Source organism: Streptomyces sp. NPDC051677 (assembly GCF_044453465.1).
GTDB lineage: Bacteria > Actinomycetota > Actinomycetes > Streptomycetales > Streptomycetaceae > Streptomyces.
In genome coordinates, this window is the sequence record NZ_JBITCT010000022.1 from 75,485 (window position 1) to 131,555 (window position 56,071).

Below are 56,071 nucleotides of genomic sequence, written 5' to 3' on the forward strand. Positions count from 1 at the left end.
GGCTCGGCGGCTCGGCGGCTCGGCGGCTCGGCGGCTCGGCGGCTCGGCGGCTCGGCGGCTCGGCGGCTCGGCGGCTCGGCGGCTCGGCGGCTCGGGGGCTCGGGGGTGGGAGCGTATGCCCGCGTGCGCCTTAGCCGTCGTTGGCGCCCTTCGGGATGCCGTACGCCCGCTCGACGTGCAGGCGGAGCACCAGGCGGCGGTCGCGGACCATGGCGGCGCGGTAGTCCTCCCAGTCGGGATGCTCGCCCACGACGTCGCGGTAGAGGCGGATCAGTTCCTCGACGGTGTCGTCGTAGGGGTCCTCGGCGACCGGCGTGAGGTCGGCGGCGCCCTCGGCGACCGTGTAGGCGCGATGGCCGGGGGCGCTCACGTGGTACGAGGCCCGGGGATCGCGGCGCAGGTTGCGGGTCTTGGCGCGGTCGTCCGTGACGGAGATCCGGATGACGCCCTCGTCCGGGTAGTAGTGGTGCGAGACGTTCGACAACTGGGGGCGGCCGTCTCGCTTGAGGGTGACCAGTACCCCGCTGCGGCCCTCGGAGAGCAGGGCGAGCAGTGCGTTCTGCGTCGTGTCCTGAGTCATGTCCGAACAACCCGCGCCCCTCGGCCCGCATTCCCCCGCCGTCGCGAGTAGACACTGTCTACCCCCCATGGTAGACAGTGTCTATGAACAGACCGGAGCCGCCCGAACAGCACTCGCCCGACCAGGACCTGCGCACCCGCCTAGTCGACGTCGGCGTGGACCTGGTGTCCCGGGAGGGCGTCGGGGCGCTGACGCTGCGGGAGATCGCCCGTCGGGCGGGCGTCTCGCACGGGGCTCCGCGCCGCTACTTCCCCACCCATCTGGAGCTGCTGTCGGCCATCGCCCACCGCGGTTTCACCGACCTCGGCGTACGCGTGACGGCTGGCCGCGCTCGCGGCGACGCGAGTGCGGACCCCCGCGGACAGGTGGCCGAACTTGCCGGCGTCTACCTGGAGTTCGCCCTGGAGAACCCCGGGATGTACGAGCTGATGTTCCGTCACGATCTGTTGGAGAGCGGTCACTTGCGTCTGCGGGACACCAGCCTGCCGTTGTTCGGCGTGCTGGTGGACCTGATCGGTCGGGCACGCCCCGACTCCGACGCCCGAGCCGTCGCGGGCGCACTGTGGGCGAACCTGCACGGCATCGCCCAGCTCTGGCGCTGGGGAAGCCTCCAACTCGCCACGGGCGTAGCTGACTTCGCCCCCCTCCTGCGCACGACCCTGGACGCGCATCTTGGTCCGCGGGCCGCGCGGTGAACCGTCCCCTGGCGCTCGCGAGCAGTGTGGCCGGCGCCATGGTGGTCGCCCTGGACGGCACGGTGCTCACCGTCGCCCAGCCCGCCCTGCGCCGCGACCTGCACGCCTCCTTCTCCCAGGTGCAGTGGACCAGCACCGGCTATCTCGTCGCGGTGGCAGGCCTGTTGGTGTTCGCCGGTCGGCTGGGCGACCGCTACGGCCACCGGCGCACCTTCGCCCTCGGCATGCTCGGCTTCGGCGCCGCCTCGGCGGGCATCGTGCTGGCGCCGGGCGTCGGTTGGGTGATCGGACTGCGGGTCGTACAGGGCGTGTTCGGGGCCCTGCTGCAACCGGCCACGCTGGGGATGCTGCGGGCCGCGTACCCTCCCGACCGGCTGCGGACGCCGATCGCCGTGCGTACCGCGTGCATCGGAGTGGCCGCGGCGGCCGGACCGGTGGTGGGCGGGGCGCTGGCCACGGAGTTCGGCTGGCGGTCCGTGTTCCTGCTCACCATCGCACCCACGCTGCTGTTCGGCGCACTCGCCCTCACCTCCCCGGACCAGAACCGGAACCGGGACCCGGACCTCCCGCGCCCCCCTGCCCCTGTCCCGCTCGACATCCCCGGCGCCCTGCTGCTGGCCGTGGCCCTGGCCTGTCTGGTGCACGCCCTCGTCGGGCTGCCCGGTCTCACCTGGTCGGCCCCGGTCGCCCTCGTCGTCGGCGTCGCCTTCGTGCGGCACGAACGCCGCGCCGCCTCGCCTCTGCTGCCGCCGATGGGGGCACCTCCCGCTCGAGCGCAGCCGAGAGTGGGGGAGGGCGGCTGCCCGGCGGTGAGCGGGGCGCTCGGCGTGCTCGTCGTCGCGTCCGCGGCCCTGAACGGCGGGCTGTTCGTCTGCGTCTACGTCCTGCAGGACGACCTGGGGCTGACCCCGCTGCGCAGCGCGTTGCTCAGCCTGCCGCTGGCGGTGTTCCTGGTGGCCGCCGCGCCCGCCTCCGCCGTCCTGCTGCGCCGGGCCGGCGCCCGCGCCACGGTCGCGGGGGCGACGGCCCTCCTCGCGGTCGGCCTCCTCGTGCTCGCCCGGGCCCCCGGACAGGTCGCCTTCTGCGTCGGGTTCGCGCTGGTGGGCGCCGGGTTCGGCGCCGTGATGGTCGCGGCGACCCATGTCGTCGTACGGCAGGCCCCCGCGGAGTCGGCCGGGGTCGCGGGCGGGTTGCAGCAGACGGCGATGAACGTGGGACCGGTGCTGGGCGTGGCGTCGGCGACCGTGCTCATGGACCTCGGCGCGGCGCATACGCCCCTCCTCGCGCTGTCGTGTGCGGCTGCGGCGGCGCTGCCGCTCTGCCGGGCGCTGCCGAGCCGCGCGCCCCGGCGCACGTTCCCCTTCCGGCGGTCCACCGACTGGTGGAAGCGACGCAACGCACACAGGTCAGGGCGTTGAAAGGGGTCCGCACACGCGTTCCCTGCGCGACCATGAGGTCTGAGGTCGTCGGGGCGGGGTAGGGCCTGTCCGGCGGATCGAGTCGCAGGAACGTGGCGTTGCCTGATCAGCGCACGTGCGCGGGCCATGCCCCGCGTCTGCGGCATGATCCGCCGGACAGGCCCTGGGCCGGGACCGCACCTTGAGAGAGCGCACCCGAGGAGAACGATGGCACTGCTGCGACAAGAGGTCGACCCGAGCGAGGTCGGGCTGGACGCGAAGGCTCTGGACCGCCTCGACCAGCACATCGCCCACTATGTCGACGAAGGGCGCCTGCCGGGGTTCCTCGTGGCCGTCTCCCGTGGCGGCCGGGTCGCCCACCTCACCGCGCACGGCCGTCGCGACATCGCCGCCGGGCTGCCGGTCGAGGCCGACACCCTCTACCGGATCTACTCGATGACCAAGCCGGTCACCTCGGTGGCCGCGCTGATACTGATGGAGGAGGGCCGGCTACGGCTCGACGACCCGGTCGCCGAGCACCTCCCGGCCTTCGCCGACCAGCAGGTGTACGCGGGCGGCTCCGGCGCCGGCCTCACCACCCGCCCGGTCGAGCAGCCCGTGCTCGTGAAGCACCTCATGACCCACACCGCGGGCCTGACCTTCGCCTTCTACCACTGTCATCCCGTCGACGCGCTCTACCGCGAGGCCGGCCTGGAGTCGGCGGTGCTGCCGGGCTCGGACCTGGCCGGGACGGTGGAGGCGTACGCGCGGCTGCCGTTGCAGTTCGAGCCGGGCACGCAGTGGAACTACTCGGTGGCCACCAACGTCCTGGGGCGGATCATCGAGCTCGTCTCCGGCCGGCCGCTGGACGAGTTCGTCGCCGAGCGGATCTTCCGCCCGCTCGGCATGCCGGACGCCGGTTTCCAGGTCACGGACGAGCAGGCGAGCCGGCTGGCGGAGCTGTACGGCGACACCGACGACGGCCGTATCGAGCCGATCCCGGGCCTGCCGCTGTTCGGCCGGCCGCGGTTCCTGTCCGGCAGCGGCGGCATGGTGGCGACCGCGTACGACATCCACCGCTTCACCGAGCTGCTGCGCCGCCGCGGCGAACTGGACGGCGTCCGGCTCCTCGCCCCGGAGACGGTCGACCTGATGACCCGCAACCACCTCCCCGGCGGCGCCGACCTGCGCGCCTTCGGCAGCCGCCCCGCCCACGACGAGCCCGGCAACGACGGCGTCGGCTTCGGCCTCGGTGTCTCCGTGGTCGTCGACCCGGACCGCACCCAGGCCCCCGCCGGCCTGGGCGCCTACGGCTGGAGCGGCGTCGCCACGACGACGTTCTGGGTCGACCCGGCGCACGACGTGACCGTCCAGTTCCTGACCCAGCTGAGGCCGCGGCGATCCCTGAAGCTGTACCCCGACCTCAAGCGACTGGTCCACGAGGCGATCACGAGCTGAGACGGCGCCCCACGCGGACCTGTGCGGGCCGCCTCAGCCGTCGGCCCGCAGCGTGAACTCCAGGCCCTCGTCGGCGAGTTCCCGCAGCCACTCCTCGGACCTCGCCGCCGTCTCGGCCGCGCGGCTCAGGCCCGGCGGCAACGAGCCGTCCAGGATGTGCCGGACGCCGAGGGCGAGGGGCCGGGAGACACAGCGGGCCATGGCGCTCTCCCGGGCGTCGCCCTCCAGGTCCAGGAGGTAACTCCCGGACCAGGCCGTGCCGTTACGGCCGACGTCGGCGACGTTGTCGGCGTCCGCCTCCAGGGACACCGCGAGGACCACCCGGTCGCGGTCGGTGTCGGTGGTGGGGTACGCGGCCGCCAACTCCCGGGCCAGGGCGGCGATCCGAGCGTCGTCGCCTGCCTTCAGCTCCTCGAACACCGTGTCCCAGGCGCGCAGCCAGCCGTCCAGACGCAGCGTGCCGCGCACGAACGTCCGCGGCTTCCAGGCCTGCGGCAGTTCGTACTGCTCGATGAAGGGGACGCTGTCGCGGTTGGGGTAGACCTCGAACGTCTCCTCGCCGGCCCCGCCGACGACGATGTGTTCGCGGGTCGCCTCCCAGGGCCGGTCGACCACGGTCTCGGTGCCGTCGTCGACGTAACGCGCTGGCGAGCGCAGGGCGTTGAGGACGCCGAGAGGCGCCCAGCTGAAGCGGTACCGGAACTCGTTGGGGACGGCGGGGATGCCGCCGCAGTACGAGGTGAGGCGGTAGGAGGCCGCCGTGTCGTCGCCGATCGCCTCCCGGGCGCGGGCGACGAGGCTGTGCGCGAAGAGGTGGTCGATGCCGGGGTCGAGTCCGGCCTCGGTGAGGACGACGATCCCGGCCGCGTCGGCGGCGGGCACCTGCTCCAGGACCGCGTCCGAGACATAGCTGGAGCAGGCGAAGTGGGCCCGCCGGGCCACGCACGCCGACAGCAGCGCCGCATGCTCCGGGGCGGGGAGCATCGACACGACGACGTCCCCGGGGGCCAGTTCGGCCGTGAGCGCGTCGAGGGTGTAGGCGCGCGGCTCGGCGCGTCCGGTCAGGCCGAGCCGGTCGAGGGCCTCGGCGGCCCGCTCCGTCGTGCGGTGCCACAGGCGTACCCGGTCGGTGTGCTCGCACAGCGCGGCCAGGCCACTGCCGGTGGACAGGCCGGCGCCGACCCAGTGGACGGCGCCGGTCGCGGGAACGAGATCAGACACGGCCGAACTCCCCTTCTGTCACACCCAACTTGCCCTGCGTCATACCGAATCCCCCTCTGTCACGCCGAGTTCACGGCTTGCCTCGCGGAAGCGGGCCAGGCAGCGGCCCCACGGTCCGCCGACGCCGAAGTCCAGCAGGTGGGGCGTCAGGGCCGCGGAGAAGTCGGCGCTGGACTCGCGCGGCAGCAGGGACGGCAGGTTGTCGATGGCGATCAGGTCGAGCGGGGGTTCCTTGCGCAGGCGGCGCACGGGGTCCGTCCACTCGGTGGTGCGGTCGTACACCGGCAGGACGTTGAGGGGCGAGCCCACGTCGCAGGTGACGTCGGAGAGGGTGCGCAGCCGGCGGGCCGGGTCGTCGAGGTCCTCCTCGCGGACGAACGGCGGCACCGGGGTCGTGGCGAGGACACAGTTGACCAGCACGTCATGGGCCAGCAGTGCGGTGCGGTCCAGGTCCCGGGTCTCGGCGAGGTCCCAGCAGACGGGGTCGGCGCCGGCCGTGGTGAACGCGAGCCGTGCACCCCGGCCGCTGCGACCCAGGGCGCCGACGACGAGGGCGGCGAACTCCTCGTCGCCGGGGGCCGCACGCAGCGTCTCGTCCAACTCGTCCTTGCCGGTGGGACGCAGAGGTGCGAGGAGCCTGCCCCGGTGGTGGAGGACGGCCAGCGCCGCGCCCAGGTAGCCCGCCCAGAAACCGAAGGCGGCGAGGCGACGCCCCTGGTCGTCGACCAGGTACTCCAGGTCGAGAAGCGCCCCTCCCCCGGCGGCGAACCGGCGCAACAGGTCGGCCGCGCCCGGCTGTTGCTTGTAGGCGTGCCCGAAGTAGATATGGCGGTGTGTCAACTGGCCTGGTTCGTCGGGGAGTTCCTTCAGACCGAGGACGACGGCGTCGTGCGGCGCCGACGCCCAGGAGCCCGCGGGGGCGATCCGGGCGCCGACGGCCTCGTACTCCTGGATCGGGTGGACGCGCTGCGGGGAGTCCTCGACGGTCAGGTGCACGCCGGCCTCGACGAGGCGGCGGGCGTCGTCGGGGACGACCGGGGTGCGCCGTTCGGTGGTGCGGGCCTCGTGTCGCAGCCACAGGTGCAGTTCGGTCATACGCGGTTGGCCTCCGGACGCGGGGCGTCGGCCGCGAAACGGTCGGCGCTCAGGGGGGTGACGTCCACGAAGGGTACGCGGCCGAGGTACAGGTCGCGGACGACCTCGCCGACCGCCGGACCCTGGAGGAAACCGTGACCGGAGAAGCCGGTCGCATACAGAAAACGGGATACCGAAGACGCCTCGCCGATCAAGGCGTTGTGGTCGGGGGTGACCTCGTACAGGCCCGCCCAGCCGCCCGTGCGGCGCAGGTCGAGCAGGGCGGGAGCACGGTGCTCCATGGCGGCCGTGAGGCGGGGGATCCACCGGTCGTGGGTGTCGGTGGCGAAGCCGGGGCGTTCGTCCGGGTCGGACATGCCGACCAGCAGGCCGGGGCCCTCCCGGTGGAAGTAGAGGCTGCTGGTGAAGTCGATGGTCATGGGGAGGTCCGGCGGAAGGACGGGGACCGGTTCGGTGACCGCGATCTGGCGGCGCAGCGGCTGCACCGGCAGGTCCACGCCGGCCATCGCGCCGACGGCCCTGGACCAGGCGCCGGCCGCGCAGATCACCGTGTTCGTGGCGATGCGGCCGAGGGTCGTCTGCACGGCGGTGATGGCGGCGCCCTGCCGTTCGATGCCGGTGACGGCGGTGTGCCGCAGGATGCGCGCACCGCAACTGCGGGCGGCGGCCGCGTACCCGTGGACGACGGCTTCCGGGGTGCAGTGACCGTCGTCCGGCGAGAACGCGGCCGCGCGTAACCCCTCGGTCCTGATCAGCGGGGAGAGGCGCTGCGCCTCGGCCGGGTCGATCATCCGGCTGGGCACCCCGAGCGCGTTCTGCAGCCGCACCCCCGCCTCGAAGGAGGCGACCTCCTCGGGCGTGGACAGCAGGAAGAGGTAGCCGACGCGGTGCAGCCCGATGTCGTACCCGATCTCCTCGCCGAACCGCCCGAACGCCTCCAGGCTGCGCGCCCCGAGCTGGATGTTCAGTTCGTCGGAGAACTGGGCGCGCACCCCGCCCGCGGCCTTGGAGGTCGAGCCGGCGGCGAGTTCGTCCCGCTCCAGCAGCAGGACGTCACGGACGCCGGCGGCGGCGAGATGGTAGGCGATGCTGGCGCCCATCACCCCGCCGCCGATGACGACGACCGAGGCATCTGTGTTCACGCGAGCGGCTCCTTTCGGCGGCGGCCCCGGCCCGGTTGCCGGAGCCGAGGCTGTCGTACGCCGTGACCGCCGTGATCCCTACCCGTCGGGGCGGCGGTGCGAAGCGCGCTCAGGACCAGTGCGCCACCGCGTCCAGGTGGGGCAGCCGGTGGTCCATGCGCTCCCGCTTGGTGCGCAGGTAGGTGATGTTGTTCTCGCACGGCTCGATCAGCAGCGGCACCTCCTCGGCGACCTTGATGCCGTTGTCCACCAGCGCCTCGCGCTTGCGCGGGTTGTTCGACATCAGGCGGACGGAGCGCACCCCGAGGTCGCGCAGGATGTCGGCGGCCACCTTGTAGTCGCGGGCGTCCACCGGGAAGCCGAGCGCCACGTTCGCCTCGACCGTGTCCAGTCCCTCGGCCTGCAGCGCCATCGCCCGCAGCTTGCCCAGCAGTCCGATCCCGCGCCCCTCGTGCCCGCGCAGGTACACGACTATGCCGCGGCCCTCGTCGACGACCGCGCGCAGCGCGGACTCCAGCTGGTCGCCGCACTCGCAGTGCTGGGAGCCGAACGCGTCGCCGGTCAGGCACTCCGAGTGCAGCCGGGTCAGCACGTCCTCGGCGCCGATCTCCCCGTAGACCAGCGCGACTTGTTCGTCACCGCGGTCGTGGTCCAGGTAACCGACCGCCTGGAATTTGCCGTACACGGTGGGCAAGGGCGCATTCACCACGCGTTCCACACCGGTGCGCTGGGGGGTCTTCGTGCCGAGTACGCCAATGTTGTCTGTCATGATCTGGTTCCTAAGCAGAGACGAAGGGCCGGGAAAAGATGAGTGGTTCGGAAATACGGTCGGCGGCATCGGCGACGTACGGACAGGTGCCGACGGACACTACCGAAGACGTACGGACCCGGGGCTCCGGAGTCCCCACGCAGGTGGCGGTCCTTCCCGTCGGAAGCTTCGAACAGCACGGTGCGTACCTGCCGTTGGCGACGGACACGCTGGTCGCCTGCGCCATCGCCCGGGAGATCGCCGAGGCGTTCCCGGTGCACCTCCTTCCGCCGGTGACCATCGCCTGCTCGCACGAGCACGCGGCCTGGCCGGGGACCGTCAGCATCTCCTCCGTGACCCTTCACGCGGTGGTACGGGACATCGCGGCGTCACTGCGCCGCTCGGGCGTCGAGGCCCTGGTGCTGGTCAACGGACACGGCGGGAACTACGTCCTGGGCAATGTCGTCCAGGAGTCCTCCGCGGCAGGTGAACGGATGGCGCTCTTCCCGGCCCCGGAGGACTGGGAGACGGCGCTGGAGCGGGCCGGGGTGTCGACCTCGTTGCTCACCGACATGCACGCCGGGGAGATCGAGACCTCGATCCTGCTGCACGCCCACCCCGAAGTCGTCCGGCCCGGTTACGAGTCGGCCGATTTCGTCGCGGACGACCGTCGCCATCTACTCACCCTGGGAATGTCCGCCTATACCGATTCGGGCGTCATCGGCCGTCCTTCCCTGGGGTCGGCGGAAAAGGGGAAGGAACTCCTGGCGAGCCTGGCGGATTCCTTCGGCGCGTATTTCTCGTTGCTGACTTCGGCTGATTCGGGAACCGAAAAGGAGGACACCGAAGCGGACGGCGCCGCGGCGGGCGATTCCGTGCGGTCGTCGTAGCGCCGCTCGTCACCCTCGGGTCCGGTCACGTCGTCGGCCCCGGTCCCGGTTGTGCTGCGCAGCCCGGCGTACCAGCGGACGACCAGCACGACCGCGCCGGGCAGCGCGGCCACGAAGCTGAGCACGCCGTAGACGACGGCGACCGCGAGACCGGTGTTCGCGCCGAGTCCGGCGGCGCCGAACGCCCAGGCCGTGACGCCCTCGCGGGGGCCCCAGCCGCCGACGTTCAGCGGCAGGCCCATGGCCAGCAGGGCGAGGACGGCGATCGGCAGCAGCGCGAGGACGGAGGCCCCGGAGCCGGCGACCCGGGCCGCCACGACGAACATGCCGAGATGCCCGGTCAGCACGACCGCCGACGACAGGGCGACGCCCGGTGCGTTGCGCCGCGAGAGCAGTCCCTCGCGCGCCTCGGCCAGCGCCGCCCGCAGCCGCCCGCCGCGGCGCGGCTTCGAGGAGTTCATCCGGACGGCGAGGACGACGGCGAGCGCGCCCACCGCGGCGAACAGGACCGGCGCGGCGATCTGCCGGGCGTCCTCCATGACCGGCGACGGCAGAGTCAGCAGGACCGTTACGCCTGCCACGACCAGCACGAGCTGTCCCGCGGTGCGCTCCAAAACCACGGCGCGCACACCTCGTCCGACGTCGCCGGCGCTCTGCCCGTGCCGCACCGCCCGGTGCACGTCGCCGAGGACGCCGCCGGGCAGGGCCGCGTTGAGGAACAGGGCCCGGTAGTAGTCGGCGACGGCCGGACCGAGCGGCAGCCGGATCCGCAGCGCGCGGGCCACCAGCGCCCACCGCCAGGCGCTGAACACGGTGGTGACGACGCCGATCCCGAGCGCCACGAGCAGCGTCGGCGCGTCGATCCGCCGCAGCCCGTCGAGGAAGACGCCGGTGCCCAGCCGCCACAGCAGGACGGTGAGGATGACGACCCCGGCGACGGTCCCGAAGTGCGTGCGGACGGCGCGGTTGCCGAACAGGGCACGCAGCCGGAAGGGCTTCCTCTCGTGCGGCGCGGTCACGATGACGCCGATGCGGGCCTCGGACACGGCGGCGTCGGTGCGGGCCACCGACGGGCTGCGCGGGGGCCGTCGGATGAGCGGCCTGGTCCCCTCGCTCCACACCACCGGCGCCGCGGTCTGCACCCGTGGGCCCACCGTCTCCGCGCTCATCACGCCCCGCCCGTCGGCCGGGCCAGTGCCAGCAGGTCGCTGTGGTGGACGATGACGTGCAGGTCGCCCGCCGCACAGGCCGCCAGCCGGGCGGCGAGGTAGGGCTCGGCGCGCTCGGCCAGTTCGGGGCGCTCCTCCACGGCCGCGCCGACCCAGCCGCGCAGCCACTGCGCGGTCAGGCCGACGTTCTCGGGGCCGAGCCGCCAGGGGCTCGGGTGCACCTTGACGGTCGCGCCGTGGGCGGCGAACGCCTCGCAGGCGACGGTCACCGCGTCGGGGCCGAGCAGGCCGCCGCGCCGCTGGTGGTCGTTGAAGGCTGCGGCGATGTCCGCGTCCAGCGGGTCCGGCGTGCTGAACTCGACGCGCCCGGCGACCGAGAGCGTCAGCAGCGCCGGGCAGCCCGCGCCCGCACAGGCCGCCGCGAGGGTCTCGATCTCCTCGCGGGTGAGGACGTCGAGCAGGGCGGAGGCGGTGACCAGCGAGGCGCCGAGCAGCGCGTCCGGGGTGAGCCGGGCGACGTCGCCGCGCCGCGTCTCGACGGTGACCCGGCTGCCGTCGGCGGCCGCGCGCGGGGAGGCGACGGCGGCGAAGTGCAGGAGGTAGGGGTCGCGGTCGTGCAGGACCCAGTGCTGGGCGCCGTCGAGTCGGGGGGCGAGCCAGCGGCCCATCGAGCCGGTGCCGCAGCCCAGGTCGTGGATGGCGAGCCCGCTGCGACCGGGCAGGTTGGCGAGCCGGATCCGCAGCGGGTCCAGCAGGTCCAGCGCCCGCGCGGCGGCGTCGGCGGGCTCGCGCAGCTCCAGCCACTCGGGGGCGTACCGCGGCTGCTCGTCCGGCCCGGTGTCCCGCAGCCGCACGGTGGGCCGCTCACCGGGCCGGCCCACGGGTCCGGCGCCGGCGATGACGCTCTGCGCACCGGGGTTGGCCACGGAGTCCGCACCGGAGTCTGCGCCGAAAACGGCCTCCACCACGGAAACCGCCTCCTTCCGGCCCGGCTGTGCCGGGATGCCGTCCACGCGTCGTGCCACGTCGGCCGGGGTCGCCGTCGTCTTCCTCATGCCGCCCTCCGGGGTTCGCTGGGAAGCCGGCCGAGCACTCCGGCCAGGCTCTGGGCGGTGGTCGCCCAGCCGTTCAGGGCCGCGCGGCGGCCTCGCGCGGCGGCCTTGAGACGGCGCCGTACGTCGGCCTCGCCGAACCAGCCGCGCAGTTCGGCCGCGAGGGCGGCCGGGTCCTCCGGCGGGACGAGGATGCCGGGGACGCCGCCGTCGGGGGCGCGGCCGACCGCCTCGGGCAGACCGCCGACGTCCGTCGCGAGGACGGGGATGCCCCGGGCGAGCGCCTCGGTGACGGCCATGCCGTAGGTCTCCGCGTAGGAGGTGAGGACCATCAGGTCGGCGGAGGCGTAGGCGGCGTCGAGGTCGGCGCCGGCCTTCGGGCCCGCGAGCTCCAGCCGGTCCTGAAGGCCGTACTTCGCGATGAGGCCGCGCAGGTGGGCGACGTACTCCGGGTCCTGTCCGAGGCCGCCCACGCACACGCAGCTCCACGGCAGGTCTCTCGCCGCGGCCAGCGCCTCCACCAGCCGGTGCTGGCCCTTGCGGGGGGTCACTACGGCCACGCACAGCAGCCGTGAGACGCCGTCGGTGCCGGAGGCGAGGGGGGCGATGTCGGCGCCGGGGGCGGCGACGTGCACCCGCTCGGGCGCGAGGCCGTGGTGGGAGACGAGACGGCGCACGGCCCACTCGCTGGTGGCGACGACGGCGGGCACGGCCCGCAGCACGGCCCGCTCCTTGGCGTCGAGTTCGGCCGCCACCTCGGGCGCGATGCCGCGCTCGTCACCGAGCGGAAGGTGGACGAGGACGACGAGCCGCAGCCGCTCCGCCTCGGGGGCGATGATCTCCGGGACCCCGCAGGCGACCAGCCCGTCGATGAGGACGACCGTGCCGTCGGGGAACTCTCGCAGCGTGTGCGCCAGTTCCGCGCGGGCGGCCGCCTCCGGGCGGGGCCAGGAACCGTTCACCAGGTGCTTGTGGACCTGCCAGCCGAAGCCGGGCAGATCCAGGCAGAGGCGCCGGTCGTAGGCGTTGCCGCCGCTCGGGTTCGCCGGGTCGTCGACCCCGCCCGGCATCACGAAGTGCACGGAGCGCAGGGACATGGGGATGATCCCGCCGATCTTGGGAAGCTGCGCCTGCGAGGGCACGTACGCGAGCGGGGCCTTCTGCACGATCTGCACGGGCTGCGCGGTCTGCATCGGCTGTGCGGTCTGCATCGGCTGCGCGGGCTGTGCGGTCGGCACGGCCTTCTCAAGGGTCACATCGGTCACAGCGCACGCTCGTAACTCGCCCAGGCGACGTGCGACTCGTGCAGCGTGACCGCGATGGCGGCGATGCCCCGGGCGCCCTCACCGAGCGCGCCCTTGTTGATCCGCTCCGCGAGCCGGTCGGCGACGACCTTGGCGAGGAACTCCGTCGAGGTGTTGATCCCCGCGAAGTCGGGCTCGTTGTCGAGGTTGCGGTAGTTCAGCTCGCTGACCACGGCACCGAGTTCCTGCGTGGCGAGTCCGATGTCGACGACGATGTTGTCGTCGTCCAGCTGCTCGCGGCGGAAGGTGGCGTCCACGAGGAACGTCGCTCCGTGCAGGCGCTGCGCGGGTCCGAAGACCTCGCCGCGGAAGCTGTGGGCGATCATGATGTGATCGCGGACGGTGACACTGAACAACGGACGACCCTCCAGGTGCGGCGCGTCTGGTCCCCCGGCCGTTGGCCGCCGGGGGATGCCGTGTAGTACGGCTCTTCGCTTCCCCCCGTTCAGCCCGATCTCACTCTTTTCTCAGGTCAGGCGCTCCTGCCCGTACCCGATGCGGTGACACAGCGCCGGAATCTCACCCGACGCGAGCTTCGGCATCACCTGCGGCAGCTCCTCGAAAGCGCTGTCCCCCGTGACGAGCGCGTCGAGCGCCGGGTCGGCCAGCAACTCCAGGGCCAGGGCGAGCCGGTCGGCGTAGGTACGGCTGGAGCGGCGGGCCGGGGAGACGGTGCCGACCTGGCTGCTGCGGATCACCAGGCGGCGGGAGTGGAATTCCTCGCCGAGCGGCAGGGAGACCCTCCGGTCGCCGTACCAGCTCAGTTCGAGGACGGTGCCCTCGGCCGACAGCAGTTCCAGGGAGCGGGCGAGGCCCTGTTCGGTGGCGCTGGCGTGCACGACGAGGTCGAGGCCGTCGCGGGCGTCGGCGGGGGCGGCGAAGTCGATGCCCAGGGCCTCGGCGATCTTCGCCCGTGCCGGGTCGGCGTCCACCAACTGGACGCGGACGCCGGGGAAGCGGGCGAGGAGGGCTGCCACCGAGCAGCCGACCATGCCGCCGCCGACCACCGCGATCCGGTCGCCGACCAGCGGCGCCGCGTCCCACAGCGCGTTGACGGCCGTCTCGACGGTGCCGGCGAGCACGGCCCGCTCGGCGGGCACGGAGTCCGGCACGACCGTCACCGCCGTCGCCGGGACGACGTACCGCGTCTGGTGCGGGTAGAGGCAGAAGACCGTACGCCCGACCAGCTCCGCCGGACCTTCCTCCACCAGCCCGACGTTGAGGTAGCCGTACTTAACCGGCGCCGGGAACTCGCCCTCCTGGAACGGCGCCCGCATGACCGCGTGCTGGCTCTCGGGCACCCCGCCCCGGAAGACGAGGGTCTCCGTGCCACGACTGACGCCGGACCACAGCGAACGCACCAGAACCTCGCCCTCGGCCGGGGCCGGAAGGACGACTTCGCGGATCGCTCCCTCACCCGAAGAGGTGACCCAGAACGCACGTGCGCTGATCGACATCCACATCCTCCTGAACGATCGGGAACCTGTTCACGTACCGAGGTGTGCACAGTCCGCGCACAGTACGCGGCACTGATCATCTCTGTCATCTGGCCGGAGGAATGTGCGGTGGCCCTGAACAACACTTACGACGCAAGGCTGGTCCAGCAGGAGACCGCTGTGGGAGCGGGCGTTCAGATCCTGTTGCTGGCTCTGCTCGGCACGGCGATCGGCATGGGGCCGGCGGGCTGGGTCACCGGTCTCGTCTTCGCCATCGCCACCTGGGCGGTGCTCTCCCGGGCGCTGCACCGTTCCAGTCTGCGCACGTTCGGCCCGGCCAACCGGGTCACGCTCGGCCGGGCGACGCTGGTCGGCGGGGTGACCGCGCTGGTCGCGGACTCCTTCGAGAGCGCGCCGCCGGTGACGCTCCTGGTCGGTCTGACGGCGGTGGCCCTGATCCTCGACGGCGTCGACGGCAAGGTCGCCCGGCGCACCGGCACCTCGACGGCGCTCGGCGCGCGCTTCGACATGGAGGTCGACGCGTTCCTGATCCTGGTGCTCAGCGTGTACGTCTCGATGGCGCTGGGCCCGTGGGTCCTCCTCATCGGCGGCATGCGCTACGTCTTCGTCGCCGCGGCCCGCCTCGCCCCCTGGCTCAACGCCCCGCTCCCGCCGAGCACCGCCCGCAAGACGGTCGCCGCCCTGCAGGGCGTCCTGCTGCTGCTGGCGGGCTCGAACCTGCTGCCGTACGCGGCCAACTTCGCGGTCGTGCTGCTGGCGCTGGGCTCGCTGGTGTGGTCGTTCGGCCGGGACGTGCTGTGGCTGTGGCGCACCTCGCGCATCACGGCCGAGGTTTCGGCGCCGAAGATGCTGGAGCTCGTGTAGCGGTATCCCGCCCCGGCAGAGGTGAGGCCCGGACCGTGTAAACGGTCCGGGCCTCACCTCTGCGCCGGTGCTACGACCGCATCAGTGCTACGACCGCGTCGACCGCGTCCGTACGACGGCGAAGGCGGCCGCCGCGAGGCCCAGCACGCCGACGACCAGCCCGGCGACGCCCAGGCCGCGGGCGGTGGAGTCGCTGCTGCCGGCGGAGGCCACTGTCGTGCTCTTGGGGGAGGCTGTGGATGCCTCGGAGGTGGGGGAGGTGGAGGTGTCGTCCGCCGCCGCTGTCAGCTTCAGCACCGGCGCCGGGTTCTCCGGCTCGTCCGCGCCCGGCGCGGTCTCCTCGATCCAGCGGACGGTCTTGCCGTCGGAGTAGGTCTGCAGGGTTTTGAAGGCCAACTGGTCGGCGTCGTCGGGAAGCCGACCGAAGGCGACGTCGAAGTCCTCGTACTGGCCGGCGCCGATCTTCCCTCCCGTCCAGGTGATCTCGGAGACGGCGTCGGTGATGGTGCCGTCGTCGGTCTTGACCGGGGTCTTGAGCTTGGTGGTGGTCACCTTCGCGGTCCAGCCGTCCTTCGGGTGGACCAGCACGCCGAGCACGGGGTGGTCGGTGGGCAGGAAGACCTGGACCTTGGTGGTGCTCGCGGTGTCCTCCTCGTTGGGGACCCGGAAGCTGAGGAGGCCGTCGGCTGCGCCCTTGGCGTAGCTCTCGGGGTGGACGGTGACGTGCGCGGAGGCGACGCCGGCGGCGGTGAGGACCGCGGCGGCGGCGAGCACGGCGCCGAGGCCGGCGCGGCGCAGGGCGAGGCGTGTCGTGGACATGAGTGGGTGATCTCCGTACAGGAAGTCAGGAAAGGTAGGGGGCGGGCCCGGACGGGTGGAGGTCCGGCCCTGGGTCAGCTCGCGTACGGGATCGGGGTGGGCGGTCCGCGGCGGCTCACGGCGTGCCGCAGCAGCAGTTGCCGGGGCGGGACCGCAGCCGGGGCGGCGGCGGGGAGGAGGGGCGGCACGGGCAACGGGACGGGGACGTCCCGCCACCAGGCCGCGAGGCCCGGCAGGAACGCGACCGCCCGGCGCAGCAGCTTCCACAGGGCGGCCTCCCCGCGCCGCAGCCACCACGAGGCGGCGAGCGCGGCGAGGACATGGGCGGCCGTGGCGTGCGGCGCCATCGCCGTGGCGGTGTGGGCGTGCATATGCAGGCCGTGCCCGGACGTCATGGCCATCGCGGGCATGGTGTGCGCCGTCGTACGGGAGCGGGCGGCGTCGAAGGCGACGTGCAAGCCCGCCTGCGTGGCGAGCATGGCCGCGCCGATCCCGGGCAGCGAGCGCTCCCGGGCGCCGAGCAGCCACCCGGCGGCGAACACGGCCAGGAATCCGGCGCCGTCCGCCCACGGCGGCGGCGTGTCACCCGTGGCGAGTCCGTGCCCGGCGGCGGCCAGCAGCACGCACATCGCGGCGAAGACCGCAGCGCGCAGACTCCGGACCGCCGGGGACGCACTCATAGCGACGGATCCTCCCACGCCCGACAGATACGTCGACGCCCCCTCCCACGTTCACCCGACGCAGACCGCACGAGGACACCAACCGGTACGACGCCCCTGCCCAACCGCCAGGACACGCCCGACGACACCCCGGCCCCCATCCCGACCCCGCCCCCCTCAACCCACCGCCGACCCCGCACTCACCCCCTCCGCGCCGCACGCGGAAGCAAAGCGACGGCGGCGGCCGGTACTGCGGCAGGGACAAACCGCCAGGACACGCCCAACGACCTCCCCGGCCCCCAACCCGACCCCGCACTCACCCCCTCCGCGCCGCACGCGGAAGCAAGGCGACGGCGGCGGCCGGTACTACGGCCAGGAGGAGCCAGGGCACTGTCGGCGGGAGGCCGGTGTCGAGGAGGGTGCCGGTGGCTGCGCTGCCGAGGAGCACGATCAGCCCCGAGGCCGAGGACAGTGCCCCGGTGTACAGGCCGAGCCTGCCCTCCTCGGCGAGGTCGGGCACCCAGGCGCGGGCGGCGGGCGCGACGAGCATCTGGCCGAGGGTGAGCAGCACGACGAAACCGGCCGCGGGCAGCAGCCCGGCCGTCCCGGTCCGCCCGGCGGGCAACGCGGCGGCGACGACGGCGAACCCGGCGGCGATCAGCGCGAGTCCGGCCGCCATCGACCGGCGCAGGCTCAGCCGCTCCCCCACCCACCGGGTGACCGGCAGCTGCGCGGTCACCACCAGCAGCGACGACAGCGCGAACAGCCAGGCCAGCGGCGCCTGCGAACCGGCCGCGCGCTCCACCTCGGCGGGCAGCGCGAGATAGAGCTGGTTGTAGGCGAGGAGGTAGGCGCCGTAGGCACAGCACAGGGCGAGGAAGCGGCGGTTGCGCAACAGCGGGCCGACGCCGCCGCGGACCTCGACGCGGGTGCGGCCGGGGATGTGCTGCGGCAGCAGCCGGGCGTGACCGGCGAGGACGAGGACGAAGACCCCGGCGCCGGCCAGGCACACCGCACGGAAGTCGACCTCCAGGAGCAGCGCGCCGAGCAGCGGTCCGAGGAATGCCCCGGCCTGCCCGGCGACCGTGAACAGCGCCAGCACCCGGGTCCGCGACCCGCCGCCCGACTCCTCGTGCACGACGGCCTGCCGGGCCACCTCGGACTCGACGGCGGGCGAGAACAGCGCGGCCGCGAACCCGATCAGCAGCACCGCCCCGATGACCGTCCAGGGCTGCTCGGCAGACCCGAGCCAACCGAACCCGGCGATGCGCAGCACGCAGCCGGCGAGGACGACGGGCCGCACGCCGTACCGATCGGCCAGTGCCCCGCCGACCACGAACAGGCCCTGTTGGCTGAAGGTCCGCAGCCCGAGCACGAACCCGACCATCCAGCCGGCCATGCCGACCGCGCCGCCCAAGTGCTCGGCAAGGAAGGGCAGGACGGCGAAGAAGCCGAGATTGAAAGCGAGTTGAGTGAGGATCAGAAGCCGTAGGAGCGGCGTCAGTCGAGCCGCGTCGCTCGTCCTGCCGTGCAGCGACGGCAGAGGTGTGGGCGCAGGTCTCGTCATCGGGTGCCCGTCAACTCTCCTTCGGGGGCTGGGTGTTCGTGGGTGCCGAGATCTGCGGATCCTGCCGGTTCTGCTGTTGCTCCCGGTCCTACCTTGTCTGCTTTGTCTGCCTCGCCTGCCATACGACGACGTCGTGGCCGTCGGAGTGCTCCGGCCGCGGTGACGGCGAGGGCGCCGAGAAGGGCGAGGACGGCGGCGGGGGCGAGGACGGCCCAGGGGGCGCGTTCGGCGTAGGGCTGGTTCTCGGCGAGAAGCAGGCCCCACTCGGGGGACGGCGGCTGAGCTCCGAGGCCGAGGAAGCCAAGCGAGGCGAGGGCGAGGGCAATGCCGGGCAGGCGCAGAAGGGCGTGGCGGGCGACGGGCGGCAGGACGGCGGGCAGGAGTTCGCTCCGCAGCAGATACCAGGGGCCGGCGCCGAGGGCCCGGGTCGCGGTCAGGTGGACGGTGGCCCGCTCCTGCCGCAGCAGCGCGGAGGTGTGCGCGGCGAGCGGCGCCCAGGCCACGACCGCCACGGCGAGGACGGGCGTCGTGGGCCCGCTGCCCCAGACCGCGCTGACGAGCAGCGCGGCGAGAACGGGCGGTACGGCGTTGACGGTGTCCACGAGTGGCCCGGACAGCCGGGGCAGCAGCCCGAGCAGGACCCCGGCGGTCAGTGCGATCGCGCCGATGGCGAGGGCGAGGAGCAGGGAGTCGAGGGCGCCGTGCGCGACCCGGGCGAGGACGTCGCGGCCGAGCGCGTCGGTGCCGAACGGATGGGCGGTGGAGGGGGGTTGGAGGCGGGCGCGGGTGTCGAGGGCGAGCGGGTCGCGGGGAAGGCCGAGGGCGATGACGACGAGCAACAGAAGACTGTAGGCAAGGGGCCGGAGGCTGCGGGTCGTCGGCGATGACGTGTGGAGTGCGGGCAGGGCGCCGTCGCGCAGGGCGGGCCCGATGAGCAGCCGGGCGGCGAGGCGGCCGCCGCCGGTGGTGACGGCCGCGAGCGCGACAAGGACGAGCGTGCCGGTCTGGAGGACGGGCAGGTCCTGGGCGATCGCCGCCTGGAGGGTGGTCCGGCCGAGCCCTGGGATGTCGAAGATCTGCTCCACGGCGACGGACCCACCGGTCAGTCCCACGACGAACAGCCCGAGGTTGGGCAGCAGCCCGGGCACGCAGCGGCGCAGCGCCTTGCGGGCTATGACCCGGCCGCGCAGTCCGCGCGCGGCGGCGGCCACCGCCCACGGCTCGGCGAAGGCGGCGGGCAACTGGTCGTCGAGGAGGCGCCCGAGCACCGCCCCGGCGGGCAGGCCGAGAGCGAGCGCGGGCAGCACGGTCCACTGCGGGCCGTACCAGCCGAGGGCGGGCAGCCACCCCCACTGCACGCCGACCACCGTGGCGAGGACCGAGGCGGTGAGGAACTCCGGCAGTGCGGCGAGCACGGCGGAGCCGGAACCGCCGACGGGTCGGCCGTCGAGGCTGCGCCGCGCGCCGAGGCACAGGGTGCGGGCGCACACGCCGGCGGCGGTGACGACGGCGACCGCCAGTGCCACCGCCATCAACAGCAGGGACACGCCCAGGGCTTGGAGGACGCCGGGCATGACCTCCGTCCCGGAGATCCACGATCGTCCGGCGTCCCCGCGCGGCAATCCCGAGAGCCATTGCCCGAGCAGGTGCAAGGGACCCTCGTCCAGGCCGAGTTGGGTGCGGATGGCGTCGAGCACCTCGGGGGTGGGGTCACGGTCGGCGGACCGTGTCTTCAGCACGGTGAGCGCCGGGTCGGTGTGCGAGAGCCAGGGCAGCAGCCCGATCCCGCACACCAGCAGCGCGGCCAGTCCGGCACGCCACAGCAGCGTGCCCACCCTGCTCCTCATGCCGTCAGCGCCGGGTGCCGGTGCCGACGAGGGTCCGCTCGTACGGGTCGAGCAGAACACCGCTGACCTTGGCGCTCACGCCGGTGATGACCCGCTGGTGGACGAGCGGGACGACGGCGTCGGCACCGAGGATCGCGGCCTCGGCGGCCATCGCGGCGTCCCGCCGCCTGTCGGTGTCGGCGACCGCCTGCGCCGTGCCGACGGCCCGGTCGACGGCCTTGTCGCACAGCAGGGCGAGGTTGTAGCCGCCGTCGCAGGTGAAGTCACCGGCGAGCACGGAGACGGGGTCGCCGGTGTCGAGGAGGCTGTTGCGGGCGCCGACGAAGGCGTCGAACTTCCCGGCGAGCGCGTCGCTCTCCAACCGCGAGTACTCGCGCACCTCCAACTTCACCGCGAAGCCGGCCCTTTCCAGTTGCTGCTTCAACACCTGTGCGGCTTCGGGAAGTTCGGGCCGGTTGTCGTAGGTGGCGAGGGTGAGGGAGGCGCCGCCGGGGGTACCGGCGTTCGTCCGCCCGGTGGGCGGGACGCGCTTGCCCGCGGCCCAGGTGACGGCGGGGCCGTAGATCCCGGCGCCGGCGTCGGCGTGCCCCTCGTAGACGCCCTCGGCGAGGGCGGCGGTGTCGACGGCCGTGCGGGCGGCGGCGCGCAGGGCCGGGTCCTTGAAGACGCCCGACTCGGTGTTGAGGAGCAGGCTGGTGGTGCGGGTGGTGGCCGTTTCACGGCGGGTGTCCGCGTCGAGGGTCGCGGCCTGGGCGACGGGTATCGCCTCGGCGAGGTCGACCTGACCGGTGCGCAGGGCGTTGGCGCGGGCGACGCCGTCGGCGATGAAGCGCACGTCGATGCCGGAGGCCTGGGCCCGACCGCCCCAGTAGTCGTCGAAGCGGTCGAGGTCGGCGCCGGTGGTGCCGGCCACCTCGCTGACCTCGAAGGGACCGGTGGCGGTGCCGACCGGGTCGACGGCGCCCTGCTTGCCGCCGTACGCCTTCGGGGCGAGGACGGCGAGGCTGGGGCTGGACAGCCGCAGCGGCAGGACCGGGTCGGGGGCGGTGGTGGTGACCCGCACACCGGTGCCGCCCTCCGCCTTCGCGGTGAGGGTGACGCCGGAGAGCGCGGCGGGGGCCGGCTCGGCCTGGGTGGCGTGCGCGAGTGAGGCGGCGACTGCGACGGGGGTGACGTCCGTGCCGTCCTGGAAGACGGCCTCGCGCAGGGTGAACAGCCAGGTCCGGTCGTTCTCGCGACGCCAGGACGCGGCGAGTGCGGGGGCGGCGGCGCCGTTGGCGTCGAGGGCGGTCAGCCCTTCGGTGACGCCGAGACGACTGAGGATCGTCGCGTCGGCGCCGTACGGGGAGAGGTTCTGGGCGGGCGGGAAGGCGAGGGCGACCCGCAGCCGGGAGCCGTCGTCACCGCCGGACGCCTCACCGTCGCCGCCGGAGGAAGAGGCGAAGCAGCCGACGAGAAGCGGAGCGAGGAGGAGGCAGACGAGGAGTCGCGGGCGAGGCGGGCGACGGAGGAAGCGCACGGGGGACCGACCTAGGGGATGGGGGACGGAGCGGCGAACGGGGACCGACCTAGGGGATGGGGGACGGAGCGGCGAACGGGGTGGCGAACGGGGCGGGAGCGCGGAGGGGGACGTCGAAGTGGACGATCCGCTGGCCGCCGCCGGGATCCGCACGCTCGTCGTGCACGACCTCGCCGAGCGAGCGCCAGAAGCCTTCGGCGCCTTCCACGGCCGGGTCGGTGTGCAGATACACGGAGCGGTAGCCGCCGTCCGCCGCCGCGAAGGCAAGGAGTTCGGCGACCAGTCGCCGGGCGAGACCGCGCCGCCGATGCCCCCGACGCACGTAGACGCGGCGCAGTTGCGCGGTCGTGCCGCAGGGGTAGCGCTCGGCGACCTGACGCGGGTTCGGCGGGTGCGCGGGACCGCGGGAGTCGAGGGCGGCCGTGGCCACGACCTCGCCGCCCTCCCCCTCGGCGCCCTCGATCGCGACCAGCAGGGTGTGGCGGGCCGGGACGAGGTAGGCGGCGACCGGGTCGATGATGTCGCCGTGCCAGCGCGGCACATAACCGGTGCCGAAGTCGCGGTAGACGGTGTCGAGCATGACGGCACGGGCGCCGTCGAGGTCGCCTGGCCCCGCGGGCCTTATGCAGTAATTACGCACCTGCACATCATATGCATTAAGACTCTTTCCCTTGATCGCCACCCGACCACGCCACTCCGTCACCCGCTCCGACTTGACAGCGATCATGACCTCCCCCTAAATCTAGACACATGACATTCATTTTCAAAAAGGTGGGCCGATAGGTGCGCGTCGCGTTCGTGGGGAAGGGCGGCAGCGGCAAGACGACGCTGTCGGCCCTGTTCGCCCGGCAGTTGGCGCAGTCCGGCGCACCGGTGCTCGCCGTGGACGGCGACATCAACCAACATCTGTCCGAGGCCCTGGACCCCACCGCCGGGACGCCGCCCTTCACCGCCCCGCCCCTGGCCGCGCACCTGGGTGAGATCAAGGACCTGCTGCGCGGCGCCAACCCGCGGATCGCCTCCCGCGAGGCGATGGTCAAGACGACCCCGCCGGGCCGCGGCTCCCACCTGCTGCGCCTGCTGGGCGACGACGCGCTGCACGCCCGCCACGTCCAACGGGTGGGCGGTGTGCCGCTGATGGTGACCGGCGAGTTCGACGAGAGCGACCTGGGCGTGGCCTGCTACCACTCCAAGCTGGGCGCGGTGGAGCTCTACCTGAGCCATCTGGTGGACGGTCCCGACGAGTACCTGGTGATGGACATGACGGCCGGCGCCGACGCCTTCGCCTCCGGCCTGTTCACCCGCTTCGACATGACGTTCCTGGTGGCCGAACCAACCCGCAGAGGCGTCTCCGTCTACCGCCAGTACCGCGACCACGCCCGAGAGTTCGACATCCCTCTCGCCGTGGTCGGCAACAAGGTGACCGGCGAGGACGATCTGCTCTTCCTCAAGGAGGAGGTGGGCGACGACCTCCTCACCCACCTCGTCCTCTCCCCCTGGGTCCGCTCGGCCGAACGGGGCAGCCCCCAGGGCGAGTTGGAGGACATCAACCGCCACGCCCTCAACGTCCTGCGCGAGACGGTCGACGCCCGCACGAAGGACTGGCCGACCCTCCACCGCCACGCCGTCGACTTCCATCTGCGCAACGCCCGGTCCTGGGCGAACGAGGCAACGGGCCAGGACCTTGCCGCGCAGGTGGACCCGGAGTTCGTCCCAGGCCCGACATCACTGCCGTAAACGAACCGGACCAACCTCACCCACCCTTTCCTCCTCTTGCTCTCCCTCTCCTCTCTCCCCCTCTCCCTCCACAGGAACAGGACCCCCATTCCCATGTCTCTCGACGTCTCCCCGAAGCTCCTCGCCGAGGCCGAAGCCGGCGCCATCCGCGAGGAGGACTTCGTGGACACGGTCCGCACGTCCCTCCCCTATGCCTACGAGCTCGTCGACTCCCTCGCCACCCGACTGCACGCCGGTATCGGCGAGTTCGCCGACAACCAGACCCCACCCGCGTCCGAGCAGGAGCGCGGCCAGCTCCTGCGGGCCATGGCCAGCGACGCCATCCGCGGCAGCCTGGAACGCCACTTCGGCATCACCCTGGCCTTCCAGAACTGCCACCGGGTCGCGGCATTCCGTCCGGGGGCTCGGAACGGGGAGACGTATGCACGCTTCACGTCCACGCGGGCCCAGGTACTGAACCAGTCGGCGGAACTGCGGGACTGCTGACGCGGACGCGAACACACGCGGGCGTCGACGCGGCTCACAGCCACGCGAGGAAGACCGTGCCGAGGCTCAGGAGCTTCTGTGAGACGGGCACGGTCTTCCCGCCTGACGCAGTGGACACGACACGGAAGTCGGGAGCGAAGCCCTCCGCTCCGCAGGCGTCGTCGGGGACGTGCAGGGTGACGATGAACTCGCCACCGTCTGGCGAGACCACCATGCTCTGCTCTGCTCTGTTCTGCTCTGCTCTGCGAGGCTTCACCCGTACTCGTTCCCTCACGCCCAACCGATGCCCGTGGCATCGAGCAGCCGCACCAGGTCTTTCCGTCCGTATCCGAGGAGTGCGGCGCGATGGGCCGACATGAGCATCAGATGCGCCACGATCTGTGCGCCGTAGCCGTTTCTGTCCTCCCCGAACCACTCGTCGGGTTTCTCGACGCCGAGGCTGTTCATCACCAGGCCGTGCTCGCGGCGGATCTCGGCGACGGTGTCGGACACGGCACTCAGGAGCGAGGCCCCCGGCCGCTCGCACTCCAGGGCGAAGCAGCCCCAGTCGGCGGGTTCGCAGCCGCCGGGAGGACGTGTGCGCAGGCTCTCGTACCGCTCGTCCCCGAAGCCCTCGTGACCGAACTCCTCGTGTACCAGGGCGAACCGGTGGACGCCCGGCGGCGGAGGAGCGGGCGGCGGAGTGTACTCACAGCCGGCGTCCTCGTAGACCAGCCGCTGCACCTCCTCCTCGTCCGCCAAGGTGACCGTGTAGCCGGTCTCGGTGTTGCGGCCGGTGACCGTGCCATCGGCGTTGCGCTGGAAATGCAGGCTCATGTGTACCCCCGTGGTCCTCACAAGCGGGAAGATCCCGACACCCGCACAACGGCCGCCCGATTTCGCGCGTGCCCCGCCCACCGGAGGCTCACCCGTTCGCGTGAACGACCCGACTGAGCACCCGCGCGCCACCTGCCTCAGGCCGTCAACCCACCGTCCGTGAAACGCTTCACCGTCGTCACGAACCGCTCGGGATCGTCCCGCCACGGAAAGTGCCCCGCCCCCGGCTGCACGACGAGCTCGGCCTTCGGGAACAGTTCCGCGAACTGCCGCATCACGCGCGGCGGTCCCGCCACATCCACCTGTCCCGCGACGATCAGAACAGGGGACGGGAGGGCGGCGAGGGCTTCGCGGGTCGCGGTCGGGGCGAAGGCTCCCTCGGCGGTGTACACGGCTGCCGCCTCGGCGTTCCTCTGCTGGTCGCCCGCCTCATCGAAGGCCCGGGCCTCCTCGTCCCAACGGGCATGGAAGAAGGGGGCGATGGCCTGCCAGGAGTCGGCGGTGCCCCGGTCGGCGGTGACATCCTCCAGCGCCGCGTAGGCGGAGGCGAACCACGGCTCGCTCCCGCGCAGCCGCGCAGTCGTCAGACGGTCCTCGGCGGTGATCCCGAGACCGACCGCGTACACGCTCGGCGTGATCAGCAGCAGCCGGTTGACACGGTCCGGGTGACGGGTGGCGTACAGGATCGCCAGGTTGGCCCCGCCGGAGTGCGCGAGCATGTCGATCCGGTCGAGCCCGAGGTGCTCGCGCAGTGCGTCGACGTCGTCGACCTGGCGGTCGCAGCGGTACGACGCGGTGTCCGCGGGGGCGGCCGACTCGCCGGTGCCCCTGAGGTCCAGGCCGATCAGACGGCGGTGGGCGGTGAGGCCGCCTAGGTCGCCCAGGTAGGCGGCGGACTGCATGGGGCCACCGGGCAGACAGACCAGTGGCGGGCCGTCCCCCGACTCGTGGTGGGCGAGGCGGGTTCCGTCGGGGGCGGTGAAGATCGACATGGGACAGAGCCTCACAGCGGAGGGCGCGGCGGGCAACCGGGTTCCTCGTCAGGGACGTCTCCGGCCCGAACGAACCCCCGGCTTCGCCGCCCCGAACGTGCCGGGCGTGAGGTTTCACGACCTGCTGGTGCTCTCCCTCGGCGGCAACGGCCCGTACGAGCACTCATCAACGACCTCGGACCGCCTACTTCGGGAACGTCTGCGGAGCGACGACGGCGACCTGGCCGGCGGGACGGTCGTCGAGGCGGCGGTGCCGCAGGAGCTCCACGTACGACGCCGTAGGGGGCGTAGGCCCACGGTCCGGGGACCACAGACCTACGCCTCCCGAATCCGGGACCTACCGGGTGACCGCCGCCGGCGCCGGGGCGTATCCCGTCGGTCGGGCCGAGAACGTGCCTCGGCCCTGGGTGCGGCTGCGCAGCCGGGTCGCGTAGCCGAACAGCTCGGCCAGCGGCACGGTGGCGGTGATCACCGCCGAACCACCGTGCACGGTCGAGTCGGTGACCCTCCCGCGCCGAGCGGCCAGGTCCCCGAGCACTCCGCCGACGGCGTCCTCGGGAACGGTGACGGAAACCTCGACAACCGGTTCCAGCAGGACCATGACACAGCGGCGCAGGGCTTCCCGCAGCCCCAGCCGGCCGGCCGTGCGGAAGGCGGTCTCGGAGGAGTCCTTCACATGGGTCGCCCCATCGGTCAGGGTGACCCGCAGCCCGGTGACCGGGTGCCCGCCCAGGGGTCCCTCGGCAAGGGCATCCCTGCAGCCGGCCTCGACGGCACGGACGTACTCCTGCGGCACCCGACCGCCCACGACGGCCGAACGAAACGCGAAACCGCTTTCGACGTCGCTGTCCGCGCTCTCGCCGCCGACCGCGTCGAGCGGTTCGACGTCGAGCACGACATGCGCGAACTGGCCTGCGCCACCGTCCTGTTTGACGTGCCGGAAAACCAGGCCGGACACCCCGCCGACGACCGTCTCCCGATAAGTCACTTCCGGACGCCCCACGTTGACCTCCAGGCCGAGTCCACGGCGCACCTTCTCCACCGCGACCTCCAGATGCAGTTCACCCATGCCCGACAGCACCGTCTGACCGGTCTCCGGATCAGTCCTGACGACCAGCGACGGATCCTCCTCCGCCAGCCGCGCGAGCGCCGAGGCCAGCCGGTCGGCGTCGGTGCTCGCCCGCGCCTCGACCGCCACGGAGACGACCGGTTCGGCGACGCCGGGCGGTTCGAGGACGATCGGCGCCTCCGGCGCGCACAGGGTGGAGCCCGCACGCGCCGACTTCAGCCCGACCACGGCCACGATGTCCCCGGCGACCGCGCACTCCACCTGGGCGTGCCGGTCGGCCTGCACCCGCAGGATCCGTCCGATCCGCTCGGTGCGCCGCGCACCCGACTCCCACACCGCGTCCCCCTTCTCGATCGTGCCCGAGTACACCCGCAGGAACGTGAGCCGACCGGTGGGCGTGGCGCTGACCTTGAACGCGAGGGCGGCGAACGGCGCGGAGGGGTCGGCGGGCCGTTGCTCACCGACGACATCCTGCACACCGCCGAGCGCATCCTGCATACGGTCGGCGCCTCCCTGCATACGGTCGGCGCCTTCCTGCACACGGTCGACGCCTCCCTGCATACCGCGGCCGGTGGCATGCGTACCGCGTACAGGCGGCATGTCCAGCGGCGACGGCAGATAGGAGACGACGGCGTCCAGCAGCGGCTCGATGCCGCGGTTGCGGTAGGCCGAGCCGCACAGCACGACCACCCCGTCACCCGTGCGGGTCAGGTCGCGCAGCGCTCCGGAGAGGGTCTCGGCAGACAGCGTCTCCCGGTCGCAGAACTCCTCCAGCGCTGCCGGATGCCGCTCCGCCACAGCCTCTTCCAGCAGCCGGCGCCGACGCAGCGCCTCCTTGCGAAGCTCCTGCGGCACCGCCGCCTCGACGACCGTCCCGCCGGCCAGGTCGCCGTCGTCGCTCCAGGTCAGCGCCCGCATGCGGAGCAGGTCGACGACGCCGGTGAAGTCGTTCTCCGTGCCGATCGGCAGCTGTACGACCAGCGGGACCGGATGCAGGCGGGCACGGATCGACGCCACCGCGGCGTCGAGGTCGGCGCCGACCCGGTCGAGCTTGTTGACGAACGCGATCCGGGGCACGCCGTGCCGGTCGGCCTGCCGCCACACGGACTCGCTCTGCGGCTCCACGCCCGCGACGGCGTCGAACACCGCCACCGCCCCGTCGAGTACCCGCAGGGATCGCTCCACCTCGTCGGCGAAGTCGACGTGCCCAGGGGTGTCGATCAGGTTGACGCGGTGACCGTCCCAGTCGCAGCTGACGGCCGCAGCGAAAATGGTGATGCCACGGTCGCGCTCCTGGGGGTCGAAGTCGGTGATGGTGGTGCCGTCGTGGACCTCGCCGCGCTTGTGCGTGGTCCCGGTGGCGTACAGGATCCGCTCGGTGACGGTGGTCTTGCCCGCGTCGACGTGGGCGAGGATGCCCAGGTTGCGCACGGTGGAGAGGTGACGGTCGAGGTTGTTGCGCACGGCCCTTGGCCTTTCGGGGTGTTTCCGAGAACGGGCAGCGCGATTTCCGGACGAAGGCAGGCAGCACGTGCATGACGTCCAAGTGGATGACGCACACATGCATGACTCGCCGTCAGATATAGGTCATTGACGGCGCGTTGGGATACTCAGAGCTTCGTCAGGACATCCGGCGCCGGCCGCGCAGCGAGCACCGGACGGACGAAGACACGAGGATCACCTCGTAGCGGGAGCGGGGAGAGACGACAGCGGCATGGTCACGCATGGCCGGGCTCCCCTCGTTCGTACCGGTGCGGCGCGCCCTGATCGTGGGCCGCGCTTGGTCTTCGGTGAGTGTAGGGGCGAACGTGCCCGCCCGGCACGCGATTTATCGCACCGGGCCCGGCGCCTCCGCGTAGAACTGCCTCCGCACCCGACGCAGCCAGGCGTCGGCGGCCGTGTCGTCGGGTTGTTCGGGCAGCACGCTGCGCGTCTCGGCGAACGCCTCCTCGAATCCGCGCAGCAGTGGCAGCGCCGCTTCCGGGTCGGCGGCGACCTGTTCGCCGAACCGGTGGTAGCTCTCCGGATCCTCGACGCGAATCGTCAACTGCCCTGTTGCGTACAGCTCGTAGCCCTGAGTGCACAGCCGCTTGAGGTGACGGGCGTGCTTGGCGGTCCGGCTGCGGGCGCCCGCGGAGAGGGTCCCTGCACTGCGGTTCTGGAGTTTACGGAACTGCTGGGTGGCGTAGCCGAGGTAGGCGTCACGGACGCGTCGCGCACTGAGCAACGTCTCGCGCAACGCGATGAGTTCCTCACCGAAGGGAGTGCGCACCTCGTACAACTCGTCCGGCAGCCAGACGAGTTCCATCACCGTCGGGTTGCCGCCGAGGGCGAGCCGGCACCACTTCGCGGCCTCGTGCAGGGTGTTGTCGGGCGAGGTGCTGACGTGCGACTCCTGCGGTCGGTGCAGGCCGTGCAGTTCCTCGGTGGGGGCGGCGAACATGCCGAGGCGGTCCACGTCGGAGCCTTCGTGGGCGAGCCCGTAGGCGGTCGAGCCGACGACGCCGGACAGCAGGATGTTGGTGACGGTCACTGGTGCCCCCGGACGTTCCCCGATGCTGATCACCGCCGCCGGGTGGGGCGACGGGACCGCCATAATGCCCCGGCGCCGGCCCCGAGCACCTCGCATTTTCCGGCAGCGCCCGCCCGGTCGCCCCGCCCTTGGCCGCACCCCTCCCCGCGCCCGCCGCCTCACCCGTACGGCTCATTGCACTGGTAGAGCGGCCTGGCCGGTGGTGCCGTGAGGGACAGGGGCAGCCGGCCCCGTCCTCAGGAGGCGCCCGTGACCACCGCTCGCCCGTCGTCCCGCCCGCCCTGCCCGCCCCGCCCGTCGGGCCCGTCCGGCTCGTCCGGCGCGCGTGTCGGCTGCCGTCCTGGCGTGCGGAACGCTGCTGGCCACCGCGGCCTGCTCCAACGGGGCGACAGCGCGTCGACCGACTCGGGCGTCGCGGCCGGACCCGTCACCCAGCGGACCGTCACCGCGTCCCCGGACCAGCCGCTCACGAACGCCCGCGCACGGATCGCGCTGCCCCGGAACCCAGCCAGTTCGACTGATCGCGCCTCCGCGCCCTGCCGTGTCCGGCCTCCTTCCTCCCAGCAGAACCATGTGACATATTACTGCTGTGCCCAAGCGACCGAGCGGTGACGTCGTGGTCGTCGGCGCCGGCATGGTGGGCGCCGCCTGCGCGCTGTACGCGGCCCGTGCCGGGCTGGAGGTGGTACTGGTCGACCGCGGTCCCGTGGCCGGCGGCACCACCGGCGCGGGCGAGGGCAACCTCCTCGTCTCCGACAAGGAACCCGGTCCTGAGCTCCAACTGGCCCTGCTGTCCGGCCGCTTGTGGGGCGAACTGGCCCAACAGCTGGGCACGGCCGTCGAGTACGAGCCCAAGGGCGGACTCGTGGTCGCGTCAGCCCCCGAGGCCCGCACCGCCCTGACGGCCCTCGCGGCCGGACAGCGCGCGTCCGGAGTGGAGACAGTCCACGTCGAAGCGGACCAACTCCACGACCTGGAACCGTACTTGGCACCCGGCCTCGCGGGCGGCGTGCTGTATCCGCAGGACGCCCAGGTCATGCCCACTCTTGCCGCCGCGCACCTCGTACGGTCCTCGGGCGCGCGGCTGGAGACCGGTCGCACCGTGACACGGATCCTGCGCGGCGCCGACGGCGCCGTCCGGGGCGTCCGGACCGACCAGGGCGACATCCTTGCGCCGGTCGTGGTGAACGCGGCCGGGACCTGGGGTGCGGAGGTCGCGGAACTGGCGGGGGTGCGGCTGCCCGTACTCCCCCGCCGGGGCTTCGTGCTGGTCACCGAACCGCTGCCGCGCCGGGTGCGGCACAAGGTGTACGCCGCCGACTACGTGGCCGACGTGGCGAGCGACTCGGCCGCCCTGCAGACCTCACCGGTCGTCGAGGGGACCGCCGCCGGGCCGGTGCTGATCGGCGCGAGCCGCGAACGGGTCGGCTTCGACCGGTCCTTCTCGCTGCCGGTCGTCCGCGCCCTGGCGGCGGGGGCGACGCGCCTGTTCCCGTTCCTGGAGCACGTACGGGCGATGCGCACGTATCTCGGCTTCCGCCCGTACATGCCCGACCACCTCCCCGCCATCGGACCCGATCCCCGCGTCCCCGGACTGTTCCACGCCTGCGGCCACGAGGGCGCGGGCATCGGGCTCGCCACCGGCACCGGCCACCTGATCGCGCAGACGCTCGCCGGCAAGCGCCCGGAACTGAGCCTGGCGCCGTTCCGCCCCGACCGCTTCGACCGCTTCGCCCAGGAGGCCGCGCCGTGAACCCGCTGAAGCTGGTCCGGGCGCGCCCCGGCGCCCCGTTCACCCTCACCTTCGACGGCCGGGAGATCGAGGCGCTGCCGGGGCAGACGATCGCCGCCGCGCTGTGGTCGTCCGGGGTCACGGCCTGGCGCACCACGCGGGGCGGAGGGCGTGCGCGTGGAGTCTTCTGCGGGATCGGCGCGTGCTTCGACTGCCTGGTGACCGTCGACGGCCGCCCCAACCAACGCGCCTGCCTGGTGCCGGCCGCGCCGGGCGCGGACATCCGTACGCAGCAAGGGACGGGGCACGATGACTGAGCGGCGCCCGGTGCTCGCGGTGATCGGCGCGGGCCCGGCCGGGCTCGCCGCCGCGTCGGCAGCCGCTGCGCACGACGTGCGGGTGGTGCTGATCGACTCCGCCGCCGAGGCGGGCGGACAGTTCTACCGGCAGCCCGCGCCCGCACTCGGCGCCCGCCGTCCCCAGGCACTCCACCACCAGTGGCGCACCTGGGAGCGACTGCGGGCCGGACTCGACACCCACCTCGCCACCGGACGCGTCACATACCTGAGGGACCGTCATGTGTGGTGTGTGGAAAGGGAGTCGAAGGGTTCCGGCGGATCACACGGCTTCACCGTGCATGCACTGCTGGGTCCGGAGCAGGAGGAGTCCGTCGCGGTCCACGCCGACGGGGTGCTGCTGGCCACCGGCGGCTACGAGAAGGTCCTGCCGTTCCCCGGCTGGACCCTGCCCGGTGTGATCACCGCGGGCGGCGCCCAGGCCTTGTTGAAGGGCGGGCTCGTGCTGCCCGGCCGTACGGCGGTCGTGGCCGGCACGGGCCCCCTGCTGCTGCCCGTCGCGGCCGGCCTCGCCGCTGCGGGAGCGCGGGTCGTCGCCCTGGTCGAGTCGGCCGGGCCGGGGAACTTCGTACGTCGCGCCCCGGCCTGGGCCACCGCCCCTCAGAAGCTGGCCGAAGGGGCCGGGTACGCGGCCCGACTCCTGCGTCACGGCATCCCGGTGAAGGCCCGGCACATGGTGCTGGAAGCGCACGGCGCCGAACGGCTGGAGTATGTCACCGTCGCCGCGCTGGACGCCGAGGGCCGGCCGATGCCCGGTTCCGAGCGACGTGTGCCCTGCGACACGCTCGCCGTCGGGCACGGCCTGCTGCCGCACACCGATCTCGCGGATGGCCTCGGCTGTCGCCTCGACGGGCCGGGCGTGCGCGTCGACGACGAGCAGCGCACCGACGTCCCCGGCGTCTGGGCCGCGGGCGAGACCACGGGCATCGGCGGCGCGGCCCTGTCGCTCGCCGAGGGGCATATCGCCGGACGGTCGGCGGCGGCCAGGCTGACCGGCACGGCTCCCGACCCGCGGGCGTGGGCGCCGGCCGCGCGGGACCGGAGCCGGCTACGGGCCTTCTTCGCGGCACTGGACGGCGCGTATGCGGCACGGCCCGTCCGGTGGACGGACCAGGTGACCGACGAGACGGTCGTGTGCCGCTGCGAGGAGGTCACCGCGGGCGCCGTCCGCGAGGCCGTCGGCACACTCGGCGCGGGTGACCTGCGCACCGTGAAACTGCTGACCCGGGCCGGGATGGGCTGGTGCCAGGGCCGGATGTGCGAGCCCGGCGTGGCCGGTGTCGGGGGCTGTGAGCTCACCCCGGCCCGACGGCTGTTGGCCCGCCCCGTGCCCCTGGGGGTGCTGGCCGCCCCGCCGACGGACCCCACACCCACCACCCAGTGATATGTCACACACCACTCGCTCCCCCTCATCGCGCTCACCACTCATGCGCTCACCACTCATCGCGCCACGTGAAAGGGAACCAGGATGACCGCCCCCACCCCTCCCCCCGGACCCTCCACTCCCCAGCTTCGCCCTTGGCATGGTGTCCTCGTCGCCACCGCGCTCCCGCTCAACCGCGACCTCTCCGTCGACTACGACCGGTACGCCGAGCACTGCTCCTGGCTGGTGGCGAACGGGTGTGACGGCGTCGTACCCAACGGCTCGCTGGGCGAGTACCAGGTGCTCACGCCCGAGGAACGCACCAGGGTGGTGGAGACGGCGGTGGCCGCGATCGGCGGGGCGCGGGTGATGCCCGGGGTCGCCGCGTACGGCTCTGCGGAGGCCCGCCGTTGGGCCGAGCAGGCCGCCGAGGCGGGCTGCGAAGCGGTGATGCTGCTGCCGCCCAACGCCTACCGCGCGGACGAGCGTGCCGTCGTGGCCCACTACGCGGAGGTCGCCCGGGCGGGCCTGCCGGTGGTGGCGTACAACAACCCGATCGACACCAAGGTCGACCTCGTGCCCGAACTGCTGGCGCGGCTGCACGGCGAGGGTCTCATCCACGGCGTCAAGGAGTTCTCCGGCGATGTCCGCCGCGCCTACCGGATCGCCGAACTCGCCCCCGAACTGGACCTGTTGATCGGTGCCGACGATGTGCTGCTGGAGTTGGCCGTGGCGGGGGCCAAGGGCTGGGTGGCGGGCTACCCCAACGCGCTGCCGAAGGCCTCGGTGGAGTTGTACCGGGCGGCCGTCGCCGGTGATCTCACCACGGCGCTCCCCCTCTACCGTCAGCTCCACCCACTGCTGCGCTGGGACTCCCGCGTCGAGTTCGTCCAGGCGATCAAACTCTCGATGGACGTCGTGGGTCGCTATGGCGGCGGCTGCCGTCCGCCACGGGTCCCGCTGCTGCCGGACCAGGAGGCGACGGTCCGCGCGGCCACCGAAAAGGCCGTCGCCGCAGGGCTCGCGTAACTCCGCACCGGACAAGGGGACTTCATGCGCAGCAAGCTCGTCCTGCACGCCGTCGACTCGCACACCGAGGGCATGCCCACCCGAGTGATCACCGGCGGGATCGGCACCATTCCCGGCGCGACGATGAACGAGCGGCGGCTGTACTTCCGTGAACACCGCGACGACGTCAAGCAGTTGCTGATGAACGAGCCGCGCGGGCACTCCGCGATGAGCGGCGCGATCCTCCAGCCGCCCACCCGGCCGGACTGCGACTGGGGCGTCGTCTACATCGAGGTCTCCGGTTATCTGCCGATGTGCGGGCACGGCACGATCGGAGTGGCGACGGTGCTCGTCGAGACGGGCATGGTGGAGGTCGTCGAACCGGTCACCACCATCCGGCTGGACACCCCGGCGGGACTCGTCGTCGCCGAGGTGACGGTCGAGGACGGCGCGGCCACCTCCGTGACCTTGCAGAACGTCCCCTCCTTCGCGGTCGCGCTGGACCGCAAGGCGACCCTGCCCGACGGCCGCAGCGTGACATACGACCTGGCGTACGGCGGCAACTTCTACGCGATCCTGCCGCTGGAGGAGTTCGGGCTGCCCTTCGACCGCGCCCGCAAGGACGACATCCTGCAGGCCGGCCTGTCGCTGATGGAGGTGATCAACTCCGAGGAGGAGCCGGTCCACCCCGAGGACCCGTCCATCCGCGGCTGCCACCACGTCCACCTGTACGCGCCCGGCGCCACCGCCCGGCACTCGCGGCATGCGATGGCCATCCACCCCGGCTGGTTCGACCGCTCGCCCTGCGGTACGGGGACCAGTGCACGCATGGCGCAACTGCACGCTCGGGGCGAGCTGCCGTTGCGCACCGAGTTCGTGAACGAGTCGTTCATCGGAACCCGCTTCACTGGGCGGCTGCTCGGCACGACGGAGGTCGCCGGCCGCCCGGCGGTACTGCCCAGCTTCACCGGCCGCGCCTGGATCACGGGAACGGCCCAGTACCTGCTGGATCCGACGGACCCCTTCCCGGAGGGGTTCGTCCTGTGACACCGGGGCCTCCACCACCGTAGATACTGAGGGTCGTACTACGTGACATGGCACAGTGCGATGGCACAGCCCGTTTCCGAGGAGACCCACCATGGCCCCGCCGCCCGTGAGCAGCAGTCAGCCGCCCGCCGAGCCGTCGCTCCCCGTGCTCGGCGGGCGCCGCAGCAGCTACCGCGAGCGGGTCGCGGACGCCCTGCGGGCCGCGCTGATCGCGGGTGAACTGCGGCCCGGCGAGGTGTACTCGGCGCCGACCCTCGCCACCCGCTTCGGCGTCTCGGCGACGCCGGTCCGCGAGGCGATGCTGGATCTCGCCAAGGAGGGCCTGGTGGACGCGGTCCCCAACAAGGGGTTCCGGGTCACGGAGGTCTCCGACCGGCAGCTCGACGAGTACACGCACGTCCGCGCGCTGATCGAGATCCCCACGGTGGCGGCGCTGGCGACGAGCGCCGACCCGGTGTCGCTGGAGGCGCTCCGCCCCGCCGCCCGGGAGATCGTCGCCGCCGCGGTCGCGGGCGATCTCATCGCCTACGTCGAGGCCGATACCCGCTTCCACCTGGGCCTGCTCGCCCTGGCCGGTAACGCCCATCTCGTCGAAGTCGTCCGGGAACTGCGCGGCCGTGCCCGCCTGTACGGCCTGACCGCGCTCTCCGCCTCGGGCCGTCTGCTGGCCTCCGCCGAAGAACACCTGGAGCTTCTGGACGCCCTGCTGACGCGCGACGAACGGGCCGTTCGCGAGGTCATGACACGGCATCTGGGGCATGTCCGGGGTTTGTGGGCGTCAGCCCGGGAGTAGGCCGCCCTCCGCTCAGATACCCCCGGCGCCCCCAAAACGTCCTGTGATCCTTGTCGCGGGCGGGAGAAGAGTGGGCGCAGCGCCGCTTGGGCAGTCACTTGCCCGTGCGCGAAAGGATGGTGTCTATCCCGTGGGGGAATCCGTGCGTCTGTGTCTGATCGGTGCGGGACTGTCGGGGCTGGCGACGGCACACGCCCTGAAGAGCGCCGGTGTCGACTTCGTCTGCCTGGAGCAGTCGAGTGACGTCGGCGGGCTCTGGCGTCGGCCGCAGGCGGGCGAGCGCGGTCCCGGCTATCTGTCGCTGCACCTCAACACCGCCAAGCACCTCACGGGGTACGCGGACTTCCCGATGCCCGCCTCCTACCCGCTCTACCCCCGGCACAGTCAAATCGCCGCCTATCTACGCTCGTTCGCCGAGTGGGCCGGCATACGGGACCGCATCGAGCTGGGGACGACCGTGGAGTCCGTACGGCAGAAGGCCGACGGTGGGTGGACGGTCGTCAGCCGGGATGCCGACGGCACGACGTCGTCCCGCAGCTTCACGCATGTGATCGTCGCCTCCGGGCACAACTCGGAACCCTCGATGCCCGCACTGCCGAAGGGCGCCGAAACGTTCACAGGAACGATTCGCCATTCTCTCGACTACCTCGACGGCAGCGCATTCGCCGGACAGCGCGTCATCGTCGTGGGGCTCGGCAACTCGGCGGTGGACATCGCCGCGGACCTCTCCCGGCACGCCGAGCTGACCGTCCTCTCGGCGCGCCGGGGACTGCACATCATGCCCAAGCAGTTGTTCGGCATGGCGCTCGACGAGATCGCCGACGCGCCGTGGTGGATCAGCATGTCCCTGGCGGAGCAGCGCCGTTTCATCGAACAGGCCCTCTTGATCGCCCGCGGCAGACTCCGCGACCACGGGCTGCCCGAGCCGGACCACCCGGTCTTCGCCTCGGCCGTCACCATCTCCGACGAGATCCTCAGCCGTATCCGCCATGGCGCGGTCACCCCGAAACCGTCGATCGCCGCCGTCGACGGCGGCCGGGTCTCCTTCGTCGACGGCACGTCGGTCAGGGCCGACGCGATCGTGTACTGCACCGGCTACCAGATGACCTTCCCGTTCCTGGAGCCCGGCTGCCCGGTCGGCCCGCAGGGCTCGGTCGAGCTGTACAAGCGGGTCGTCGCCCCGGGCCGTCCCGGACTGTTCTTCGTCGGTCTGGTGCGCCCGGTCGGTTCGATCACGCGGCTGGTGGAGGCGCAGGCGCGGTGGATCGCGCGGCTCGTCAACGGCGATGCGGTGCTGCCGGAGGCGGAGGTCATGCGCAAGGAGATCGCCGCGTACCTGAGCGGAGTCGCGGGTCAGTACGGGCAGCGGGACAGCGCGTCGATCCAGGTCAACGTGGCGCCGTATCTGCAGGAGCTGCGCGAGGAATGAGGTCGGACGGGCTCGGGACGCCGGGACGCCGGGACGCCGGGAGCCGGGACGCCGACAAGCAGATACCCGCCCCGAAGGGCGGGTATCTAGTTGGCTGGAAGGCTGTGAGTGCGGCGCGTCACTTGGTCAGCCAGTTGAGGAACTTGCTCCACACTCCGGCCTGTTCGTGGCGGACCGCGCCGGCGGTCTCGCGCGCCGGTGCCTGCGTGGTGGTCTGCCGGCTCGGACGAATCACCGGTTTTACCGGCGTGTACCGGGCCGGGAGCGTGACGAGGCCACGGCTGAAGGCTCCCTGACGCCAGGTCAGACTGCCTTCTGGAACGCTGAGTTCGACGTCGGGAAGGCGGTTGAGAAGGTTCTCGACGGCCGACACGACGATCTGCCGGGCGGGTTCCTTCGAAGGGCAGGCGTGCGGGCCCGCGCTCCAGGCGAGGTGTGCACGGTTGCTGCCGGCCTTGCGGGCCGCCGACAGCGTGGGACCGGTGTTGGCGGCGGCGATGCTGACCAGCATCAGGTCACCGGCGGTGAGCTTCTGACCGGCGAACTCCATGTCGGACACCGGGTAGTGGGCGGCGAAGTTCGTCATGGGCGGGTTCTCCCACAACGTGTCGTCCATCGCCTCCTCGATCAGCCCGCCCTCGTGGGCGTACCGGTCGTCGGTGAGGATTCGGTGCAGGGTGTTGCCGATGAGGTTGACCAGGGGCTCGGCTCCCGCGCCCAGCAGCAGGGAGACCTGATGCACCATCTCCTCGTCAGACAGACGGGTTTGATGCTTCAGCAGCCAGGAGGTGACGTCCTCGCCGGGCTTGCGCCGCTTGAGCGCGACGAGTTCGCCCACGGCCTCGAACAACACCTGGCTGGCCTTCTCGGCGTTGATGCCGTCGAACATGCCGGAGATGCCGAAGAAGACGCGGTCGCCGATGTCGGCGGTGCAGCCGAAGAGCTCGTTGAACACGAACAGCGGGAGCTGCTTGGCGTAGGAGCCGATCAGGTCGGCCGAACCGCGTTCGCTGAACTGGGAGATGAGGAAGTCGGAGATCCGCTCGACGCTCTGGCTCAGCCGCATCGGATCGATGCGCGCCATGCTGTCCGAGATGGACTGACGCAGCCTCAGGTGTTCGGCGCCGTCGGAGGACATGCAGTTGGGCCGGTAGGCGAGCACGGGCAGAACGGGGCTGTCGGGGGCGATCCGGCCTTCGTTGAGGTCCCGCCAGCGGCGTGCGTCCTTGCGGAAGGAGCCGGAGTCCTGGAGGAGTTGGAGGGCGGTGGCGTAGTCGGTGACGAGGGTGGCCTCTACTCCCGGGGCGATCTCCACGGGCGCGGTCGGCCCGTAGTGCCGCAGGTAGGTGTAGTAGGGCTCCGGGTCGGCCGCGTACTCCGGTCCGTAGAGCGGCACTCGGCCGCCGGGCTGGTGCGCCGGGCAACCTGGAGGGGGCACGGGGGCGGTGGGTTGGGCGTCCATGTCTGCTCCTAGTGGGCACGGTCCTGCAGGTGACGGACGAGGGTGATCAGCGCTTCTGCCGAGGACTTCTCGTCTCGTGCGTCGCAGGTGACGACGGGGGTGTCGTCGAGCAGGTCCAGTGCGTCGCGCAGGGCCATCTCGTCGCGCAGGGGCGAGCCGTCGAAGTGGTTGACGGCGATGGCGTAGTCGAGTCCGTACTGCTCGATGAGGTCGATCACGGCGAAGGAGTCCGCGAGTCGCTCGGGGTCGACGAGCACCAGCGCGCCGAGCGCGCCGCGTGCCATGTCCTCCCACATCTGGACGAAGCGCTGCTGGCCCGGCGTTCCGAACAGGTACAGCACGACGCGGTCGCTGATGGTCAGACGGCCGAAGTCCATGGCCACCGTGGTGGTGGTCTTGCCCTGGACTCCCTTGAGGTCGTCGACGGACTCGGCGGCCCGCGTCATCGTCTCCTCGGTGGTCAGCGGCTCGATCTCGGAGATCGCCCCGATGAACGTGGTCTTGCCGACCGCGAAGTGGCCCACGACGAGGATCTTCACCGCTGTCTGCGTAGCCCCGTCGCGGACGTACGCCTGTTCATCCAAACTTGGCCCTGAGACCATTCAGCACCTCCTCCAGGATGTCCCGGTCGGCGAGCGGCGCCCGCTGCACGGGCGGGCGGGTGATGAGGTAGCCGCCTTCTGTGAGGGCGGCCAGGAGGATCTTCACCACGCCCAGGGGCAGTTGGGTGTGCCCGGCGATCTCGGCGACCGAGAGGTAGCCGGCCGAGCACAGGTCCAACAGGTTCTGCTCCTCGGGGGACAGGCGGGTCGGCCGCTGCTCGTGATCGGCGGCCGCCGTGACCAGGGTGATGAGGGAGAGCTGCCCTTCGTCGGGCAGCCCGCGCCCCTTGGTGATGACGTACGGACGCACTAACTCCGGTGTCTGGGGCTCCAGTTCGTCGAAGCCCTTCATGACCGTGCGCCGAGGTTCTCGCGCGGCGGTGTCATCAGGGCCTTGCCGAGCTGGCCGACGAGCTGCTGCATCCGGAAGGTGATGTCCTGCATGTCGATGTCCGGGGCGGCCGAGACGCCGAGGTAGGCGCCCTCGCCGGCGGAGATCAGGAAGACCCAGCCCCCGTCGAACTCGACCACCGTCTGCCGCCACCGCATCTGCGGGTCCTCACAGAAGAACGCGAGCGAGCGGCTGAGCGACTGCACGCCGCTCATCGCGGCGGCCACGCGGTCCGCGTCGTCCTTGTCGAAATCCTGCGTCCGGGCCATCAGCAGGCCGTCGGCGGAGATCAGGACGGCGTGCAGGGCCCCGGGAATCTCCAAGGCACTGTCAAGCATCCATGACAGATCGTCGTTCACGAGACCTCATGCCCTTCGCTGCTTGCACCACGTGTACTGCTCGACTTGTCAGCGGGATCCGCAGGCGTGGCCCGGCCCGACTGGGTACCCCGTTGGAAGGCGCCCATGATCGCCGCCGTCTCGGCGCCCGAGCGGGCGGGAGTGGGGGCGGACGCGCTGCCCGGCACGATGGCCATGGGCCGCTTGCGCCGCCGCTTCGGCAGGCCGTCGGCGGTGGTGGTGTTGGCGGTCAGCGCGCCTTCGGGGCCATTGAAGCCCGTGGCGGTGACGGTGGGAGCGACGGCCGGAGCAGGCTCCTTCTGCTCGGGCGCGTTGGTGAGCAGGTCGTGCGGCAGGAGGAGCACCGCCCGGACGCCTCCGTAGGGGGAGGTGGAGTCCACGGACACCTCGAAGCCGAAGCGCTCGCTGAGCACACCGATCACGGCGAAGCCGAACTGCGGCGGGTTGCCGAGTGCGGAGACGCCCGAGACCCGATCGCTGGCGAGGAGTTTGTCGGCACGGGTGCGCTCTTCGTCGTTCATACCGACACCGGCGTCGTCGACGACGATGCAAATGCCCTTGGGCACGGTACGAATGTTGATTTCGACGACGGTGTCCGGGCTGGAGTAGCTCGTGGCGTTGTCGAGGAGCTCGGCGAGGGCCAGGGCGACCGGTTCGACGGCACGGCTCGTGACGCCGAAGTCGACCTGCGAGAGAATCTCCACCCGCCGGTAGTGGCGAACCCTGCCCTGGGCGCTGCGCACCACGTCGTAGACGGACGCGACATCGCGTGCGCGCCCCAGCCAGCCGTCGCAGAGCACGGCGATGGACTGGGCGCGCCGGCCGAACTGCGAGTTCGTGTGGTCGATCTCCAGGAGGTCCTGGAGGATGACCGACTCGCCGTATTTGTTCTGCAGCCGGGAGACAATCAACTGCTGTTCCGCGGCCAGGCCCTGAAGGGTCCGCATCGCGGACTTGAGGACCGTTTTCGTAGCCTCTTCGGCTCGTTCCTGAGCTGCCTCGACGGATTGCGCGTACTCGTTTTCCAACGCGGAGTAGTGGGACTTGAGCCCCGCGATCTCCTGCCTTAAGGCGCGCGCCACCCTGCGCTGACGAACAATGAGGGTGACTGCAACGAGTACGGCGACGAGGAGAGCCCAGAGTACCGGGTTCTGTATGTAATCAGTCATAAGACTCTCTTCAGGCGGCCTCGACTGACGGCCAGTTGCTGAATTCCCGTCAATGCGGGTGGACCGGCGGACCGCCCGCACCGGGGTGACCGCCCGGACTGTCCCCGTAGTCGGAGATGTCGTCTTGCACCCATCCGCCCGCTCTACAAGCGAGCGTGATCGTATCACCACAAGAACGGGCCATAGACCGTCAATCTGCTGGCAGAGATGAACATTGACGATCTGTCAATAACCTGTCGGCTTCAGCCGGCGAGCAACCGACGAGTACCCGACGACCGGCCGGCGCGAGCCTGGGAAGCAGCACCCGGAAGCGGCGCCCAGACGAGAGCGCCGGGCGCCGTGACAGGACAACCGATAAACGGGCTTCCGCGACATTCGGGCGGCAATGGATACGGACACAACAAAACCCGCACCCGGCGGGACGCCGAATGCGGGCACTGACTGATCACCGATGATCACCGAGCGAAATCCGCTCGATGCGGAGAGTGAGAGTGTCCGAGGGGGGACTTGAACCCCCACGCCCGATAAAGGGCACTAGCACCTCAAGCTAGCGCGTCTGCCATTCCGCCACCCGGACCAGGTGTCTGCCGCCATGCGAGAGTGTTTCCCGCGGCGACATGGACAACAATACCAAGCTTTCGGAGTGCGTTTCACCTGCATATCCGCTGGCCACGCAGGGGGCAGGGCGCCGCCGTGAACGCCTCACGCCGGGTGACGGCACGATCGCTCCACGCTCAGGCCGCCGCGGTCGTACCGCGGGCGGGCGTCTCGATCTGACTGAGGGCACCCGCCGCGTCAGGCGCAGCCTGGCCCGCCAGGATGCCGGCCCGCCGTCGGCCCGCCGTCGGCACGGCGACAGCGCGACCTCCGGTGGGCAGTCAGGGCATCTGCTGGTACTCCGGGAAGTTTCCGGGCAGCCGCTCCCCGGCCGGGCCTCGTGTCACCGCGCGGACCAGCAGTTCCCCGCCTACGAACGCGCCTCGCCAGGACGCGCCGAAGCCGCCGAAGAGCTCGTCGCGGTCGCCGCGGGAGCGGGGCGTGCCGTGGCCGACCTTGAAGGCACGGACCTGCGGGGCCAGTCGGTCGTAGGTGGCCCGGTCGTCCGTGGACAGGGTGGCGACGAGCGCCCCGTTGGACGCGTTCATGGCGGCCAGCAACTCCGCCTCCGTGTCGACGAGGACGATGGTGTCGACCGGACCGAACGGCTCCGCGTGGTGCAGGGGCGAGGACGGCGGCGGGCCAAGGAGCGTGACCGGTTGGACGTACGCCGAGGTGTCCTGGCCGGGCAGGAAGCGGGCGTCGGCCGGACGGCCGCGGTACAGCGGGACCGCCCCCCGGTCGATGGCCTCGGCGACCTGGTCGTGGAGTTCCTTGGCCTTGGCCACGTTGATCACCGGCCCGAAGTCCAGCCGTGGGTAGGGGTCGTCGCGCTTCTCGACGGCGAGCGGATGTCCGAGCGTCAGGGTGCGCACCGCCGGGAGGTACGCCGTCAGGAACTCGTCGAACAGCGCGCGCTGGACGACGAATCGCGGGTACGCCGTGCAGCGTTGCTTGCCGTAGTCGAAGAGCCTCGGGACGACCGCGGCGAAGGCGTCCCAGTCCGAGTGGTTCCAGATACCCCAGGTGTTGAGTCCTTCCTGTTCGAGTACATGTCGCTTGCCGAGGTCGGCGACGGCCGTGGCCACCGCGGCGCCGGTGTCGCGGCCGCCGACGAAGGAGACGCAGCCGATCTCGGGCGCTCGCACCAGCGCCTGGGACAGCTCTCCCCCGCTGCCGCTGACGAGGGTGACGGGGACGCCCTCGCGGGCGGCGAGCGCACAGGCCAGGGTCAGACAGGCGACACCGCCGTCGGTCGGGGTCTTGGCGATGACCGCGTTGCCTGCCAGTGCCTGTACCAGCAATGCGTGAACGAGCACGCTCATCGGGTAGTTCCAGCTCGCGATGTTGGAGACCGGGCCGTCCAGCGGGGCCCGTCCGTTCAACATGGGGTGGATGCCGTCGACGTACCAGCGCACGCCGTCGACGGCCCGGTCGACGTCCGCCTGCGCGAGCCGCCACGGCTTGCCGATCTCCCATACGAGGAGGAGTGCGAGGAGCTCTCGGTGTTCGGCGAGGGCGTCGAGGGTGGCCGCGATACGGGCGCGGCGTTCCTCCAGTGGGACGTGCCGCCAGGCGCGGTGCTGGTCCAGACAGGCGCGGACGGCTCGGTGGGCGGTGCCCCGGTCCAGTCGGGGCGGGCCGGCGATCGGGCTGCCGTCCACCGGAGTGGCAGCCGGCAGTACCCGGCCGTCGGCCTGCCAGGAGGCGTTCCAGCGGTTGAGGACGCGGTCGCCGCGAAAGGCCTCCGGGGCGACGGCGAGGCAGCGCCGCCAGGCGTCGGGCCAGGAGGTTCCTGACTTGAGGGTGAGGGTGGTGGTCATGGGGCTGCTCCGCTCTCGGTGCACGGTCGGGGGCGGGGTTGGTGCGGTGCTGGGTTGGTGCGGGACGGACGGGGCGGGTGCCGGAGGGGTCGGCAGGGCACGCGACTTCGGAGGGCGGCCGCCGGTGGCCTGTGAGGGACGTCACACTCCTTGTTCCAGTGCGGCCAGCGCGAGGCGCGCGGTCTCGGTGGGTGTGACGCCCACGCGTACGCTCGCCGCCTCCAGCGCAGCCTTCTTCGCCTGCGCCGTCCCCGAGGCGCCGGACACGATCGCGCCCGCGTGCCCCATGGTGCGGCCCTCGGGCGCGGTGAAGCCGGCGATGTAGCCGACGACGGGCTTGGTGACGTGCTCGCGGATGTAGGCGGCGGCCCGTTCCTCCGCATCGCCGCCGATCTCTCCGATGAGGACGACGAGCTCGGTGTCGGGGTCCTCCTCGAAGGCGGCCAGGCAGTCGATGTGGCTGGTGCCGACGACCGGGTCGCCGCCGATGCCGACACAGGTCGAGAAGCCGATGTCGCGCAGTTCGTACATGAGTTGGTAGGTGAGCGTGCCCGACTTGGAGACCAGACCGATGCGGCCCGGCTTGGTGATGTCGGCGGGGATGATGCCCGCGTTGGACTGGCCGGGGGTGATCAGGCCGGGGCAGTTGGGGCCGATGACGCGGGTCCCGCGGGCCGCCGCGTGGGCGGTGAAGGCGACCGCGTCATGGACCGGTATGCCCTCGGTGATGACGACGGTGAGACCGACCCCGGCGTCGGCGGCCTCGATGACGGCGGCTATGGCGAAGGCGGGCGGTACGAAGACGACGGTGACGTCGGCACCGGTCGCCTGCATACCGTCGACGACCGACCCGAAGACGGGCACCGTCCGCTCGCCGAAGCCGACGGTCCGGCCGGCCTTGCGCGGGTTGACGCCGCCGACGATGTTCGTGCCGGCGGCGAGCATGCGCCGGGTGTGCTTCATGCCCTCGCCGCCGGTCATGCCCTGGACGAGGACCTTGCTTTCCTGGGTGAGGTAGATGGCCATGGCGTCCGGACTCCTCAGGCTGCGGTGGCGAGTTGGACGGCCCGGCGGGCGGCGCCGTCCATGGTGGTGGCCTGCTCGACCAGGGGATGCCGGCGCCCGTCGAGGATCGCCCGCCCCCGGGCCGCGTTGTTGCCGTCCAGGCGGACGACGAGCGGTTTGGTCAGCCGTACGGTGTCCAGGGCGCGCACGATGCCGTCGGCGACCGCGTCGCACGCGGTGATGCCGCCGAAGACATTGACGAGGACCGACCTCACGGCGGGGTCGGAGAGGATCACCGACAGACCGTCGGACATGATGCGGGCGGACGCGCCGCCGCCGATGTCGAGGAAGTTGGCGGGGCGGGCGCCGCAGCCGGCGACCACGTCGAGGGTCGACATGACGAGTCCGGCGCCGTTGCCGATGATGCCGACCTCGCCGTCCAGTTTCACGTAGGTGAGGCCCTTGGCCGCGGCCGCCGCCTCCAACGCGTCGCCCTGCTCCACGGCCTCCGTACTCCAACGCGCCTGTCGGAACGACGCGTTGTCGTCGAGGGTGACCTTGCCGTCGAGGGCGAGGATCTGTCCCTGGCGGGTGCGCACGAGCGGGTTGACCTCGACCAGGAGGGCGTCCTGCCGGATCAGCACCTGCCACAGCCGGGTCAGGACGTCCACGGTCTGCGGCGGCAGTCCCGCAGCTTCGGCGATCTCGCCGGCCTTCGCCGAGGTGACGCCCTGCGTCGGGTCGACGGGGATGCGGGCGACCGCCTCGGGCCTGGCGGCGGCGACCGCCTCGATCTCCATGCCGCCCTCGGCGGAGGCGATCGCGAGGAAACGGCCGGCCGCGCGGTCCAGCACGTAGGAGACGTAGAACTCCGCCTCGATGTCCACGGGTTGGGCCAGCATCACCGCGCCGACCGTGTGCCCCTTGATGTCCGTGCCGAGCATCTGGCGGGCTGTCAGCTCGGCCGCGGCCGGATCAGCGGCGAGCTTGACGCCTCCCGCCTTGCCCCGGCCTCCGGTCTTGACCTGGGCCTTCACCACCACTCGCCCGCCGAGCCGCCGGGCGATCTCGCGCGCCTCCTTGGGTGAATCGGTCACCTCGGCCCATGGCACCGCGATGCCGTGTTCCTCGAAGAGTTGCCTTGCCTGGTGTTCCTACAGGTCCATCTCGGGCTCCCGTCTGCGAAGTCGAGTCCGAAGTCCGCCGAGCCGTTGCGAGGCCGAACTCCGATGGCCGAAAGTGCCGCACGCCCCCTGGACACCACCCACCGGATGCGGGATAACAAGCTTCATACAGTATTCGTCGACTGTATGCAATGTACCGACGACTGCATCCCATCCCCATACGAAGGGACAGGACTTCGCCATGCCCGACGACACCCAGGACGTGATCTCCGGTGGTCATCTCGTTGCCAAGGCGCTGAAGGCAGAGGGGGTCGACCGCATCTACACCCTGTGCGGCGGCCACATCATCGACATCTACGACGGCTGCGTCGACGAGGGCATAGAAGTCGTCGACGTACGCCACGAACAGGTCGCCGCCCACGCCGCAGACGGCTACGCACGCATCACCGGCAAGCCCGGCTGCGCGGTCGTCACCGCCGGACCCGGCACCACCGACGCCGTCACCGGTGTCGCCAACGCCTTCCGCGCGGAGTCCCCGATGCTGCTGATCGGAGGTCAGGGAGCGCTCACCCAGCACAAGATGGGGTCCCTGCAGGACCTGCCGCACGTCGACATGATGACGCCGATCACCAAGTTCGCCGCGGCCGTGCCGGACACGGCCCGCGCGGCGGACATGGTGTCGATGGCGTTCCGCGAGTGCTACCACGGCGCGCCCGGCCCCTCCTTCCTGGAGATCCCGCGCGACGTCCTCGACGCCAAGGTGCCGACGGCGAAAGCCCGGGTGCCCAGGCCCGGCGCCTACCGCGCCTCCACCCGCTCGGCCGGCGACCCCGAAGCCGTCGAGAAGCTCGCCGACCTGCTGGTGCACGCCGAGAAGCCCGCCATCCTGCTGGGCAGTCAGGTGTGGACGACGCGAGGGACGGAGGCGGCCGTCGAGCTGGTACGCACGCTGAACATCCCGGCGTACATGAACGGCGCGGGCCGCGGCACACTGCCGCCCGGCGACCCGCACCACTTTCAGCTGTCGCGCCGGTACGCCTTCTCAGGCGCCGACGTGATCGTCATTGTGGGCACGCCCTTCGACTTCCGGATGGGCTACGGCAAGCGGCTCTCCCCCGACGCGACCGTCGTGCAGATCGACCTCGACTACCGCACCGTCGGCAAGAACCGCGACATCGACCTCGGCATCGTCGGCGACGCCGGGCTGGTGCTGAAGTCGGTGACCGAGGCCGCCTCCGGGCGCCTCAACGGGGGCGCGTCGAAGCGCAAGGAGTGGCTCGACGAACTGCGCGCCGCCGAGCAGACCGCGATCGAGAAGCGGTTGCCCAGCCTCAGGTCGGACTCCTCGCCGATCCATCCCTACCGCCTGGTCAGCGAGATCAACGACTTCCTCACCGAGGACTCGATCTACATCGGCGACGGCGGTGACATCGTCACTTTCTCCGGGCAGGTCGTGCAGCCCAAGTCACCGGGCCACTGGATGGACCCGGGCCCGCTGGGCACCCTCGGCGTCGGCGTCCCCTTCGTGCTCGCAGCGAAGCAGGCGCGGCCCGACAAGGAGGTCGTCGCCCTCTTCGGCGACGGCGCGTTCTCCCTCACCGGGTGGGACTTCGAGACCCTCGTCCGCTACGACCTCCCGTTCGTCGGCATCGTCGGCAACAACTCCTCCATGAACCAGATCCGCTACGGCCAGGCCGCCAAGTACGGCCCGGAGCGCGCGCGCGTCGGCAACACCCTCGGCGACGTCCACTACGACAAGTTCGCGCAGATGCTGGGCGGTCACGGCGAGGAGGTGCGCGACCCCGCCGACATCGGCCCCGCGCTCAGGCGCGCCCGCGAGTCCGGGAAACCTTCCCTGATCAACGTCTGGGTCGACCCGGACGCGTACGCCCCCGGAACGATGAACCAGACGATGTACAAGTGAGGTGCCCCCGATGACCCCGATGACAGGAACGGCCGGCAAGGCTCTCGAAGGCATCCGCGTCCTCGACATGACGCACGTCCAGTCGGGGCCGTCCGCGACCCAGCTGCTCGCCTGGCTCGGCGCGGACGTCGTCAAGCTGGAGGCGCCCTCCGGTGACATCACGCGCGGGCAGTTGCGTGACCTCCCGGACGTCGACTCGCTCTACTTCACGATGCTCAACTGCAACAAACGGAGCATCACCCTCAACACCAAGACCGAGCGCGGCAAGGAGATCCTCACCGAGCTGATCCGGCGCTCCGACGTCATGGTCGAGAATTTCGGACCGGGCGCGGTCGACCGCATGGGCTTCACCTGGGACCGCATCCAGGAGATCAATCCGCGGATCGTGTATGCCTCCATCAAGGGGTTCGGGGACGGCCCGTACACGGGCTTCAAGGCGTACGAGGTCGTCGCTCAGGCCATGGGCGGGTCGATGTCGACCACCGGTTTCGAGGACGGACCGCCGCTGGCGACGGGGGCCCAGATCGGGGACTCGGGGACAGGGGTGCACGCCGTGGCGGGGATTCTCGCGGCGCTGTACCAGCGCGAGAACACCGGGCGCGGTCAGCGGGTCAACGTGGCCATGCAGCACGCCGTACTCAACCTGTGCCGGGTGAAGCTGCGGGACCAGCAACGCCTGGCACACGGGCCGCTCGCTGAATATCCCAACGACGACTTCGGCCAGGAGGTTCCCCGGTCCGGAAACGCGTCCGGCGGCGGCCAGCCCGGCTGGGCCGTGAAGTGCGCGCCGGGCGGGCCGAACGACTACGTGTACGTCATCGTGCAGCCGGTCGGCTGGCAGCCGATCAGCGAGCTCATCGGCCGGCCCGAGCTGGCCGACGACCCCGAGTGGGCGTCGCCGCGGGCCCGGCTGCCCAAGCTGAACAAGATGTTCCAGTTGATCGAGGAGTGGTCCTCGACGCTGCCCAAGTGGGAGGTGCTGGAGCGGCTCAACGCCCACAACATCCCGTGCGGCCCGATCCTGTCCACCAAGGAGATCATCGAGGACGAGTCGCTGGCCGCCAACGGGATGGTGGTCCGCGTGCCGCATCCGCAGCGCGGCGAGTTCGTGACCGTGGGCAGCCCGCTGAAGCTCTCCGACTCCCCCGTCGAGGTGACCGGCTCACCGCTGCTCGGCGAGCACAACGAAGAGGTGTACATCGGCGAACTCGGCCTCGGGGACGAGGAGCTGCGCCTGCTCAAGTCGAACGGGGTGATCTGACGTGATGGCCGAGGACCGGGTGCTCAGGGTGCGTGCGCTGCTCGACGCGGTGCGCGCCGAGGGACGGACCGCGCTCACCGCGCCGGAGGGCAAGGTGATCGCCGACGTGTACGGGATCGCCGTACCGGGCGAGGAGCTCGCGACCGACGTCGAGGAGGCCGTCGCGTACGCTGCGCGCTTCGGCGGCCCCGTCGTCATGAAGATCGTCTCGCCGGACATCCTGCACAAGACCGACGCCGGCGGAGTCGTCGTCGGGGTGGAGGGCGCGGCGGACGTACGAGCGGCGTTCCACCGGATCGTCGAGAACGCGCGCGCGTACGACGCCGCGGCCCGGATCGCGGGCGTGCAGATCCAGGAACTGCTGCCGCAGGGGCAGGAGGTCATCGTCGGGGCGGTCACCGACCCGACGTTCGGGAAGGTCGTGGCGTTCGGGCTCGGCGGAGTGCTCGTCGAGGTGCTCCAGGACGTCACCTTCCGGCTTGCTCCGGTGGACGCCGACGAGGCGGTGTCCATGCTGGACTCGATCCGGTCGGCGGAGATCCTGCGCGGGGTGCGCGGCCGGGCCGGCGTGGACCGGTGGGCGGTCGCCGAGCAGATCCGCCGGGTGTCCCAACTGGTCGCGGACTTCCCCGAGATCGCCGAGGTGGACCTCAACCCGGTGATCGCGACGCCACAGGGCGCCGTCGCCGCGGACATCCGCGTGATCCTGTCCGACACGCCCGTCAGGGAGCGTCGCCGCTACACGCGCGCGGAGATCCTCACCTCGATGCGCCGTCTGATGCAGCCGAGTTCCGTGGCCGTGATCGGGGCATCCAACGAGCAGGGCAAGATCGGCAACTCGGTGATGCGCAACCTCGTCGACGGCGGCTTCGCCGGGGACATCCATCCGGTGAACCCCCGGGCCGATGACATCTTGGGCCGCAAGGCGTACAAGAGTGTCACCGACGTTCCCGGTGAGGTGGATGTGGCGGTCTTCGCGATACCCGCCAAGTTCGTGGCCTCGGCGCTGGAGGAGGTCGGACGCAAGAACATCCCCAACGCCGTGCTGATCCCCTCCGGGTTCGCGGAGACCGGGGAACACGCTCTGCAGGACGAGATCGTGGCGATCGCCGAGCGCTACGGCGTGCGGCTGCTCGGGCCGAACATCTACGGGTACTACTCGACCTGGCATGACCTGTGCGCCACGTTCTGCACTCCGTACGACGTCAAGGGCGGGGTCGCGTTGACCTCGCAGTCCGGTGGCATCGGGATGGCCATCCTGGGTTTCGCGCGCACCACGAAGACGGGCGTGTCGGCGATCGTGGGGCTCGGCAACAAATCGGACCTGGACGAGGACGATCTGCTGACCTGGTTCGGCGAGGACCCGCACACCGACTGCATCGCGATGCACCTGGAGGACCTCAAGGACGGCCGTGCCTTCGTCGAGGCCGCGCGGGCGACCGTCCCGAAGAAGCCGGTCGTCGTCCTGAAGGCGGGTCGTACGGCAGCGGGCGCCAAGGCGGCCGGCTCCCACACCGGGGCGCTGGCGGGCGACGACGCCGTCTACGACGACATCCTGCGGCAGGCGGGTGTCATCAGGGCGGCCGGCCTGAACGACATGCTGGAGTACGCGCGCGCGTTGCCGGTGCTGCCCACCCCTCAGGGGGACAACGTCGTGATCATCACGGGCGCGGGCGGCAGCGGGGTGCTGCTGTCGGACGCGGTGACCGACAACGGCCTGACCCTGATGGAGATCCCGCCGGACCTGGACGCGGCGTTCCGGGAGTTCATCCCGCCCTTCGGGGCCGCGGGCAACCCGGTCGACATCACCGGGGGCGAGCCGCCGTCGACGTACGAGGCGACGATCCGGCTGGGGCTGGAGGATCCGCGCATCCACGCGCTGGTGCTCGGCTACTGGCACACCATCGTCACTCCCCCGATGGTCTTCGCGGAGCTCACCGCGCGCGTGGTGGCCGAGTTCCGCGAACGCGGCATCGAGAAGCCCGTCGTGGCGTCGCTCGCGGGTGACGTGGAGGTCGAGGAGGCCTGCCAGTACCTCTACGAACGGGGCGTCGTGGCGTACCCGTACACGACGGAGAAGCCGGTGGCCGTGCTCGGCGCCAAGTACCGCTGGGCACGGGCCGCGGGGATGTTGGGGGGCGGTTCATGAGGTGACCCAGGCTCGGGGCCGGCCGACGGTGCGCGTCGGCCGGCCCCGGGACCCGTGCGCACACGAAAGGCATTGGACAGGGGGCGCTGGCCAGAACTTTCGACGCAAGGGGTGCTGAGCTGTATGACAACCACCGACTACTCGACGTCCCTCCCCTACCGGGAGGTGACCGACCGCAACGGCCGCGTGTACCGGATCGGCGAGAGCGACCGGGACATCACGGGGCGGCCACGCTGGACCATGGTGCTCTTCCCCTGGATGGGCATGCTGGGTATCAGCTCCTCGGAGTACGCGTTCACGTCGGCCGAGGACACCCTGCACGACGCCCATCTGTGGAGCAGTGGGCACATCTTCTGGCTGATGGGCGTCTGGGTGTTCTTCCAGGCGGCCGTGGCCTTCCCGGCCGGGCAGCTGCGGGAGAGCGGCAAACTGCCCGCGCGGTACGCGATGATGCTGGGCGCGCTGGGCACGGTTGTCGGCTATCTGTCACTCGCGTACGCGCCGCACGTCACCGTCGCCTATCTCGGCTTCGGCGTGTGCAGCGGCATCGGCGCCGGCCTCGTCTACGCGACCTGCGTGAACATGGTCGGCAAGTGGTATCCGGAGCGTAAGGGCGGCAAGACCGGCATGGTCAACGGCGGTTTCGCCTACGGCTCGGTGCCCTTCGTGTTCCTGTTCACGTCGTACATGGATCTGGGCAACTACCAGGGCGTGCTGGTGATGGTGGGCCTCGTCTGCTGCGCCGTCGTGGCGTTCGCGGGGTGGTTCTTCCGGGACCCGCCGAAGAACTGGTGGCCGGCACAGGTCGACCCGCTCAGGCTCACCGACGACCCGAAGATCCGGCGGGCGCTGGAGAAGAACCCGCCGGCGGTGAAGCAGTACACGCCGAAGGAGGCCGCCCGTACCCCCGTCCTGTGGATGATGTGGTTCTGTCTGCTGTGCACGGCCGGGATCAACATCTTCGGCATCGCCTTCCAGGTGCCGTTCGGCAAGGACATGGGCTTCGCGGGCGGGATCGTGGCCACGGCGATGTCCCTGAAGGCGATCGTCAACGGCACCGGACGCGGCATCATCGGCTGGATCTCCGACCGTTGCGGACGCCGCCACACCCTGATCATCGTCTGTCTCGTGCTCGGTACGGCGCAGTTCGGTGTGCTGATCTCCGGCCAGCTGGGCAGCATGCCGCTCTTCCTGTTCTGCTCCATGGTCTCCGGCTTCGGCGGCGGCGCGATCTTCCCGCTGTTCGCCGCGATGACGGCGGACTACTTCGGCGAGAACAACAACGCCAGCAACTACGGCTTGGTCTACAGCTCCAAGCTCATCTCGGGCCTTGTGGGCTCCGGCGTCGGCTCGATCGTGGTCCACGCGTGGGACTACGAGGGCGCGTTCGTCCTGGCCGGCTCCATCGGCCTGGCGTCCGCGGTGCTGGCGCTCTTCCTGAAGGCGCCCGGCAGGCCCCGGACCAGTCGTCGAATCGTCCCCAACCCGCATCCGCTCGGTGAGGAAATGGCCTGACATGACGGCAGATCCCCTCGCAACGAACAGTTCTTCGACCGACGCCGCAGCCCGTCCCTACCGCGAGGTGACCGACTCCCGCGGCCGCGTCTACCGCATCGGTGAGACCGACCGCGACATCCTCGGCCACTCCCGCAAGCTCATGATCTATCTGCCGTGGATCGCCATGATGGCGATCAGCGTCTTCGAATACGCGTACGGCTCCGCGGAGGACACCCTGTCCCACGCGCACGGCTGGACGCAGAGCAACACCTTCTGGATCCTGAGCGTCTGGGTGTTCTTCCAGGCCGGCATCGCCTTCCCGGCGGGCTGGCTGCGCGAGAAGGGCGCTCTGACGGCCCGTAGGGCCATGTACATCGGCTCCGGCATGTGTCTGGCCGGATTCCTCGCCCTGTCCCATCTGGACGACGTCCTGCTGGCCATTCTGGGCTTCGGGGTGGTCGGCGGGATCGGGGCCGGTCTGGTCTACGCGACCTGTATCAACATGGTCGGCAAGTGGTTCCCGGAGCGGCGCGGCGCCCGGACCGGCTTCGTCAACGGCGGGTTCGCATACGGCTCGCTGCCGTTCATTTTCATCTTCAACTACGGCTTCGACACGGCGAACTACCACCGCGTCCTCGACCTCATCGGCTGCTACATCATGGTCGTGGTGTTCGGATGCGCGTTCTTCTTCAAGGACCCGCCGAAGGACTGGTGGCCCGCCGACCTCGACCCGCTGACGTTCTCCGGCGACCACAAGAACGCCGCGAGCCTGGCCAAGAACCCGCCGGCGGTGAAGCAGTACACACCGAAGGAGGCCGTCCGGACCGGCATGCTGCCCCTGATGTGGCTCTCCATCGTGCTGACGGCCGGCGTGTCGATCTTCGGAATCTCCTTCCAGGTCGACTTCGCCAAGGAGGTCGGCTTCGGCCCGCTGGTCGCGGCGTCGTCGATGGGGGTCATGGCGGTCATCAACGGCATCGGCCGTGGTGTGGTGGGGTGGCTGTCCGACCGCTGGGGCCGCAAGCCCACGCTCGTGTTCGTCATCGTCGTCCTGGGGCTCGCTCAGTTCGGCGTGATCTGGGCCGGTGACGTCAGGAGCGAGTGGCTGTTCCTGTTCTTCGCCTTCCTGTCCGGCTTCGGCGGCGGCGCGTTCTACCCGCTGTTCGCGGCACTGACCCCGGACTACTTCGGCGAGAATTACAACGCCACCAACTACGGGCTGGTGTACAGCGGCAAGCTGATCAGCGGTCTGTTCGGCGGCGGCCTGGGCTCCCTGGTGGTCGCGGCCTGGGGGTACGACGGCGCGTACGCGCTGGCCGGCGGCGTCTCGATGGTCGCGGCGGCCATCGCACTGCTGCTGCGGCAGCCGGGCCGGAGCGGGGAGACCGACTCCACCGCTCTGCCCCAGTCCACGGGTTGATGAGGCACGCGCGCGTGGGGGGGCCCCCCCCCCCGGCCCCGTGTGGTGCAAGACTCGCGGAGTGATAGACCGAGCCGGCGCGCGAGGCGGGCAGACGCTAACCCCCACACAGTTGACGGGGGCGCGGNNNNCCCCCCCTCCACCGAACACATCATCCTGGGGAGGGGCGCCCGCGCCCCCCCCCCCCCCCCCCCCGGCCCGCCCGCCGCGCGCCCCCCCCCCCCCCCCCCCCCCCCCCCGCGGGGGGGGGCCCCCCCCCCGCGCGCGTGGTCAGCGCATCCGGCGTCGCCCGGTGCTCAGCACTTCTCGCGCAGCGAGTGCAGGTGCGCGCTCGACTTCCGGGCGAAGGCGAACGACTCGACCGGGTTGTCGTGTTCGGCCTGCCAGTGGTGGGCCAGGCGCTCGCCGCGCAGCCGGGTGACGGCGGAGATGAACCGCTGGTAGTCGATGTCGCCGTCACCGACGTCGACCATCCGGTACCCGAACTGGTTCGAGGGGTCGCTGACGCCGTCCTTCACATGGAAGAGCGGGTAGCGGTGCGGCTGCCTCAGTACGTAGTCCAGCGGCTCGAAGGGCGCGGGCGTACCGTCGGTCCGCGCCGAGAAACGGAACTGGCCGACGTACGCCCAGAAGATGTCCATCTCCAGGAACACCAGGTCGGGGTCGGTCTCGGCGAGCAGCACGTCGTAGAGGCGGACCTTGGGGTTGTCGGTCGCGAAGGCGAACTCGTCGGAGTGGTTGTGCTGGTAGAACTTCATGCCGCGCGCTCTCGCCGCCGCTCCGTAGGTGTTGAACTCCTCGGCCGCGCGCTTCCAGGCGTCGACGGTGGACCCGTAGCGGAACGGGCCCGAGGCGGTGCCGATGTGCTTGAGGCCGAGGGCCTGTGCGTCGTCGAGGACCTTGGTGAGGTTCTGGGCGAAGGTGTAGGCGTTCGGATCGTCGGCGTAGTACCCGACGTGGCTTCCGATCGGCGTCAGGCCGTGGTTGCGGGCCAGCCGCTTGAGCTGGGCGAGGGTGATGGGCCCGGCGGAGCCCTGGGTGTAGCCGGCGAACTCGACCTCGTCGTACCCGTACTTCTCCAGCTCGGCGAAGACGGCGGCGAAGCCCAGCGTGGAGACCTTGTCCCGCAGGCTGTAGAGCTGGATGCCGAGCCGGCCGGGGGGCAGGACGGGCCGACCGCGGCCGGCGGCCGAGGATTCAGCGGCGGGTGCTGCCGTGGCCGGGGTCGCGGCGGCTCCCAGCAGTGCGGCGGCGGTGGCTCCCGCGGCGACGCCGAGCATGCCTCGTCTGGTGAGGCGGTGGGTGAGTTCGGGGTCGGTGTCGGAGATGCGGCTCATGTCTGGAACTCCTCGAGGTCGGAGGGCGTTGTCAGTGGTGAGTGCTTCACTTGTGACCAGTCGGCAATCAGTCAGGACAGACCGGCCAGTTGGAGCAGTAGTGCTTTCACGTCGGTGGCCGCGACGCGGTCGCCGAGCGAACGGGGGGTGGAGCAGATGAGGAGCGGACCGTCGGCGTCGCTCGTCGGAAGGCGGCCGTGGCTGCCGCGAATAGGTGACGGATCGAGGGGCACGACCGCCATGCGGTAACGCATGCCGAGCTTCTTGCGGGCCAGGGCGGTGGCCGCCTTGACCTTCACATAGGGGTCGCGCGGATCCATGAACAGCTCGACCGGGTCGTAGCCGGGTTTGCGGTGGATCTCGACGAGCCGTGCGAAGTCGGGCGCGCGGGCGTCGTCGAGCCAGTAGTAGTACGTGAACCAGGCGTCCGGCTCCGCCACGGCGACGAGTTCGCCGGAACGCGGATGGTCGAGATGGTGCGCCTTCTTGCCCTCGTCGTCGAGGAGTTGCTCGACACCGGGCAGTCCGGCGAGTGCGGCCCGGGTGGCCTCCAGGTCCTCGGGGCGGCGTATGTAGACGTGGGCGAGTTGGTGGTCCGCGACCGCGAAGGCACGGGACGCCATCGGGTCGAGGTACTCCATGCCGTCCTGGGTGTGGACCTCGAGCAGGCCGGCACGGCGCAGGGCGCGGTTGATGTCGACGGGCCGGCTCACCGGGGCGATGCCGTACTCGGACAGTGCGACGACGGTGCGGCCCTGCGTGCGGGCGTCGGCCAGGAGGGGGGCCATGGCCTTGTCCAGGTCGGCGGCCGCCCGCAGGGAGCGCCGGTCGTCGGGCCCGAAGCGCTGAAGGTCGTAGTCGAGATGAGGGAGGTAGCACAGGGCGAGGTCGGGTCGGCGGGTACGCAGGATGTGGCGGGTCGCGGCGATGATCCAGCGACTGGAGACCAGGTCCGCGCCCGGTCCCCAGAAGTGGAAGAGGGGGAAGGCGCCGAGTTCGTCGGTGAGTTCGTCGTGCAGGTCCGGGGGCCGGGTGTAGCAGTCGGGCTCCTTGCGGCCGTCGGAGTAGTAGATCGGACGGGGGGTGACGGTGAAGTCGGTGTCGGCG

At 71.5% G+C, this 56,071-nt stretch carries 48 protein-coding genes, 1 tRNA gene and 3 pseudogenes (1 of these 52 only partly in view); 20 read left to right on the forward strand and 32 right to left on the reverse strand.

Annotation, left to right across the window (positions count from 1 at the left end):
• Positions 1–130 precede the first annotated feature (130 nt).
• Positions 131–580, reverse strand: coding sequence for a PPOX class F420-dependent oxidoreductase (locus ACIBAF_RS25325; protein WP_399465875.1), 450 nt, complete (start codon positions 578–580; stop codon positions 131–133).
• A gap of 83 nt (positions 581–663) precedes the next feature.
• Between ACIBAF_RS25325 and ACIBAF_RS25330 the strand changes: the two genes are divergently transcribed.
• From ACIBAF_RS25330 to ACIBAF_RS25340, 3 genes are all read left to right on the forward strand, one after another.
• Positions 664–1,275, forward strand: a complete 612-nt coding sequence (locus tag ACIBAF_RS25330; RefSeq protein ID WP_399465876.1) for a TetR/AcrR family transcriptional regulator — start codon at positions 664–666, stop codon at positions 1,273–1,275.
• Positions 1,272–2,693 (forward strand): MFS transporter, encoded by a 1,422-nt coding sequence (locus ACIBAF_RS25335; RefSeq protein ID WP_399465878.1) that lies wholly within the window; start codon positions 1,272–1,274, stop codon positions 2,691–2,693. The genes ACIBAF_RS25330 and ACIBAF_RS25335 overlap by 4 nt, the downstream gene beginning before the upstream one ends.
• 207 nt (positions 2,694–2,900) lie before the next feature.
• On the forward strand, positions 2,901–4,130 hold the full coding sequence (locus ACIBAF_RS25340; protein WP_399465880.1) for a serine hydrolase domain-containing protein: 1,230 nt from the start codon (positions 2,901–2,903) through the stop codon (positions 4,128–4,130).
• Positions 4,131–4,163: 33 nt separating this feature from the next.
• Here the strand turns inward: ACIBAF_RS25340 and ACIBAF_RS25345 are convergent, their stop codons facing one another.
• From ACIBAF_RS25345 to ribA, 4 genes are all read right to left on the reverse strand, one after another.
• Positions 4,164–5,351 (reverse strand): saccharopine dehydrogenase family protein, encoded by a 1,188-nt coding sequence (locus ACIBAF_RS25345; protein ID WP_399465883.1) that lies wholly within the window; start codon positions 5,349–5,351, stop codon positions 4,164–4,166.
• Between the two features lie 39 nt (positions 5,352–5,390).
• Positions 5,391–6,446, reverse strand: a complete 1,056-nt coding sequence (locus tag ACIBAF_RS25350) for a saccharopine dehydrogenase (RefSeq protein WP_399465884.1) — start codon at positions 6,444–6,446, stop codon at positions 5,391–5,393.
• Entirely contained in the window at positions 6,443–7,588 is a 1,146-nt protein-coding gene (locus ACIBAF_RS25355) for an NAD(P)/FAD-dependent oxidoreductase (RefSeq protein ID WP_399465886.1), read from the reverse strand. Before ACIBAF_RS25355 ends, ACIBAF_RS25350 begins: the two co-directional genes overlap by 4 nt.
• 109 nt (positions 7,589–7,697) lie before the next feature.
• Positions 7,698–8,357, reverse strand: a complete 660-nt coding sequence (gene ribA / locus ACIBAF_RS25360) for a GTP cyclohydrolase II (protein ID WP_079658375.1) — start codon at positions 8,355–8,357, stop codon at positions 7,698–7,700.
• Between the two features lie 38 nt (positions 8,358–8,395).
• Between ribA and ACIBAF_RS25365 the strand changes: the two genes are divergently transcribed.
• A complete protein-coding gene (locus ACIBAF_RS25365) occupies positions 8,396–9,226 on the forward strand; it encodes a creatininase family protein (RefSeq protein ID WP_399465888.1) in 831 nt (276 codons plus the stop codon).
• A gap of 155 nt (positions 9,227–9,381) precedes the next feature.
• On the opposite strand, the pseudogene ACIBAF_RS25370 reads toward ACIBAF_RS25365, so the two are convergent.
• The 5 genes and pseudogenes from ACIBAF_RS25370 to ACIBAF_RS25390 all read right to left on the reverse strand — a co-directional run.
• Positions 9,382–10,395 (reverse strand): annotated as a pseudogene (locus ACIBAF_RS25370) (YbhN family protein); the annotation flags it as partial.
• Positions 10,395–11,450: a trans-aconitate methyltransferase gene (locus ACIBAF_RS25375; RefSeq protein ID WP_399465890.1), complete on the reverse strand. Its 1,056-nt coding sequence runs from the start codon at positions 11,448–11,450 to the stop codon at positions 10,395–10,397. The pseudogene ACIBAF_RS25370 and the gene ACIBAF_RS25375, both read right to left, overlap by 1 nt.
• On the reverse strand, positions 11,447–12,658 hold the full coding sequence (locus ACIBAF_RS25380) for a glycosyltransferase family 4 protein (protein ID WP_399466010.1): 1,212 nt from the start codon (positions 12,656–12,658) through the stop codon (positions 11,447–11,449). Before ACIBAF_RS25380 ends, ACIBAF_RS25375 begins: the two co-directional genes overlap by 4 nt.
• A gap of 50 nt (positions 12,659–12,708) precedes the next feature.
• On the reverse strand, positions 12,709–13,107 hold the full coding sequence (locus ACIBAF_RS25385) for a 6-pyruvoyl trahydropterin synthase family protein (protein ID WP_399465892.1): 399 nt from the start codon (positions 13,105–13,107) through the stop codon (positions 12,709–12,711).
• 111 nt (positions 13,108–13,218) lie between these two features.
• Entirely contained in the window at positions 13,219–14,208 is a 990-nt protein-coding gene (locus tag ACIBAF_RS25390) for a zinc-binding alcohol dehydrogenase (protein ID WP_399465894.1), read from the reverse strand.
• Between the two features lie 108 nt (positions 14,209–14,316).
• Between ACIBAF_RS25390 and ACIBAF_RS25395 the strand changes: the two genes are divergently transcribed.
• Positions 14,317–15,072, forward strand: a complete 756-nt coding sequence (locus tag ACIBAF_RS25395) for a CDP-alcohol phosphatidyltransferase family protein (RefSeq protein ID WP_399465896.1) — start codon at positions 14,317–14,319, stop codon at positions 15,070–15,072.
• 87 nt (positions 15,073–15,159) lie between these two features.
• On the opposite strand, the gene ACIBAF_RS25400 is transcribed toward ACIBAF_RS25395, so the two are convergent.
• The 6 genes from ACIBAF_RS25400 to ACIBAF_RS25425 all read right to left on the reverse strand — a co-directional run bounded on the left by ACIBAF_RS25400 (position 15,160) and on the right by ACIBAF_RS25425 (position 22,123).
• Positions 15,160–15,891, reverse strand: a complete 732-nt coding sequence (locus ACIBAF_RS25400) for a YcnI family protein (protein ID WP_399465897.1) — start codon at positions 15,889–15,891, stop codon at positions 15,160–15,162.
• A gap of 74 nt (positions 15,892–15,965) precedes the next feature.
• On the reverse strand, positions 15,966–16,571 hold the full coding sequence (locus ACIBAF_RS25405) for a hypothetical protein (protein ID WP_399465898.1): 606 nt from the start codon (positions 16,569–16,571) through the stop codon (positions 15,966–15,968).
• Between the two features lie 295 nt (positions 16,572–16,866).
• On the reverse strand, positions 16,867–18,117 hold the full coding sequence (locus ACIBAF_RS25410) for an MDR family MFS transporter (RefSeq protein ID WP_399465900.1): 1,251 nt from the start codon (positions 18,115–18,117) through the stop codon (positions 16,867–16,869).
• Positions 18,114–19,964, reverse strand: coding sequence for an ABC transporter permease subunit (locus ACIBAF_RS25415; RefSeq protein ID WP_399465902.1), 1,851 nt, complete (start codon positions 19,962–19,964; stop codon positions 18,114–18,116). The genes ACIBAF_RS25410 and ACIBAF_RS25415 overlap by 4 nt, the downstream gene beginning before the upstream one ends.
• A gap of 4 nt (positions 19,965–19,968) precedes the next feature.
• Positions 19,969–21,483, reverse strand: coding sequence for an ABC transporter substrate-binding protein (locus tag ACIBAF_RS25420; RefSeq protein WP_399465904.1), 1,515 nt, complete (start codon positions 21,481–21,483; stop codon positions 19,969–19,971).
• A gap of 49 nt (positions 21,484–21,532) precedes the next feature.
• Positions 21,533–22,123 (reverse strand): GNAT family N-acetyltransferase, encoded by a 591-nt coding sequence (locus ACIBAF_RS25425; RefSeq protein ID WP_399465906.1) that lies wholly within the window; start codon positions 22,121–22,123, stop codon positions 21,533–21,535.
• A 143-nt stretch (positions 22,124–22,266) separates the two neighbouring features.
• On the opposite strand from ACIBAF_RS25425, the gene ACIBAF_RS25430 reads away from it, so the two are divergent.
• A complete protein-coding gene (locus tag ACIBAF_RS25430) occupies positions 22,267–23,220 on the forward strand; it encodes an ArsA-related P-loop ATPase (RefSeq protein ID WP_399465908.1) in 954 nt (317 codons plus the stop codon).
• A 93-nt stretch (positions 23,221–23,313) separates the two neighbouring features.
• Positions 23,314–23,706: an SCO5389 family protein gene (locus ACIBAF_RS25435; protein WP_399465909.1), complete on the forward strand. Its 393-nt coding sequence runs from the start codon at positions 23,314–23,316 to the stop codon at positions 23,704–23,706.
• Positions 23,707–23,740: 34 nt separating this feature from the next.
• Here ACIBAF_RS25435 and ACIBAF_RS25440 read toward each other — a convergent pair whose 3' ends face one another.
• From ACIBAF_RS25440 to ACIBAF_RS25450, 3 genes are all read right to left on the reverse strand, one after another.
• Positions 23,741–23,920 (reverse strand): hypothetical protein, encoded by a 180-nt coding sequence (locus ACIBAF_RS25440; protein WP_399465910.1) that lies wholly within the window; start codon positions 23,918–23,920, stop codon positions 23,741–23,743.
• Positions 23,921–23,976: 56 nt separating this feature from the next.
• Positions 23,977–24,522, reverse strand: a complete 546-nt coding sequence (locus ACIBAF_RS25445; RefSeq protein WP_399465912.1) for a hypothetical protein — start codon at positions 24,520–24,522, stop codon at positions 23,977–23,979.
• Positions 24,523–24,659: 137 nt separating this feature from the next.
• Positions 24,660–25,514, reverse strand: a complete 855-nt coding sequence (locus ACIBAF_RS25450; protein ID WP_399465914.1) for an alpha/beta fold hydrolase — start codon at positions 25,512–25,514, stop codon at positions 24,660–24,662.
• 79 nt (positions 25,515–25,593) lie between these two features.
• On the opposite strand from ACIBAF_RS25450, the pseudogene ACIBAF_RS25455 reads away from it, so the two are divergent.
• Positions 25,594–25,796, forward strand: a pseudogene (locus ACIBAF_RS25455) (hypothetical protein); the annotation flags it as partial.
• 55 nt (positions 25,797–25,851) lie between these two features.
• On the opposite strand, the gene ACIBAF_RS25460 reads toward ACIBAF_RS25455, so the two are convergent.
• Both ACIBAF_RS25460 and ACIBAF_RS25465 read right to left on the reverse strand, forming a co-directional pair.
• Complete coding sequence (locus ACIBAF_RS25460) at positions 25,852–28,047, reverse strand: elongation factor G (RefSeq protein WP_399465915.1); 2,196 nt, start codon at positions 28,045–28,047, stop codon at positions 25,852–25,854.
• Between the two features lie 364 nt (positions 28,048–28,411).
• Positions 28,412–29,116: a DNA polymerase beta superfamily protein gene (locus ACIBAF_RS25465; RefSeq protein ID WP_399465917.1), complete on the reverse strand. Its 705-nt coding sequence runs from the start codon at positions 29,114–29,116 to the stop codon at positions 28,412–28,414.
• Between the two features lie 589 nt (positions 29,117–29,705).
• On the opposite strand from ACIBAF_RS25465, the gene ACIBAF_RS25470 reads away from it, so the two are divergent.
• The 7 genes from ACIBAF_RS25470 (at position 29,706) to ACIBAF_RS25500 (ending at position 36,844) form a co-directional block, all read left to right on the forward strand.
• Positions 29,706–30,869: an NAD(P)/FAD-dependent oxidoreductase gene (locus tag ACIBAF_RS25470; RefSeq protein ID WP_399465919.1), complete on the forward strand. Its 1,164-nt coding sequence runs from the start codon at positions 29,706–29,708 to the stop codon at positions 30,867–30,869.
• Positions 30,866–31,165, forward strand: a complete 300-nt coding sequence (locus tag ACIBAF_RS25475; RefSeq protein WP_399465921.1) for a (2Fe-2S)-binding protein — start codon at positions 30,866–30,868, stop codon at positions 31,163–31,165. Before ACIBAF_RS25470 ends, ACIBAF_RS25475 begins: the two co-directional genes overlap by 4 nt.
• Complete coding sequence (locus tag ACIBAF_RS25480) at positions 31,158–32,588, forward strand: NAD(P)/FAD-dependent oxidoreductase (protein ID WP_399465923.1); 1,431 nt, start codon at positions 31,158–31,160, stop codon at positions 32,586–32,588. The genes ACIBAF_RS25475 and ACIBAF_RS25480 overlap by 8 nt, the downstream gene beginning before the upstream one ends.
• 84 nt (positions 32,589–32,672) lie before the next feature.
• Positions 32,673–33,596, forward strand: coding sequence for a dihydrodipicolinate synthase family protein (locus tag ACIBAF_RS25485; protein ID WP_399465925.1), 924 nt, complete (start codon positions 32,673–32,675; stop codon positions 33,594–33,596).
• Between the two features lie 24 nt (positions 33,597–33,620).
• Positions 33,621–34,622, forward strand: coding sequence for a proline racemase family protein (locus ACIBAF_RS25490; RefSeq protein ID WP_399465927.1), 1,002 nt, complete (start codon positions 33,621–33,623; stop codon positions 34,620–34,622).
• Between the two features lie 91 nt (positions 34,623–34,713).
• Positions 34,714–35,415, forward strand: coding sequence for a GntR family transcriptional regulator (locus ACIBAF_RS25495; RefSeq protein WP_399465929.1), 702 nt, complete (start codon positions 34,714–34,716; stop codon positions 35,413–35,415).
• 142 nt (positions 35,416–35,557) lie between these two features.
• On the forward strand, positions 35,558–36,844 hold the full coding sequence (locus ACIBAF_RS25500; protein WP_399466012.1) for a flavin-containing monooxygenase: 1,287 nt from the start codon (positions 35,558–35,560) through the stop codon (positions 36,842–36,844).
• 118 nt (positions 36,845–36,962) lie between these two features.
• Here the strand turns inward: ACIBAF_RS25500 and ACIBAF_RS25505 are convergent, their stop codons facing one another.
• The 9 genes and pseudogenes from ACIBAF_RS25505 to sucC all read right to left on the reverse strand — a co-directional run.
• Positions 36,963–38,306, reverse strand: coding sequence for a cytochrome P450 (locus ACIBAF_RS25505; protein WP_399465931.1), 1,344 nt, complete (start codon positions 38,304–38,306; stop codon positions 36,963–36,965).
• A gap of 8 nt (positions 38,307–38,314) precedes the next feature.
• Entirely contained in the window at positions 38,315–38,908 is a 594-nt protein-coding gene (locus ACIBAF_RS25510; RefSeq protein ID WP_079658517.1) for an ATP/GTP-binding protein, read from the reverse strand.
• Positions 38,883–39,260, reverse strand: coding sequence for a DUF742 domain-containing protein (locus ACIBAF_RS25515; protein WP_057601661.1), 378 nt, complete (start codon positions 39,258–39,260; stop codon positions 38,883–38,885). The genes ACIBAF_RS25510 and ACIBAF_RS25515 overlap by 26 nt, the downstream gene beginning before the upstream one ends.
• Positions 39,257–39,658 carry a roadblock/LC7 domain-containing protein gene (locus ACIBAF_RS25520; protein WP_334575450.1) on the reverse strand — a complete coding sequence of 134 codons (402 nt, stop codon included), beginning with the start codon at positions 39,656–39,658 and terminating at the stop codon, positions 39,257–39,259. Before ACIBAF_RS25520 ends, ACIBAF_RS25515 begins: the two co-directional genes overlap by 4 nt.
• Positions 39,655–40,827, reverse strand: coding sequence for an ATP-binding protein (locus tag ACIBAF_RS25525; RefSeq protein WP_399465934.1), 1,173 nt, complete (start codon positions 40,825–40,827; stop codon positions 39,655–39,657). Before ACIBAF_RS25525 ends, ACIBAF_RS25520 begins: the two co-directional genes overlap by 4 nt.
• Before the next feature lie 492 nt (positions 40,828–41,319).
• Positions 41,320–41,404 (reverse strand) — tRNA-Leu (locus tag ACIBAF_RS25530).
• Between the two features lie 301 nt (positions 41,405–41,705).
• Positions 41,706–43,247, reverse strand: coding sequence for an aldehyde dehydrogenase family protein (locus tag ACIBAF_RS25535; protein WP_399465936.1), 1,542 nt, complete (start codon positions 43,245–43,247; stop codon positions 41,706–41,708).
• Between the two features lie 141 nt (positions 43,248–43,388).
• Complete coding sequence (gene sucD / locus ACIBAF_RS25540; RefSeq protein ID WP_399465938.1) at positions 43,389–44,273, reverse strand: succinate--CoA ligase subunit alpha; 885 nt, start codon at positions 44,271–44,273, stop codon at positions 43,389–43,391.
• Between the two features lie 14 nt (positions 44,274–44,287).
• Positions 44,288–45,406: pseudogene (gene sucC, locus ACIBAF_RS25545) on the reverse strand (ADP-forming succinate--CoA ligase subunit beta); the annotation flags it as partial.
• 211 nt (positions 45,407–45,617) lie between these two features.
• Between sucC and ACIBAF_RS25550 the strand changes: the two are divergent.
• The 5 genes from ACIBAF_RS25550 (at position 45,618) to ACIBAF_RS25570 (ending at position 53,627) form a co-directional block, all read left to right on the forward strand.
• Positions 45,618–47,300 (forward strand): thiamine pyrophosphate-binding protein, encoded by a 1,683-nt coding sequence (locus ACIBAF_RS25550; RefSeq protein ID WP_399465940.1) that lies wholly within the window; start codon positions 45,618–45,620, stop codon positions 47,298–47,300.
• A gap of 19 nt (positions 47,301–47,319) precedes the next feature.
• Positions 47,320–48,561 (forward strand): formyl-CoA transferase, encoded by a 1,242-nt coding sequence (gene frc / locus ACIBAF_RS25555; protein WP_399466014.1) that lies wholly within the window; start codon positions 47,320–47,322, stop codon positions 48,559–48,561.
• A gap of 4 nt (positions 48,562–48,565) precedes the next feature.
• Positions 48,566–50,710 (forward strand): acetate--CoA ligase family protein, encoded by a 2,145-nt coding sequence (locus ACIBAF_RS25560; protein ID WP_399466016.1) that lies wholly within the window; start codon positions 48,566–48,568, stop codon positions 50,708–50,710.
• Positions 50,711–50,833: 123 nt separating this feature from the next.
• Entirely contained in the window at positions 50,834–52,225 is a 1,392-nt protein-coding gene (locus tag ACIBAF_RS25565) for an OFA family MFS transporter (protein WP_399465942.1), read from the forward strand.
• 1 nt (position 52,226) lies between these two features.
• On the forward strand, positions 52,227–53,627 hold the full coding sequence (locus ACIBAF_RS25570; protein ID WP_399465944.1) for an OFA family MFS transporter: 1,401 nt from the start codon (positions 52,227–52,229) through the stop codon (positions 53,625–53,627).
• Positions 53,628–53,923: 296 nt separating this feature from the next.
• Here ACIBAF_RS25570 and ACIBAF_RS25575 read toward each other — a convergent pair whose 3' ends face one another.
• A complete protein-coding gene (locus tag ACIBAF_RS25575) occupies positions 53,924–54,964 on the reverse strand; it encodes a sugar phosphate isomerase/epimerase family protein (RefSeq protein ID WP_399465946.1) in 1,041 nt (346 codons plus the stop codon).
• Between the two features lie 71 nt (positions 54,965–55,035).
• Positions 55,036–56,071, reverse strand: the 3' portion of a protein-coding gene (locus tag ACIBAF_RS25580) for a nucleotide pyrophosphatase/phosphodiesterase family protein (protein WP_399465948.1). 347 nt of this gene lie beyond the right edge of the window; 1,036 of the gene's 1,383 nt are visible here — the last part of the coding sequence; its start codon lies beyond the right edge, outside the window — the gene reads right to left on this strand; it ends in the stop codon at positions 55,036–55,038.

Excerpts from the sequence above, each read along its gene's own strand:
- ACIBAF_RS25325 (WP_399465875.1), bottom strand. The coding sequence starts at position 580 with ATGACTCAGGACACGACGCAGAACGCACTGCTCGCCCTGCTCTCCGAG.
- ACIBAF_RS25330 (WP_399465876.1), top strand. The coding sequence starts at position 664 with ATGAACAGACCGGAGCCGCCCGAACAGCACTCGCCCGACCAGGACCTG.
- ACIBAF_RS25340 (WP_399465880.1), top strand. The coding sequence starts at position 2,901 with ATGGCACTGCTGCGACAAGAGGTCGACCCGAGCGAGGTCGGGCTGGAC.
- ACIBAF_RS25350 (WP_399465884.1), bottom strand. The coding sequence starts at position 6,446 with ATGACCGAACTGCACCTGTGGCTGCGACACGAGGCCCGCACCACCGAA.
- ribA (WP_079658375.1), bottom strand. The coding sequence starts at position 8,357 with ATGACAGACAACATTGGCGTACTCGGCACGAAGACCCCCCAGCGCACC.
- ACIBAF_RS25365 (WP_399465888.1), top strand. The coding sequence starts at position 8,396 with ATGAGTGGTTCGGAAATACGGTCGGCGGCATCGGCGACGTACGGACAG.
- ACIBAF_RS25375 (WP_399465890.1), bottom strand. The coding sequence starts at position 11,450 with ATGAGGAAGACGACGGCGACCCCGGCCGACGTGGCACGACGCGTGGAC.
- ACIBAF_RS25380 (WP_399466010.1), bottom strand. The coding sequence starts at position 12,658 with ATGCAGACCGCACAGCCGATGCAGACCGCGCAGCCCGTGCAGATCGTG.
- ACIBAF_RS25390 (WP_399465894.1), bottom strand. The coding sequence starts at position 14,208 with ATGTCGATCAGCGCACGTGCGTTCTGGGTCACCTCTTCGGGTGAGGGA.
- ACIBAF_RS25400 (WP_399465897.1), bottom strand. The coding sequence starts at position 15,891 with ATGTCCACGACACGCCTCGCCCTGCGCCGCGCCGGCCTCGGCGCCGTG.
- ACIBAF_RS25405 (WP_399465898.1), bottom strand. The coding sequence starts at position 16,571 with ATGAGTGCGTCCCCGGCGGTCCGGAGTCTGCGCGCTGCGGTCTTCGCC.
- ACIBAF_RS25410 (WP_399465900.1), bottom strand. The coding sequence starts at position 18,117 with ATGACGAGACCTGCGCCCACACCTCTGCCGTCGCTGCACGGCAGGACG.
- ACIBAF_RS25415 (WP_399465902.1), bottom strand. The coding sequence starts at position 19,964 with ATGAGGAGCAGGGTGGGCACGCTGCTGTGGCGTGCCGGACTGGCCGCG.
- ACIBAF_RS25435 (WP_399465909.1), top strand. The coding sequence starts at position 23,314 with ATGTCTCTCGACGTCTCCCCGAAGCTCCTCGCCGAGGCCGAAGCCGGC.
- ACIBAF_RS25440 (WP_399465910.1), bottom strand. The coding sequence starts at position 23,920 with ATGGTGGTCTCGCCAGACGGTGGCGAGTTCATCGTCACCCTGCACGTC.
- ACIBAF_RS25445 (WP_399465912.1), bottom strand. The coding sequence starts at position 24,522 with ATGAGCCTGCATTTCCAGCGCAACGCCGATGGCACGGTCACCGGCCGC.
- ACIBAF_RS25450 (WP_399465914.1), bottom strand. The coding sequence starts at position 25,514 with ATGTCGATCTTCACCGCCCCCGACGGAACCCGCCTCGCCCACCACGAG.
- ACIBAF_RS25480 (WP_399465923.1), top strand. The coding sequence starts at position 31,158 with ATGACTGAGCGGCGCCCGGTGCTCGCGGTGATCGGCGCGGGCCCGGCC.
- ACIBAF_RS25485 (WP_399465925.1), top strand. The coding sequence starts at position 32,673 with ATGACCGCCCCCACCCCTCCCCCCGGACCCTCCACTCCCCAGCTTCGC.
- ACIBAF_RS25490 (WP_399465927.1), top strand. The coding sequence starts at position 33,621 with ATGCGCAGCAAGCTCGTCCTGCACGCCGTCGACTCGCACACCGAGGGC.
- ACIBAF_RS25495 (WP_399465929.1), top strand. The coding sequence starts at position 34,714 with ATGGCCCCGCCGCCCGTGAGCAGCAGTCAGCCGCCCGCCGAGCCGTCG.
- ACIBAF_RS25505 (WP_399465931.1), bottom strand. The coding sequence starts at position 38,306 with ATGGACGCCCAACCCACCGCCCCCGTGCCCCCTCCAGGTTGCCCGGCG.
- ACIBAF_RS25510 (WP_079658517.1), bottom strand. The coding sequence starts at position 38,908 with ATGGTCTCAGGGCCAAGTTTGGATGAACAGGCGTACGTCCGCGACGGG.
- ACIBAF_RS25515 (WP_057601661.1), bottom strand. The coding sequence starts at position 39,260 with ATGAAGGGCTTCGACGAACTGGAGCCCCAGACACCGGAGTTAGTGCGT.
- ACIBAF_RS25525 (WP_399465934.1), bottom strand. The coding sequence starts at position 40,827 with ATGACTGATTACATACAGAACCCGGTACTCTGGGCTCTCCTCGTCGCC.
- ACIBAF_RS25535 (WP_399465936.1), bottom strand. The coding sequence starts at position 43,247 with ATGACCACCACCCTCACCCTCAAGTCAGGAACCTCCTGGCCCGACGCC.
- sucD (WP_399465938.1), bottom strand. The coding sequence starts at position 44,273 with ATGGCCATCTACCTCACCCAGGAAAGCAAGGTCCTCGTCCAGGGCATG.
- ACIBAF_RS25550 (WP_399465940.1), top strand. The coding sequence starts at position 45,618 with ATGCCCGACGACACCCAGGACGTGATCTCCGGTGGTCATCTCGTTGCC.
- frc (WP_399466014.1), top strand. The coding sequence starts at position 47,320 with ATGACAGGAACGGCCGGCAAGGCTCTCGAAGGCATCCGCGTCCTCGAC.
- ACIBAF_RS25560 (WP_399466016.1), top strand. The coding sequence starts at position 48,566 with ATGGCCGAGGACCGGGTGCTCAGGGTGCGTGCGCTGCTCGACGCGGTG.
- ACIBAF_RS25565 (WP_399465942.1), top strand. The coding sequence starts at position 50,834 with ATGACAACCACCGACTACTCGACGTCCCTCCCCTACCGGGAGGTGACC.
- ACIBAF_RS25570 (WP_399465944.1), top strand. The coding sequence starts at position 52,227 with ATGACGGCAGATCCCCTCGCAACGAACAGTTCTTCGACCGACGCCGCA.
- ACIBAF_RS25575 (WP_399465946.1), bottom strand. The coding sequence starts at position 54,964 with ATGAGCCGCATCTCCGACACCGACCCCGAACTCACCCACCGCCTCACC.